This is a genomic window from Burkholderia sp. JP2-270 (assembly GCF_003233675.1).
Lineage (GTDB): Bacteria > Pseudomonadota > Gammaproteobacteria > Burkholderiales > Burkholderiaceae > Burkholderia > Burkholderia pyrrocinia_C.
The window spans coordinates 2,461,021-2,518,181 of record NZ_CP029825.1; the positions used below are offsets into that span (position 1 = coordinate 2,461,021).

Consider the following 57,161-nt stretch of genomic DNA (forward strand, 5'->3'; position numbering starts at 1 on the left):
TCGACACGTATCCGGACAGCTGCGGCGGCGGCGCGTCGTGCGGCGGGTCGGCCGGCCGGCGGCGCGGCGCGAGCCGGCTCGGCTTGCCGAACTTGAGCGCGCGGCTCGCGCCGACGAGCGTGTCGCGGATGCGCCGGTTCACGGCCTTCATCCCGACGCGCAAGTATTCGCGGGCCGCCGCGTCGTCGCGGGCCGGCACCGCGCTCGACAGGATCTCCAGATAGCCGATGCACAGGCGCAGGCTGCGCTGGATCGCCTCGAGCTGCGTCATCGACGTCTCGCATTCCTTCGACACCGACGGCATCAGCGAACGCAACTGCACGAGCAGCGCGCTCAGCGCGGCCATTTCCTTCAGGTGCGCGTCGTCGCCGACCTGGCGGTCGCCGGCGAGCCGCGCATGCACGGCCGCGCACGCGCGCAGCGCGTCGGCGAGCTTGTAGCGCCACGAGTAGGTTGCATAGAGCGGCAGCGCGAACGAGAACGCCAGCGCGATCGCGATGCCGATCAGCACGTTCACCGCGCGCCACAGGCCGTCGACGATCTCGTTGTCGCCGTGCCCGGCGACGATCACCATCGTGATCGCCGACAGCAGCGCGATATAGCCGGCCTTGCCGATCGCGTGATACGCGCAGATGCCGCAGGCAACCGACATCAGCAGGTAGATCGCGATCGGTGCGTGCGCGGCGGAATACAGCAGGATCAGCCCGAGCCCCGCGAGCGCGCCGATCGACGTGCCGAGCGCGCGCTCGGCCGCCTTCTTGCGGATGTTGCCGTGATGCTGCAGCCCGCCGACGACGATCAGCACGGTGATCGTCGACCACTCGCCGTGCGGCACGCGCAGGCCGGTGGACAGGCCGATCGACACGAGAATCGCGAGCGCGACGCGCGCTGCATGGATCAGCTTCGCGTGCCGGTAACGGCGGTACGGATCGAGCAGCGGGCGCAGCGCGTGGCGCAGGAGTGGCGGCAGCCGGGTAGGGAGCGGGGTGGTCATGACGGAGCTGGAGTGGCCGGAACGCGCACGGCGGCTTGCGCGGCGCCGCGCCGCGTGCGCAGCAGACGTAACGCTAGCCGAACGCGCGCGGGCTGTCCACGGCGCGGTTGTCCGGCGTGGCCGGCTGCCGCATCGTGTCGCGACGACACGTCAGGCCATGTCACGCCACGCGTCGGCCGCGCTCGGCTGCGCGTCCGACACGCGGTTGCGTCCGCCGGACTTCGCGCGGTACAGCGCCTCGTCGGCGCGCCGCAGCAGCGTCGCGGCGTTCGTGCGTCCGTCGACGGCGGTCGCCGTGCCGATGCTGGCCGTGACGCGCCCGTGCGGGCTCTTCACGTGCTCGATGCCGAGCTCCGCGATCGCGTGCCGGATGCCTTCGGCAACGGTCGCCGCGCCTTGCGCGTCGGTGTCGGGCAGCGTGACGACGAATTCCTCGCCGCCATAGCGCGCGACGTGGTCGCCGTCGCGGCGCAGGCAGCGCGACGCGGATTGAGCGACGCGGCGCAGCACGTCGTCGCCGGCCGGGTGGCCGTAATAGTCGTTGAACGCCTTGAAGTGATCGACGTCGACGAACAGCACGGACAGCGGGCGGCCGCTGCGCGCCGCACGCTGCGTCTCCTTCGCGAGCACCGTATCGAACGTGCCGCGGTTGTCGAGGCCCGTCAGCGAATCGGTGTGCGCGAGCCGGTACAGCTTCGATTCGGCGATCTGCCGGCGTCCCAGTTCGCGCGACAGCGCCAGCGAGCCCCACGCGATGAACCCGGTGAACAGGCACATCAGTACTACGGTCCAGATCGCGCGGTGGTGCCACGGCGCGTAGACGTCGATCTCGGCGGGCGCGACGTCGACGATCAGCGGCAGGCCGGGCAGATGCTTGTAAACATAGATGCGCCGCACGCCGTCGATGCTGCCGATGCCCGACAGCACGCCTTCGCGGCGGCGCAGCGCCTCGATGAACAGCTGCGAATTGCGCAGGTCGAGGCCGACCACGCGTGCGTCGTAAGGCAGGCGGCTCACGAGCATGCCGTTGAGCTCGGCGATTGCCGCGCTGCCGTGCTTGCCGACCGCGAGGCCGTCGAGCAGCGCGCGGAAGTAGTCGATGCTGAGCGTGCCGACGACCACGCCGCCGAACGTGCCGTCGGACAGCGTGATCCGGCGGCTGAGCGCGATCGTCAGTGCGCCGCCGCGCAGCCGGGACGCGTAGGGTCGACTGATGTAGAGACCCTGCGCGAGCCCGTTGCGGTGCACGGTGAAATAGTCGCGGTCCGCATAGTTGCCTGGCCGCGCGGGCGACACGCTCGAATCGATCACGATATTGCCGTGCGCATCCATCACGAAAAGCGACCCGAGATACGCGCCGGTGGCGGCGCGGTCGAACAGCAGCCGGTGGCGCTGGCGCGGCGGCAATGTCATCAGTTCCGGATCGGCCACGCCGTCGACGACGTTTTGCAGCGACAAATCGTAGAGTTCGATATTGCGCGCGATATCGCGTTCGATCAGCAGCATCAGGTTGCGCGCATTTTCGACCGCGTGTTCATACGCATCGCGCCGCGCCTCGATTAAAAGCGACGTCGAAAGTCCCCAACTGAACATCAGCAGGACGATGCCCGCGACGAGTACGCCGCGGGGCGACAGAATGCGTGCCACGATTGACGCGGTATGGCGGCGCAGCGTGGCGGGCAGCGGGAGTGACTTCATCCTCGGGGGCGGCGGGTGGCGGATACTCGCGTTGTCGACGGTTCCGTGCGCTGATTATTTCGAATTAGCCCGCATTATCTCGCGAATTCCTGCAATTCGTGTGCGCATGCAAAACATGCATGCGGAAACAGCAATTCGAAACGATTACGCATCATTACCGCATTGCGCGCGGGCGATTTGATTTGAATCAATTATCAGTATCGGTCTTTTTGTCTGATTAATGATGCGATGATCGGTCGGTTTTTCATATCGGCGCGGTATTTGGCGGATCGAGACAGGATTACCCGCTTACCGGGCGGAATGAAAATCCGAATAACCCTGGAATACTCATGGTTTTTGCGCCGGCAGGTGGCTGCGGTCGCGCCGGTGCAGCCAACTCCTTGATTCTGCGAAATCTCTCCCCGCCGCGGCGGGCATGTGCGCCTGAACTCCCCCATGGCGAATCAGGTAGAATCCGCGCTTCGCCGCAGGTGCCCGCCGCGCAACGCGTATCGGGGCCGCATCGAATGCATCGCAGGACGCGCACCGCGCTCCGATTCCGCATGCGCCGGCTACGGATGCCGGCCGCTCAACGTTCGTCTCGTTTATGTCCGCAATTCCGAAATCCGACCAACCCGGTTCGTCCGCGAACCCACCCAAGCTTCATCGCGCGCTGAAGGCGCGCCACCTGACGATGATCGCCATCGGCGGCTCGATCGGCACGGGCCTGTTCGTCGCGTCCGGCGCGTCGATCTCGCAGGCCGGCCCCGGCGGCGCGATGGTCGCGTACATGCTGATCGGCCTGATGGTGTACTTCCTGATGACGAGCCTGGGCGAGATGGCCGCGTTCATGCCCGTGTCGGGTTCGTTCGCGACCTACGGCGCGAAATACGTGGACGAAGGCTTCGGCTTCGCGCTCGGCTGGAACTACTGGTACAACTGGGCCGTGACGATCGCGGTGGAGCTCGTCGCCGCGCAGCTCGTGATGCACTACTGGTTTCCGGACGTGCCGGGCGTGTGGTGGAGCGCGGCATTCCTCGCCGTGATGTTCCTGCTCAACGCGCTCACCGTGCGCGGTTTCGGCGAGGCCGAATACTGGTTCGCGCTGATCAAGGTCGTCACTGTGGTCGCGTTCGTGGGCGTCGGCCTGCTGATGATCTTCGGCATTCTGAAAGGCGCGCCGAGCAACGGCTGGGGCAACCTGACGATCGGCGACGCGCCGTTCGCGGGCGGCCTGCCGGCGCTGATGGGCGTCGCGATGATCGCGGGCTTCTCGTTCCAGGGCACCGAGCTGATCGGCGTCGCGGCCGGCGAATCGGAGCACCCGCGCACGACGATCCCGCGCGCGGTGCGCCAGGTGTTCTGGCGAATCCTGCTGTTCTACGTGTTCGCGATCTTCGTGATCGGCGTGCTGATTCCGTACACCGACCCGAACCTGCTGAAGACGGACGTGACCGACATCGGCGTGAGCCCGTTTACACTCGTGTTCCGCCACGCGGGCCTCGCGTTCGCGGCCGGCGTGATGAACGCGGTGATCCTGACGGCCGTGCTGTCGGCCGGCAACTCGGGTATGTACGCGTCGACGCGGATGCTGTACAACCTCGCGACCGAAGGCCGCGCGCCGAAGGTGTTCGCGAAGCTGTCGCCGGGCGGCGTGCCGCGCAATGCGCTGTATGCGACGACGGCCGTCGGCGCGCTGTGCTTCTTCACGTCACTGTACGGCGACAAGACGGTGTACCTGTGGCTGCTGAACACGTCGGGGATGACGGGCTTCATCGCGTGGCTCGGCATCGCGGTCAGCCACTACCGGTTCCGCAAGGGCTACGTGAAGCAGGGTTATGCGCTCGACCAGCTGCCGTATCAGTCGAAGTGGTTCCCGTTCGGCCCGCTGTTCGCGTTCGTGCTGTGCCTCGTGATCGCGCTCGGACAGGACTATCAGGCGTTCCTCGCGAACAAGATCGACTGGGCCGGCGTGACCGCGACCTATGTCGGCATTCCGCTGTTCGTCGTCGTGTGGCTCGGTTTCCGGCTCCTGAACAAGAGCCGCTTCGTGCGCTACGAAGACATGGAGATCGCGCCGTGGATCGCCGCGAGCCGCGGCGCGCAGCCGCAGCCGGTGGCGAACCGCGAAACCGCGGGCTGACGCGGGCGCGGCAGGCGGCCGCGCGACGTGCGATGAAACGGGAAGCCTCGCGCTTCCCGTTTTTTTTGCCCGGCTTTTGCCTGCACGGGGTCAAAGCCGGTTATATTGCCCGACCCTACCGGGCCACGGCCCGGCCGGCGCGACTCGCGCAGCGCGGATCGGCATCCGGCGCGCGCGGCGTGCGGCGGCCGGCGGCGCCCGGCGTTTTCATCGTTCCATCCGGGCCGGCACGGCCCGCGGAGCGCGCAACCCAGAGGAATCCATGAGCGCATCACCCGCCGAGCGGAAGGCCGGACCCGTTTCCATCGTGCGAATCGAAGCCGCGATCAACGCGTGGCGCGAAGTGTACCCGCCGGCACCGGACGGCGAGGACGGCTACGCGCTCGATGCCGGCAGCAATTGCCTCGCCGAGCTGTACGGCACGATGATCTGCTATCGGCTGCCGGACGTGCCGCTCGACTCGCTGAGCAACGAGCAGCGCGACGCGCTTTACGCGACCGAGGTGTGACGTGCGGTCGCGACGCTGCCGCGACACGGCCGGCGTTGATCGGGAAACGGGAAGCCTTCAGGCTTCCCGTTTTGCTTTGGGCGGCGCGTGGCCGTGTGCGTGGAGGTTTGCGCCGCCTGCGGTATCGTGACGACATCGTCCGGCCGTGGTTTGACGTCGGGTCGCTGTCCGGGAGGCATCGAAAATGGAGTTGAGACACCTCCGCTACTTCGTCGCGGTCGCCGAGGAGCGGAATTTCACGCGTGCGGCGGAACGGCTGCATATCGCGCAGCCGCCGCTGAGCCGGCAGATCCAGCAGCTCGAGGAGGCGCTCGGCGTGCCGCTGTTCGAGCGCAATGCGCGGCCGCTGAAGCTGACCGACGCGGGGCGCTTCTTCTATTCGCACGCGGTGCAGCTGCTCGCGCAGACGGCCGAGCTCGAATCGATGACGAAGCGGGTCGGCAAGATCGAGCGCAGCATGTCGGTCGGTTTCGTCGGCTCGACGCTGTACGGGATGCTGCCGAAGATCATCCGGCGCTTTCGCAGCGAATATCCGGCCGTCGAGCTGAGCCTGCACGAGATGTCGACGATGGACCAGATCAAGGCGTTGAAGGAAGGGCGCATCGACGTCGGGTTCGGGCGCATCCGCCATGAAGATCCGAGCGTGCGGCGCGTCGTGCTGCGCGAAGAGCGGATGATCGTCGCGCTGCCGGTCGGCCATCCGCTCGACAGCGCGAAGCCCGTGCTGTCGCTGCACGATCTCGTGAACGACACGCTGATCATCTTCCCGAAGGCGCCGCGCCCGAGCTATGCGGACCAGGTGCTCGCGGCCTTTCACGATCGCGCGCTGCAGCCGCGGCGGATCTACGAGACGCGTGAACTGCAGATCGCGCTCGGCCTCGTCGCGATGGGCGAGGGCGTGTCGGTCGTGCCGCACAGCGTGTACGGGCTGAAGCGCGACGACATCAGCTACAAGCCGCTCGACGATCCGAACCTGGTGTCGCCGATCATCATGAGCATGCGGATGCTCGACGAATCGGAGGACATCCGCGCGATGCAGGCGCTGATCTACCGGCTGTACGACGAAGCGCAGATGGAGTATCTGCCGCCACAGCCCGAATGAGCGCGCAGGCGGTGGGGGCTTGCTTGACGTTGCGCGCGCGGGCAGGCCAACATGTGGGGATCCAATGGGGCCGCCGACGTGCGGCCGCTTTCACGCACACGACCGCACACGACCGCACACGACCGCACATGACCGATAGCCTGATCGAGGAGACCACCGTCGAGACGCCGCAAGGGCGTCTTTTTGCGAAACGCTGGCGCGTTCGTCCGGTGCAAGATGAGACGGGCGCGTCCGGGCCGGCCGCGCCTAAGCCGGCCGCGCCAATCGTGCTGCTGCACGATTCGCTCGGCTGCGTCGATCTGTGGCGCGATTTTCCCGCGCAACTCGCGAGCGCCACGCAACGCGACGTGATCGCATACGACCGCCTCGGCTTCGGCCGTTCGGATCGTCATCCGGGGCAGCTCGGCACGACGTTCGTGCGCGACGAGGCCGATCGTGCGTTCGATGCCGTGCTCGAACAACTCGGTGTCGACGCGTTCGTCGCGTTCGGGCACAGCGTCGGCGGCGGGATGGCGGCCGGTTGCGCCGCCGCGCATCCGGATCGTTGCCGCGCACTCGTGACGGTTGCCGCGCAGGCGTTCGTCGAGGATCGCACGCTGGCCGGCATTCGGGACGCCGGGCAGCTGTTCGACGAACCGGGCCAGCTCGACCGGCTGGCGCGCTATCACGGCGACAAGGCCGAATGGGTGCTGCGCGCGTGGGTCGACACGTGGCTGTCGCCGGCGTTTCGCGACTGGAATCTCGACGACGACTTGCCGCGCGTGCAATGTGCGACGCTCGCGATTCACGGCGAAGACGACGAATACGGATCCGACGTGCATCCAAAGCGGATCGCCGCGCGCGTCGCGGGGCCGTCGTCGTTCCTGCTGCTCGCCGGATGCGGGCACATGCCGCACCGCGAGCGAACGGACGACGTGCTGGCCGCGGTGGCGGCGTTCCTGCGCGACGCGGGCGCCTGAGTGTGCGGGCAACCGGCGGGCGTGTGCCCGCCGGCTGTCAGAACGCCAGCTGGATCGCGAGATCGATCGCGAGCAGCGCGATCGAGCAGCCGATGCCGAGGATCACGTTCGGCAGCCGGTGCTCGAAGTCGCGATTGTCGCGGCGCATCGAGGCGCCGAGCAGGAAGATCGCCTCGACGACGATCTGCAGTCCGACGAACAGCAGCATCAGCAGATACTCGTAACCCATCTGCTTGAACGCGGCGAATTGCATCCCGTGATCGCGGATCCACTGGCCGACGCGCAGCAGTTCGTAAATGAACAGCAAGGCGGGAAACAGGTAGCTGATGAAATAGGTCGGCGCGGTGGCGTGCCGTAGTTCGAGGTGGAAGTGCTGATGCGTGGTAGCCATCACGAATCCCTCCTTGCAACGCATGGTTGCGGTCGCGACGGCGGCGCGACAACGTGCGAACCACGGGATTACCCGATGCACCGTGCGCAGCCGTACGACACCAGCATACTGCTGCGCGGCAAATTTGGCATGCAATGCATGCATTCGTCGCGAAAAACCGTATGCGCTGCGCGACGCGTTCAACGTGCCGTACTCGCCGGATGCTGCGCGTCGCCTGGTTGCATGGCACCCGATGCATTCGGCCGCAACCACTCCGGATGCTGTTCCAGATCGCCGGCAAATGCGCGCAGTGCGCTCGACGTGCGCGCGAATTGCGTCAGCGTACGGTGGAGGTCCGATGTGGTCGCACCCTGTTGCGCGAGCATCGCCTGCGCGGCCGTGAACGTCTGTCGCGCGGTGCCGAGCGCATCGCGCGCGTGCGGTGCGAGTTCGGTATCGAGTTGCGCAAACAGCGCATTGGTGCGCATGAGCGCTGCGTTCAGATCCGTGCCCATGCGGTCGAGCGGCAATCGGGACAGTGTTCCGGCGATATCGGCAATGTGTACGCGCAGCACGTCGAGCGTGCCGGGCACGGTCGGCAACACGATCGGCGTGCGATTTGTATCGACCGACGCGGGCGGCGCGTGCGGGAACATGTCGAGCGCGACATACGAGCGGTTCGCGATCGGATTGCCGACGCGCAGCTGGCCGCGCAAACCGCGCGCGACGAGCGTGCGCAGCAGCGCCTTGCCGGCATCGGTGTCGCCGTTGCCGAGCACGTCGCGATAGCGCTGCCCGAGGCGATCGGGGTAAAGCGCGATCGTCACGCGCATCGTGACGTCGCCGCGTGCCGCGTCGTATTCGGTGCCGACGGCCGTCACGTTGCCGAGTTCGATGCCGCGAAAATCCACCGGTGCGCCGACGTCGAGCCCGCGCAGCGAACGGTCGAAATGCATCACGACCGGCGCGGCCGGTGCGTTCGGCGTGCGCATCGCGTCGATTTCATCGTCGGCCACGCGAAAACGCGCACCGTCCGGCGCCGCGACGTTCGAGGTGCGGCCGGGTGGCGCCGCGAACGCGAGCGCGCCGGCGAGCAGCGCGGCGATCGACGGCGTGCCGAGCTTCATGCCGCCCGCATCGAGCCGCAGACCGAGACCGCCCGCTTGCCACCAGCGCGCATCGACGTCGACGTATCGATCGAGCGGCGCGGCGACGAACACGTCGATCGATACGCCGCGTCCGTCGGCATCGAGCGTATAGCCGACGACCTGACCGACGCGTGCGCGCCGGTGATAGACCGGCGAACCGATCGCGACCGAGCCGAGCGACGTCGCGCGCAGCAAGTAGTGACGGCCGTGGTCTTCGGTGACCGGCGGCGCATCGAGCCCGGTGAACGTCGCGCGCGGTTCGCGCGAACTGCCGAGTGCGGCCGCGATATACGAACCGGACAGCGCCGAATCGAGACCGGAGAGGCCACCGGGCCCGATGCGCGGCCGCACGATCCAGAAGCGTGTGTCCGCAACCGCCAGCGCCTGAGCGTCGGTGTCCAGCCGCACATCGATCATCACGCCGGGTTGCCCGCGCAACACGCGAACGCACGTGACGCGGCCGATTTCGACATTGCGCAGCCGCAGCGTCGATCGGCCGGCTTCCAGCCCGTCGGCTGTCGCGAACGCGATCGCGATCGTCGGCCCGCGGCTGCCGAGCGACGAGATGCCCCACGCGATACAGAACGCGGCGGCCGCGAGCGGAACGATCCAGAAGATCGCCGCTCGCGGCCAGCGCGCGCGCAACTGCTCGAAACGCGCCAAGGGGCACCGAAGGTTGTCAGTCGAATTGCGCGACGAGTGCATCGGCACCCTTGTCGATGCCGGTTTTTGCCGCGCTGAGCGCGCCGAAACTCGCGCCGATGTTCATCGCATTCGGATACTGCTTCGTCACGTACGCGCCGATCAGCCGGTTCGTCGATGCTTCGCGGATCTCCACCGCGTAGATGACCGAGCCCGTGAATGCGCCTTCGCGGCCGCGGATCGCCTGCACGCCGTTGTACACGTTGCCCGCGAGATCGAAATGCGCGAATGCGCCGGCAAACGTCGTCGTCGTCACGGCGCCCGTCAGCGTCAGCTTCACGCGCAGCGTGTCGGGGCCCGGCATGCTCGTCAGCTCGAAGCGCTTGCCGAGCCTCTTGGCGAATGTGTCGCCCATATACGTCGCGAGCGCCGACTTGTCCTGGTCGCTCAGGTTGCCGAACTGATGGTCGGTGCCGCGATAGACGGCCACCGGGTCGAGGATCAGCTTCCGGTACTTGTGCCAGTCCGCCGGCAGCGCGTAGCGGTAGGGCACGCGGCCGGACTTGTCCTGCGGATCGCTGCGCAGGTAGGGCGACGATTCGATGCCGCTGTAGCGCGCGGGCTGGACGCCGGCACATCCGGCGAGCGCGACGCAAAGCGCGGCGTTGAGCAGGTGGCTGGGCTTGATCGATCGGTTCATTTGATGCTCCGGGTCGGGATTTGCGCCGATAGAGCCGGCGTGAAGGGGGATGCAACAGGGCGGCGTAGCCGCTTGGGATTCAAAAAAAAGCCAACCAGACGGTTTGTTTTTGGCGCGCAACAACCACATGAATCGACGGAGCGGCAAGCCGGCCGGCAGCGTTCGTCGGCCGGACAGCCTTGCCACAGGCGGTACTCGCGTCGCGCCATGCGGTGTGCGGCGCGGTCCGTCACCCGGCCGGGGCCGATGCGGGAGCCGATCGTAGCACCGCCGTTTCCGGATGTAAACCGACCAGGCGGTTTGTTTGTGATAGACTCCGCGCACTTCCTTCATGCGATCGTGCCGGTCCGGCGCGGCCGTGTTGCATCACTTCATACCGGGGAAAGTTCATGGATAACCCGACGCGTTCCGAGCGAACGCGCACTGCCGCGATTCAGGCGGCGCTCGCGATCCTCGAGCGCGACGGCCCGGGCAAACTTACGTTCGATGCGATTTCGCGCGAAAGCGGCATCAGCAAGGGCGGGCTGATGCATCAGTTCCGCACGAAAGGCGATGTGCTGAATGCGCTGATGGAGCATCAGCAGGACTACTACCAACGATTCCAGCGCGACTATCTGGCCGCGCGCGATCCGCGCGAACCGCAGCCGACGCTGTCCGCGCAGATCGCGACGATGCGCGAAGTGATCGACCAGCAGCCGTCGGCGGCGCTCGCGATCATGGCGGCGCTGGTCGAGGATCCCGCGCCGCTGCAGCAGGTTCGGGATATCGATGGCGAGAACGCGAAGCGCATCGCGGCCGAATCCGGCGACCCCGATCTTGCGCTGCTGCGCTGGAAGGCGGCCTGGGGGCTCGCGCTATCGGCGATGTTCGGGCTGTGTCCGCTGTCGGCAGACGAGCGCGCGCGGCTGTTCGACCGGCTGCTCGACGACACGAAATGGCCGTCGGGCGGCGGCGATGCCGCGAAGCGCGATGCGCCGGCGGCGAAAGCGTCGCGGAAGAAATGAAGCGCGCGTTTGTCGCATGCGGTGCGGCGGTCGCCCGTTTCGGGCGCTCGCTGCTCGCGGTCGTGCTCGGGCGCTTGTGAACCGGTGAGCTTGCGAGTGCCCGACCGGCGCCTTGCGCCGCTCAGCTTTTCGCTTGCGCGCCTTCAATAAACAACTTCGCAATCGACTGAAACTCCCGTTTCAGCGACAGCCCCGGCACCGTCAGCCAGCGCAGCATCGCCGCGAGATACAGGTGATGGAACCACGTCGCGAGCTGGTCGGCCCGCAGCGTTGCGTTCAGTTCGCCGGATTGCTGCCCCGCGGCGATCAGTTGCTGCCACACCAGCGCGATATCGCCGCCGTTCTCCCCGCCGTTTTCCGGATCGACCGCACCGATGCTCAGGAAGCGGTGCCGCAGATACGCGAGCAGGTACACCGGATGCTGCTCGCACCACGCGGCCGATGCGTCGAGCACGCAGCCGATTCGCGACGCAAAGGTCTTGCGCCGCGCGACGTCGCGCTGAAGATGCGCGAGGTCACTCGCGAGTTCGCCCTCGAGCCAGTGCGCGAGCACGGCTTCCTTCGTCGGAAAGTGGTTGTACAGCGTGCGCTTCGCGACATCGGCCTGCGCGGCGATCTGTTCCATCGTGACGGCTTCGTAGCCGTGCGCATCGAACAGGCGCGCGCCCGTGGCGGCGAGATGCGCGAGCATCTGGATGCGCTTGCGCGCGCGGCGGCCCGGATCTTCGGTCGGAATCGGCATGATGGGGATCTGCTGAAAGTGCATGAATTGCATTAGTATACGACGTGCATTTTTTGAGATCCACCAGTTCCCGTCGATGGAACGAGGAGCCACGCATGAAGCTTGTCATCGCCACCTACGGCACCGAAGGCGATACGCGCCCGCTCGCGGCGCTCGGCCGCGCGCTGATGGATGCCGGCCACGATGTCCGGCTGCTGGCCGATGCAGCGACCCTCGGTTCGGCCGACGCGCTCGGCGTTCCGTCGGCGCCGTTGTCCGGCGATATCCGCCGCGCGATTGCGCCGGACGGCGCGTTGTCGCACGCGGTGCGCGGGCGCGGCGGGTTCAACGACACGTCGAAGGCGCTCGCGGCGATCGCGAATGCGAACACGGCCGCATGGATGCGCGAAGTCGCCGACGCGTCGGCCGGATGCGACGCGATCCTCGTGTCGGGGCTCGCTTCGTTCGTCGGGTTGTCGGTCGCCGAATATCGCCGCGTGCCGGCGATCGGCGCCGGCATGATCCCGATCACGCCGACCGCCGAATTCGCGTCGCCGTTCCTGCCGCCGGGCAAGCTGCCGCGCTGGCTGAACCGCGCGAGCCACGGGTTCGTCAACGCGCTGCTGTGGCAGGCGTTCAGGAAAGTGACGAACGCGGCGCGCGCAAGCGTGTGCGGGCTGCCGCCGCGCAAGCGGGTGTGGACCGATCATCCGATGCTGTACGGCGTGTCGCCGGCGCTGCTGTCCGGGCCGGCCGACTGGCCGTCGCAGGTGCTTGCATGCGGGCAATGGCATATCGATGCAAGTGCATGGGCGCCGCCGCCTGAACTTTCCGCCTTTCTCGATTCGGGCGATCCGCCGGTATACATCGGCTTCGGCAGCATGGCCGGCTTCGGCCGGGCCGCGATGGCCGACGCGCTGGTGCGTGCGCTCGACGGCCGGCGCGCGCTGTTCTATCCGGGCTGGAGCGGCATCGATGCGTCGCTGCTGCCGGCGCACGTACGCGTGATCGGCGACACGCCGCACGACTGGCTGTTCCCGCGCGTGTCGATGGCGATTCATCACGGCGGGTCGGGCACCACGCATTCGGCCGCGCGGGCCGGCATTCCGTCGATCGTCGTGCCGTTCGCGGGCGATCAGTTCTTCTGGGCGAACCGGCTGCGGCGGCTCGGCGTCGCGGATGCGCCGGTCGCGGGGCGGCGCATGGACGCCGCCGCGCTTGCGCGGGCGATCGCGTTTGCCGAACGCGGCGACACGAAGGCGCGAGCAACGGCACTCGGCGCGCGTGTCGCTAACGAGGACGGCTTGACGCTGGCGGTCGGCGCGATCGAGCGATGGGCGCGCCCCGGCGCGCGGTGAGGCCGCGCGTCAGAAATGCCCGGTGAACCGGTAACGGCTGCCCGGGTGCCACAGATTGGCCACCGACGCGACCAACCCCTGCGACCACGTGCGCCGATGCAGCAGCAGGCACGGCTCGCGGTCGTCCATCGTCAGATGGCGGCGCGTTTCGGCGTCGGGCATCGCGGCCTCGATCCGGTATTCGACGCGCTGCAGCGGGGCGACGCGCGTCAGATACTGGTTCGGTGTAGTCGTCGTGAAGTCCTGCAACGCGTATTCGGGCGCGCAGGCCGGATTGACCCAGCGTTCCTCGAGCTGCACGGGCGTGTCGTTCTCGAAGTGCAGCACGCGCGAATGGAAGATCGGGCTGCCGGTGTCGAGCTGCAGTTCGTCGGCGAGCTTCGCATCGGCGACGGCCGCGCCGACCTGCAGCACCTGCGCGCGATAGCCGTGGCCGCGCGCGGCGACTTCGTCGGAGATGCTGCGGATCGCGACGAGCGTCGATTCGTACTTCGGCGATGCGACATACGTGCCCGAGCCGCGCGTGCGCGTGAGCACCTGTTCGGCCGTCAGCTCGCGCAGCGCGCGGTTGACGGTCATCCGCGCGACGTTGAATTCGCGCGCGAGCTCGTTCTCCGACGGCACCTGGTCGCCTTCCGCCCATTCGCCGGCATGAATGCGCGCGAGGATGAAGTCCTTGATTTCCTGATAGATCGGTGTGGTCATGGGATCGCGATTCCAGAGTCGGCAGCGGCCCGCCGCCGAATGCCGATCCGGCGCGCGCCCGGCGCCGAGTGTACCGGTTTCGCGGGCGCGCGGGCCCGGATTCCCCGAATCATCCCTGTTCGGCCGGCGCGCGTCCATGCGGGATTGCACAGAGCGGCCGGCCTTCGATGGCCTGCGCGCGGTCAGAACCGATGCCGGATGCCGACCGTCGCGACCACCTGCGTGTTCGTCGACGAAGCCGCGAGCCCGGTGACGTTCGCGAACCCGAGCGGCGCGCCCGACGGCACGCCGAACTGGTGCTGGTACACGGTTTCCGCATACACGTCGGTGCGCTTGCTCAGCGCGTAGTCGGCCATCAGCGTCACCTGGTGCCATTTCGGCCGGTGGCTGCCGGCCGCGTCGTCGTAGCGGCCGTCGGTGAACGTATAGGCACCCGCGAACGAGACCGCCGGCGTCAGCGCATAGCGCGCGTTGATCTCGTAGTTGTCGAAGCGCAGCGTGTTCAGCGCGCCGGGCAGCGACGACGCGGCCGTTTCGTCGAACATCGAATGCGTCCACAGCGCGCCGACCGTCAGCCGGTCGAACGCATAGCTGCCGCCGGCGCCCATCACGCGCTGGCGCACGGCCGGGAAGTTCGGACCATCGTTCGTCGACAGCGCACCGCCGGCCGTCAGCCCGCCGCGGTTGAGCTGCAGGTACGCGGCGCCGAGACTGACCGGCCCGTTCGCATACGACACGCCCGCGCTGTACGCGCGGTTGTTCGCGAAGCCGCCGGCCGCATTGCTGAACCCGTACAGGCCGCCGAACTGCCAGCCGGCGAGCGTCGGGCTCGTGTATTTCACCGCGTTGTCGATGTAGAACGAATCGTCGATGTTGTCGTTGTCGAACGGATGCGACGCGAGGTTGTTGCCGTCGCCGTTGTTCGCCATCGCCAGCGGGCCGAGATAGTCGACGACGGAGTCGTATTGCCGGCCGAGCGTCAGCGCGCCGTATTGGTCGCTTTGCAGGCCGACGTACGCGCGGCGGCCGAACATCGTGTTCCGATAGGACTGCGTGCCGTTGTTCAGGTTGAAGCCGCTTTCGAGGCGGAACAGCGCATGCAGGCCGCCGCCGAGATCCTCGTTGCCGCTCAGGCCGAAGACCGTATTCGACAGCAGGCCGCTGCCTTGCTGCCATACGCTTTTGCCCGACTGGTTGTTCGTATAGGCGATACCGGCATCCAGCATCCCGTAGAGCGTGACGCTGCTTTGCGCATGCGCGGCGGCGCCGAAGAGCGCGAGGGAGAGAGTACCGACGACTGCTTTTTTCATTGTTTGTGCTTCCTGGGAAAGGCCCGTAACGACGGGAACGGCGATCCGTCGCGCGCGCCGGCCGCGAATGCGCCCGGTTCGTGAAGAACCGCGCCGGTTCGTGCCGGATACGCGCGTTCGAATCGATGAAAGGGAAGTGTCGCGCGGCCGAAACGGCTGCCGGCTAGTGCTGCAACAGGCGGATCGTGCCGAACTCGGCGGCCGGCAGCAGGCGGAGGATCGCCATGATCGCCGGCGACGCCTGCGAGCGCGCGACTTCGAGCTCGATGCTCGCGCGCCCGGTGCGCTTGTCGATCGCGGCCGTATAGAAATTGAGCGAGGCGCCGACAGCCTGATGCAGCAGGCGCCGCACGACGGCAAGATTGTCCGATTCGACGCGGATCGACAGCAGCACGAGGTCGTCCGCGGGGCACCGGCGCCGCGAGCGAACGGCCGGCAGATCGCGTGAAGCAGCGGATTCGGTTCTGGTCGGTTTCATGCGTTCATCCCCGTGTCGCATCGTGCTCCGCACCGCGGAGATCTCGTGTTGGACATGGCGCCCATTTTAGGAACCGCCGTGACGATACGGTGTATAGACTCGCGCCGGCGCTGAAAAGAACATATAAAAAACACCATGGCCGCCGGCTTTCGTCTTTACAGCTTTTTTATTCCCCGTAAGGAAATTGAACACCGCTTTGATACGCGGATTTCTACACTGTCGCATCCCATTCTCCAGATGAGCATGGGGGCGTCACTCGGGCCCGCGCCAACACGGCAAAGCCCGATACGCCGACGATCGCGTGGATATTCCGCGCATACGGACAAAAGGGGGAAAGCCATGTTGTGGATCACCGGCGCGTTATCGATCGCGCTCTTTATCTATCTGTTTCATGCATTGATCAAGCCCGAGCGGTATTGATCGGCACGATTCAACAGGAATTCGAAAATATCGGTGAATGTCATGAGCGATCTGCTTTTCGTACTGTTCACGCTTGCGTTCTTCGCATTGACGGCCGGTTTCATCACCGGTCTCGACCGGATCTGAGCGAGTGTCGACATGTTCAACAATCTGATTCAATTCGCGATCGTTCTCGCGATCATGCTGGCGCTGGTGCCCGTCGTCGGCAAATGGCTGGCGCACGCTTTTACGAGCCCGCGTCACGCGTGGGTCGAACGCCGTACCTATGCGTTGCTCGGCGTGAATCCCGACGAAGCGATGTCGTGGCAGCGCTACGGGATGGTGCTGCTGCTCGGCAATGCCGGGATGATGCTGCTCGGCTATCTGCTGCTGCGCATCCAGGACGCGCTGCCGTTCGATGCGCTGCAGCGCGCCGCGCAAAGCCCCGATCTCGCGTTCAACACGGCCGCGTCGTTCGTCACGAACACGAACTGGCAGGCGTATGCGGGCGAGAGCAGTCTGTCGAACTTCTCGCAGATGGCCGTCATCACGTTCCTGATGATGGCCAGCGCCGCAACCGGCATTGCGGCCGCTGGCGGCTTCATTCGCGGGCTGAGCCGCAAGAGCGCGGCCGACATCGGCAACTACTGGGTCGACTTCACGCGCGTGACCTACCGCGTGCTGCTGCCGCTCAGCTTCGTGATGGCGCTCGTGTACGTGTGGCAGGGCATGCCTCAGACGCTCGCGTCCGACGCGTGGGCGACCACGCTCGAAGGTGCGCGCCAGCAGATCGTGATGGGGCCTGTCGCGAGCCTCGAATCGATCAAGCACATCGGCACGAACGGCGGCGGCTTCTTCAGCATGAACGCCGCGCATCCGTTCGAGAACCCGACGCCGCTCACCAACACGCTGCACATGTTGTCGATGCTGCTGATTCCGTCCGCGCTGACCTATACGCTCGGCACGATGATCGGCCGGCGCCGCCAGGGCTGGGTGATCCTCGGCGCGTTCGTCGTCATGTTCGTCGGCTTTCTCGCCGTGATCTACCAGGCCGAGCAGCACGGCAATCCGCTGCTGACCGGGCTCGGCGTCGACCAGCAGATGAGCGCGGTGCAGCCGGGCGGCAGCATGGAAGGCAAGGAGATGCGCTTCGGCATCGCGCAGACGAGCCTGTTCGCGACCGTCACGACCGCCGCGACCACCGGCTCGGTCGACGCGATGCACGACTCGCTGACGCCGCTCGGCGGGCTCGTGCCGATCGCACAGATGATGCTGAACAACGTGTTCGGCGGCGACGGCGTCGGGCTGATCAACCTGTTCACGTTCGCGATCCTCACGGTGTTCCTCGTCGGGATGATGATCGGCCGCACGCCGGAGTTTCTCGGCAAGAAGATCGAGGCGCGCGAGATGAAGCTCGTGATGCTCGCGGTGCTCGCGCATCCGTTCAGCATTCTCGGCTTCACCGCGCTGGCCGCGATGCTGCACTCGACGCTGGACAGCCTCGCGAACCTCGGGCCGCACGGCTTCAGCGAAGTGCTGTACGCGTACACGTCGGGCACGGCGAACAACGGCTCCGCGTTCGCGGGCCTGAACGCGAACACACCGTTCTTCAACACGACGATCGGCTTCGCGATGCTGATCGGCCGCTACCTGACGCTGCTGCCGATGCTCGCTGTCGCGGGCAGCCTCGCCGCGAAGAAGAGCGTGCCCGAAAGCGCCGGCACGCTGTCGACGTCGACGAGCCTGTTCGCCGGCCTGCTGATCTTCGTGATCCTCGTCGTCGGCGGTCTCACGTTCCTGCCCGCGCTCGCGCTCGGCCCGGTCGTCGAGCACCTGCTGATGTCGGGCGGCCAACTGTTCTGAGGGAAACATCATGATGCAACGCAATCGCCAGGCAGCGGCCGTCGCCGCGCCGGCACCCGGTTCTTCGTTCGGCGCGGCGACGCGCGGCCTCGTGCGGCCCGTGATCGCGTCGTCGGTGCTGTTCATGCTCGTCACCGGCATCGCGTATCCGCTGCTGACCACGGGCGTCGCGAACGTGCTGTTCCCGGCGCAGGCGCGCGGCAGTCTCGTCGAGCGTAACGGCACGACGATCGGTTCGGCGGTGATCGGGCAGAACTTCACGCATGCCGGTTACTTCCATTCGCGACCGAGCGCGACGGTCGGCACCGATCCGGCCGATCCGTCGAAGACGGTCGACCAGCCGTACAACGCGGCCGGCAGTGGCGCCAGCAACCAGGGCGCGACCAGCAAGAAACTGCTTGCCGATATCGCGCGGCGCGTGCACGCGTACCGGCAGGAGAACGCGCTCGCCGACGGCACGCCGGTGCCGGCGGATGCAGTTACCGCGTCCGCGTCGGGGCTCGATCCGGAGATCTCGGTCGCGAACGCGCGGCTGCAGGCGGCGCGGGTCGCCCATGCGCGCGGCGTCGATGCCGCGCGGGTCACGGCGCTGGTCGATCGCATCGCATCGCCGCGTCAGCTCGGCGTGCTCGGCGAACCGCGCGTGCGCGTGCTCGACCTGAACCTCGCGCTCGACCATGCATTCGGTCACGCGGCCGGCGCGCAGAAAGAGCAGGAATAACGGAGTCACTCATGTCCCATATCGAAACCCCGATCAACCCGCCGGCCATGCCGATCGGCGGCATGCCGCCGATGCGCTGGACCGCCGTGCTGCGCGAGGCGTTCCGCAAGCTCGCACCGCGCGTGCAGCTGAAAAACCCGGTGATGTTCGTCGTCTATCTCGGCAGCATCGTCACGACCGCGCTGTGGCTGCAGGCGCTGACCGGCACCGGCGATGCGCCGGCCGGCTTCATCTTCGCGGTCGCGTGCTGGCTGTGGTTCACCGTGCTGTTCGCGAACGCGGCCGAGGCGCTGGCCGAAGGGCGCGGCAAGGCACAGGCCGACGCACTACGCGCGGCGCGCAAGCGCGTGTACGCGAAGGTGCTCGACGAGCCGAAGCAATACGGCAGCACCAGCCATCGCGTGCCGAGCGACGAGCTCGCAGCCGGCAGCATCGTGCTCGTCGAGGCCGGCGACACGATTCCGGCCGATGGCGAAGTGATCGACGGCGTCGCGTCGGTCGACGAATCGGCAATTACCGGCGAATCGGCGCCGGTGATCCGCGAATCCGGCGGCGATTTCTCGTCGGTGACGGGCGGCACGCGCGTGCTGTCCGACTGGATCGTCGTGAAGGTCACCGCGCAACCCGGCGAAGCGTTCCTCGACCGGATGATCGCGATGGTCGAAGGTGCGAAACGCGGCAAGACGCCGAACGAGATTGCGCTGACCATCCTGCTCGTCGCGCTGACGATCATCTTCCTGCTCGTGTGCGTGACGCTGCTGCCGTTCTCGCAATTCAGCGTGCTGCTGAACGCGTCGGGCGCGGCCGTGAGCCTGACCGTGCTGATCGCGCTGCTGGTTTGCCTGATCCCGACGACGATCGGCGCGCTGCTGTCGGCGATCGGCATCGCCGGGATGAGCCGCATGATGCGCGCGAACGTGCTCGCGACGTCGGGTCGCGCGATCGAGGCGGCCGGCGACGTCGACGTGCTGCTGCTCGACAAGACCGGCACGATCACGCTCGGCAACCGCGAGGCCGTGCAGTTCCGGCCGGCACCCGGCGTGGACGAGCGCGCGCTGGCCGAGGCCGCGCAACTGTCGTCGCTGGCCGACGAAACGCCCGAAGGGCGCTCGATCGTCGCGCTCGCGAAGCAGCGCTTCTCGCTGGAGGTGGCGGCGAGCGACGGCAGCATCGCGGTGCCGTTCAGCGCACGCACGCGGATGAGCGGCCTCGATATCGGCGAGCGTCAGGTGCGCAAGGGCGCGGCGTCCGCGATCCGCGCGCACATCGATGCGCTCGGCGGCGCGTTTCCCCACGCGGTCGAGACGGCCGTCAACGACATCGCGCGGCGCGGCGGCACGCCGCTCGTCGTCGCCGACGGCTTCCGCGTGCTCGGCACGATCGAGCTGAAGGACATCGTCAAGCACGGGATCGCCGCGCGCTTCGCGGAGCTGCGCAAGGTCGGCGTGAAGACGGTGATGATCACCGGCGACAACCGGCTGACCGCGGCCGCGATCGCGGCAGAAGCCGGCGTCGACGACTACCTTGCCGAAGCGACGCCCGAGGACAAGCTGAGGCTGATCCGCGAGCACCAGGCGAAGGGCCATCTCGTCGCGATGACGGGCGACGGCACCAACGACGCGCCCGCGCTGGCGCAGGCCGACGTGGCTGTCGCGATGCACAGCGGCACGCAGGCGGCGAAGGAAGCGGCCAACATGGTCGACCTCGACAGCAACCCGACCAAGCTGATGCAGGTCGTCGAAGTCGGCAAGCAGATGATCATGACGCGCGGCGCGCTGACCACGTTCAGCGTCGCGAACGATCTCGCGAAGTATTTCGCGATCATCCCGGCCGCGTTCGTCGCAACGTATCCGGCGCTCGGCGCGCTGAACGTGATGGGGCTGCACAGCCCGACGTCGGCGATCCTGTCGGCGGTGATCTTCAATGCGTTGATCATCGTCGCGCTGATTCCGCTTGCGCTGAAGGGCGTGAAGTATCGCGCGGAGCCTGCCGGGAAGCTGCTGGGGCGCAACCTGCTGATCTACGGCGTGGGCGGGATCATCGCGCCGTTCATCGGCATCAAGCTGATCGACATGCTGCTGACGCCGTTTATCTGACCGAACGCGCCGTCGCGGCCCCGCTCACGCCTTCGCGGCGTGCGCGGGGCCGTTCGGCGTTTCATTTGCCGGAAGCGATCATGGATGTGAACGTGAACGAAGCGAATCGACGGGCGGGGGTGCCGCTGGAAACCGCGTCGAGCCGCGGCCGCTGGCGGCTCTTGCTGCGCACGTGCGCGGGCATCGCCGAGCGCATCGCGGGCGCCGGGCCCGACACGCGGCCGACGCTCGCCGTGCGGGAAGCGCACCCGCGCGCGCACGTATGGATGTCGCAGTATGCGGCGCCGCTACTGTGGGCCACGCTCGTCTGCGCGCTGGCGACGCTTGCGGCGAGCGCGCTGCTGCGCGTGTTCGACCTGTCGAACGTCGTGATGCTGTTCCTGATGACCGTCGTGCTGATCGCGCTGCGGCTCGGCCGGCTGGCCGGCGCGTGGGCCGCGTTCGTCTGCGTCGGCTGCTTCGACTTCTTCTTCGTCGAGCCGCGGCTGTCGTTCGCGGTGTCCGATACGCAATACGTGTTCACGTTCGCGCTGATGCTGGCCGTCGCGCTCGCGATCGGCCAGCTCGCGGCGCGCCTGCGCGCGGAGGCCCGCGCCGCGCGTGCGAACGAGAAACGCTCGGCGGCGCTCGCGCGCGTCGCGCACGATCTGTCGGCCGCGATCGGGACCGAGCAGATTGCGTCGATTTGCACCGGCACGATCGCGCCGCTGCTCGGCGTGCGCGTCGCGCTCGTGCTGCCCGATGAGAACGGCCAGCTGATGCCGACGCAACACGCAGGCTTCGTGGAAACGCCGATCGCGCGCTGGGCGTACGAGCAGGCGCGCGGCGCCGGGTGCGGGATGGCGCCGTTCGAGCGCGCGGCCGCGCAGTATCTGCCGCTGAAGGCGCCGATGCGCGTGCGCGGCGTGCTCGTGCTGTTCGGCGACGCGCAGCCGGTGCCGACGGACCCCGACGATCGCCGCCTGATCGACGCGCTGTGCTCGTCGATCGCGATGGCGCTCGAACGCGTGCACTACGTCGACGTCGCGCAGCACACGCTCGTGCGGATCGAAGGCGAGCGGTTGCGCAACGCGTTGCTGGCCGCCGTGTCGCACGACCTGAAGACGCCGCTTACCGCAATCCGCGGGCTCGCCGAGACGCTGGAGCGGCCGGAACGTCTGGCGGACGGGCAGCCGGCCGCGCTCGCGCACGGCATCCGCAACCAGGCCGAGGCGCTGCACGGGCTCGTCGTGAACCTGCTCGACCTTGCGCGGATGCAGAGCGAAGGCGTGCGGCTTAATCGCGAGTGGCACATGCTCGACGAGATCGTCGGCAGCGCGCTTGCGCATTCGGCCAGTGTGCTGGCCGGCCGCGACGTGAGTGCCGACTTGCCCGCCGACCTGCCGCTGATCGACGTCGACGCGCTGCTGATCGAGCGCGTGCTGATGAACCTGCTCGACAACGCCGCGAAGTATGCGGGCGCGGACGCCGCCGTGTCGGTGCGCGCACGCGTGTTCGGCGAAACGCTGTACGTGTTCGTCGAGGACGACGGGCCGGGCTTCGTCGCGCGCAACACCGAGCCGCTGTTCGAACCGTTCGAGCGCGAACGCAAGGAGTCGTCGATCAGCGGCGTGGGGCTCGGGCTCGCACTGTGCCGCAGCATCGTCAACGCGCACGGCGGGTCGATCCGCGCGGTGCCGCTCGATCCGCACGGCGCGCGGTTCGAGATTCGCCTGCCGTTGGGCGCGCCGCCCGATATCGAGCACGAGAGCCACACATGATCAGATCGCGCGTACTTATCGTCGAAGACGAATCCGACATCCGCCGTTTCGTCAGGATGGCGCTGGAACAGGAAGGGCTCGACGCCTGCGAGGCGTCGACGGCCCGCGAGGCGCGGATGTATGCGTCGAGCAGCAAGCCCGATCTCGTGATCGTCGATCTCGGGCTGCCGGACGGCGACGGCAAGGCGTTCATCCGCGAACTGCGCGAGTGGTCGACGGTGCCTGTGATCGTGCTGTCGGCGCGGCAGCAGGAAGTGGAGAAGGTCGCGGCGCTCGACGCGGGCGCGGACGATTACCTCGCGAAGCCGTTCGGCGTGCCCGAACTGCTGGCGCGGGCGCGTGCGCTGTTGCGGCGCGCGGCGTTCGTGTCGGCCGACGGGCAAGCGTCGTCGATCGTGCGGTTCGGCGACGTGACCGTCGATCTCGGCCGGCATGAAGTCGTGCGCGGCGGCGAGCCCGTCCACCTGACGCGCCTCGAATTCCGGCTGCTCGCCGCGCTGATCCGCGCGCGCGGCGGCGTGATCGCCGCGCGGCAACTGCTGGCCGAGGTGTGGGGCATTCACGACGCGGACCGCGCGCACTACGTGCGCGTGTACATGACGAACCTGCGGCAGAAACTCGAACCGGTGCCGGCGAGGCCGCGGCACCTGCTGACGGAACTGCAGTTCGGCTACCGGCTGGTCGGACTGGAAACGGTCGGCGCGACCCGCGAGGTCTAGACAGGTGACGCATTCTGTCCGGTCGCTCCCGTACGCATCGAGAAAGCTGGAATTCAGCATCGCGTAATCCATAATTAATTGAATTTTAAGGAAATTATCGGCGCACGACCAGAATCATCCGACAATTAGAGATAAACACGGATTGCTGGCGATGCCCGTGAAAAGGCAAAGTTGTATGTACAACTTGGAGCGTCGCTAGACAGCGCGATTTCCGGGTTGGAAGGGGGCGCGGCGGAGCCGCCGTTCCGGCAGCGCCGGTGCGGGCCGCCCACCGCGACCCCGGCCCAGTTCGCCTCTTACAGGAACGCCATGAAGAAACTCGCGCTCAGTATTGCCCTTGCCTGCATCGCGGTCGGTGCCCACGCCAAGGATTGGTCGACGATCCGGTTCGGCGTCGACGCCAGCTATCCGCCGTTCGAATCGAAGGACGCAAGCGGCAAGGTGGTCGGCTTCGACGTCGATCTCGGCAACGAGATCTGCGCCCGCCTGAAGGCGAAATGCGTGTGGATCGAGAACGACTTCGACGGGATGATTCCGGCGCTGAAGGCGAAGAAGTTCGACGGCGTACTGTCGTCGATGTCGATGACGCCGGCGCGCGCCGAGCAGATCGCGTTCTCCGACAAGCTGTTCAACACGCCGACGCGCCTCGTCGCGAAGAAGGGCGCGAACCTGCAGCCGACGGCCGAATCGCTGAAGGGCAAGTCGGTCGGCGTCGAGCAGGGCACCATTCAGGAAACCTACGCAAAGGCCTACTGGGCGCCGAAGGGCGTGCAGGTCGTGCCTTACCAGAATCAGGACGGCGTGTACCAGGACCTGATGTCCGGCCGCCTCGACGCGGCGCTGCAGGACGCGGTGCAGGCCGACATCGGTTTCCTGAAGACGCCGCGCGGCGCGAACTTCCAGTTCGCCGGCGGCGACATCGACGATCCGAAGACGCTCGGCAACGGCGCGGGCATCGGCCTGCGCAAGGACGACGCCGACCTGAAGGCGAAGATCGACCACGCGATCGCCGACATCATCAAGGACGGCACGTACAAGAAGCTTGAGAAGAAGTACTTCGCGTTCGACGTCTACGGCGGCTGACGATTTTTCGGCGCACGCGGCTTCGGCCGCGCTGCGCCGCCTGTCTTTCCGGATCGGGATACGCTGACATGATTTTCCAGGGATTTGGCCCGCTGCTGTGGGCCGGCACGGTCGAGACCGTGAAGCTCGCGGTGCTGTCGCTCGCCGCGTCGCTCGTGCTGGGGCTCGCCGGCGCGGGCGCGAAACTGTCGACCAACCGTGTGCTCAAGTCGATCGGCACCTTCTATACGACGCTGATCCGCGCGGTGCCGGACCTCGTGCTGATGCTGCTGCTGTTCTACGGGATCCAGATCCTGCTGAACAACGTGACCGACCTGATCGGCTGGGATCAGATCGACATCGATCCGTTCGTGGCCGGCGTCGTGACGCTCGGCTTCATCTACGGCGCGTACTTCACCGAGACGTTCCGCGGCGCGTTCCTCGCGGTGCCGCGCGGCCAGCTCGAAGCCGGCTTCGCGTACGGGATGGGCGGCTGGCGCGTGTTCCGCCGCATCCTGTTCCCGCAGATGATGCGCTTCGCGCTGCCCGGCATCGGCAACAACTGGCAGGTGCTCGTGAAGGCTACCGCGCTCGTGTCGATCATCGGCCTCGCCGACGTGGTCAAGGCGTCGCAGGACGCGGGCAAGAGCACGCTCGATTTCTTCTTCTTCACGCTGGCCGCGGGCGCGATCTACCTCGCGATCACGACGGTGTCCAACGTCGTGCTGCATCACCTCGAGAAGCGTTATTCCGTCGGCGTCCGGAGGCTCGCACTGTGATCGAACTCGTCAGCCAGTACTGGCAAAGCTATCTGTACACCGACGGCTACCGCTTCAGCGGCCTCGCGATCACGCTGTGGCTGCTGGTCGTGTCGATCGCGCTCGGTTTTGCGCTGGCCGTGCCGCTCGCGATCGCGCGTGCATCGTCGAACCGCTGGATCTCGGGCCCCGTGTGGCTCTATACGTATGTGTTCCGCGGCACGCCGCTCTACGTGCAGCTGCTGCTCTGCTACACGGGCATCTACAGCCTGCAGGTCGTGCACAACCACGTGCTGCTCGATACGTTCTTCCGCAACGCGATGAACTGCACGCTGCTCGCGTTCGTGCTGAACGAATGCGCGTATGCGACGGAGATCTTCGCGGGCGCGATCAAGGCGACGTCGGCCGGCGAGATCGAGGCCGGGCTCGCGTACGGGATGTCGCGCTTCAAGCTCTATACGCGGATCATCGTGCCTTCCGCGCTGCGCCGCTCGCTGCCGAGCTACAGCAACGAGGTGATCCTGATGCTGCACGCGACCACGCTCGCGTTCACCGCGACCGTGCCCGACATCCTGAAGGTCACGCGCGACGTCAATTCGGCGACGTACATGTCGTTCCAGGCCTACGGCATCGCAGCCGTGCTGTATGCCGTCGTCGTGTTCGCGCTTATCTGGGCGTTCCGCAAGCTCGAGACGCGCTGGCTCGCGTACCTGTCGCCGCGCGGCCATTAATGCATTCGTAACGAAGGACCAAGCATGTACAAGCTCACAGTCGATAACCTGCACAAGAAATTCGGCGACAACGAGGTGTTGAAGGGCGTGTCGATGAAGGCGAAGGCCGGCGACGTGATCAGCATCATCGGCTCGAGCGGCTCCGGCAAGAGCACGTTCCTGCGCTGCATCAACTTCCTCGAGCAGCCGTGCTCGGGGCAGATCACGATCGGCAGCGAGCCGATCCAGACCACGCGCGACCGCAACGGGGCGCTGCGCGTGGCCGACCAGAAGCAGCTTCAGCGGATGCGCACGAAGCTCGCGATGGTGTTTCAGCACTTCAACCTGTGGGCGCACATGACGGTGCTCGAGAACGTGATCGAGGCGCCGATGGCCGTGCTCGGGATCGGCAAGGACGAAGCGATCGCGCGGGCGCGCAAGTACCTGGAGAAGGTCGGCCTGGCACCGCGCGTCGAGGGTATGTATCCGTCGCACCTGTCGGGCGGCCAGCAGCAGCGAGTTGCAATTGCACGCGCGCTGGCGATGGAGCCGGAAGTGATGCTGTTCGACGAGCCGACGTCGGCGCTCGATCCGGAACTGGTGGGCGAAGTGCTGAAGGTAATGCAGAAGCTCGCCGAGGAGGGCCGCACGATGGTCGTCGTCACGCACGAGATGGGCTTCGCGCGTAACGTGTCGAATCACGTGATCTTCCTGCATCAGGGAAAGATCGAGGAGGAAGGGAATCCGCAGGAGATTCTCGCGAATCCTGAGAGCGAACGGCTCGGGCAGTTCTTGTCGGGGCGGTTGAAGTAAGCCGCCGGCGTTGCGTTGTATACTGCCCGTGACGCTGCAACGGCGTCGCGGGCGGCGAGCGAGTTGACGCACGCCTGCTGCTGCGCGAGCGTGTCCGTAAAAGGCGTGCCGCGCGACACGCAAGAGATTGTCGCGGCCCGCGCTCGGGCTCGCCCCCGTCGATCCACGCGCTGGAACGCTAAATGCTTGTCATGCGTGATCCTTTCGACGAGGGAGCGCCGTGATGAGCACGCCGACAACGACCCATTTTTCCCACGTGAAGCCGCAGGACACCGCGTATCAAGGCGAGGGCCTGCGCGACTTCTTCCTGTATCGCGATCTCGGCATCGCGGCCGCGACGAACGGCAAGGTCGTCGCGCAACTCGTCAGGGCGAATCATGCACCGACGGCGGGCACCGGCTGGCACCGTCACGAGGCCGAGTTCCATATCGTGTTCATGCTGAAGGGCTGGGCGCGCTTCATGTACGGCGAGCAGGAAACGCTGGTGTCTGCCGGCGACTGCGTGCATCAGGCTCCGGGGATCGTTCATTACCTGTTCGACTACTCGCCGGACATGGAGTATCTGGAGATCGTCGGGCCCGCCGATTTCAAGTCGATCGACGTCGAAGGGCCGTGCGCCGTTCCGCCACCGACGCCGTGGGGCGAGACGACGGGCGCGTAGCTGCCCGGTTTCCCGAGGTGCGCATGCGCCGACCGACGCGCATCGTGCGCGCGTTTGCGACAGACCGCCTTCGGGCGGTTTTTCGTTGATGCGTCCCGGAATCCTCCGCGTGCTCTGCTGACACCCACGACCTGCTTTCCCCTTCGACCCGTTCATTCGAATTCCAAAGGGTTGCGAAACTGAAGATCCGGAAAGAAAAGAAAGAGATTCGTCAGCTTCGCGTGACGGATGGTTACGTGGTGTCAAAGATCGTCAATTGCGGGCTGCGCGGTGCACGGCTCGTCGACGGCCGGCGTTAAGGAGGTACCAGCCGGATCGCCGGCTGACCTATCCGGGAGAGTTCCATGAAGCGCATCGCGAAGATCCTGACGGCTACCGCAGTGGCATGTGCCGTGCTCGCTCCGGCGCTTGCCGAAGCCCATTCGCACCGTGTGTGCCACTACGATCATCACCACCATCGCATGTGCCGCTGGGTGCGGTAACCGCGACTTTCGTCGGGGATACCCGGGACGCATTGATCATTCAGGCAAATCAGGAGAGGACTATGAAAAAAACGATGTTGATCGCCGCGCTGGTCGCCGGCATGGGGGTGTCGATCGGTGCGTTCGCGCAGGTTCCGGCCAGCGCGCCGGCCGGCACGACCGGTCTGTGCAAGGACGGTTCGTTCTACTCGGGCGTATCGAAGAAGGGCGCATGTGCGGGCCACAAGGGCGTGAAGACCTGGTACGGCGCATCGTCGGCGGCAGCAGCCAGCGCGCCGGCCGCGACGGCGCCGGCAACGGCTGCTTCCGCTGCCCCTGCGTCCGGTGCCGCGCCCGCGAAGAGCGCCTCAGCGACGACCGCCGCTGCGGCGCCGGGCGGCGCCGCGGGCAAGGTATGGGCCAACGACAGCACGAAGGTCTACCACTGTTCGACCGACAAGTACTACGGCAAGACGAAGCACGGCAGCTACATGTCGGAAGCGGATGCGAAGGCGAAGGGCTTCCACGCGTCGCACGGCAAGGCCTGTTCGTAGCGCGGGCCGGGCGCGCGAGTTCATTCGCTCGCGCGTCGTCTGAAGGCTGTCGTCAATCACGCCCCGCCACCGCGGCGGGGAGATTCATTTGCAACGCCGGTCGTTGCGTCGTTGCCCGGATTCAGTGGGCGTGATGCGATGAGGGTTCGACTGCCCCCGCATCGTGTTCGGTTGCGCGCGCATCGAGCAGCGCGCGCAGCGTGACGTAGTGCGTGCCGTTCGCGTTGCCTTCCGCATCCGCGGTGCGATCGTACGGCTCGTTGTCGTGGATCGTCGCGCGCACGATCGGGTAGATCTGCGTTTCCCAGCGGCTGCCGTTGAACACGCCGTAGTGGCCTGCGCCCGTCTGCACGTGGTGCGTCTTCAAATACGGCGGCAACCCCGAACACAGCTCCTGCGCGGCCACCGTCTGGCCCACTGCGCAGATATCGTCCTTCTCGCCTTCGATCGTCAGCAGCGCGGTGCGGTGAATCGCCGCCGGTTCGACGAGCCTGTCGCCGACCGTCAGTTCGCCGCGCGCGAGCGCGTATTGCTGGAACACCTTCTCGACCGTCTCCAGATAGAACTCCGCGGTGAGGTCGGCCGTCGCGAAGTATTCGTCGTAGAAATGCCGCAGCGTGTCGGCTTTCGCGGGGTCGCCTTTCGCGCGCTCGTAATACATATCGGCAAACGAAGCCGCATGCCGGTCGGGGTTCATCGACATGAACGCGCCGACCTGCACGAAGCCCGGATACACGCACCGCTGCGCGCCGACGAAACCGGCCGGCACCACGCTGATCAGGTTCTTCGCGAACCATTCGATCGTCTGGCTCGTGGCGAGCGCGTTGACCTTCGTCGGATTCACGCGGCAGTCGATCGGGCCCGCCATCAGCGTCAGGCTCGCGGGCTGCGCCGGATCACCGCCGGCGGCCATCAGTGCGACCGCCGCGAGCGTGGCGACGGTCGGCTGGCAGATCGCGAGCACATGCGTGTCCGGGCCCATCTGGCGGATGAAGTCGATCACATGCGTGACGTATTCGTCGAAACCGAAGCGCCCGGCCGTCAGCGGGATGTCGCGCGGGTTGTGCCAATCGGTGATGTACACGTCGTGGTCGGCCAGCATCGTCTGCACCGTGCCGCGCAACAGCGTCGCGAAATGCCCGGACATCGGCGCGACGATCAGCACGCGCGGCTGGCGCGCGACCGGCAGCGCCTTGCGGAAATGCAGCAGCGTGCCGAACGGTGTGGCCGCGGCCGCTTCCTCGACGATCGGCACCGTTTCCCCGTCGACGACGATCGACGCGATCCCGAACGGCGGGCGCCGATGCGAGAACGCGCAGCATTCGAGCAGTTCGCACAGCGCGTCGAGCATGCGGCCCGTCGACGTTGACGTAGACGGGGGCCACAGCGACATCGTCGCGCGCGTGGTCGCGGCCCATGCGCGCGCCGGGCGCAGGCATTCGGTAGACCATTGGTAAAAAGGATAGGCAAACAGGTTCATGACCGTCGCTCGTTGCGCTGCGTTGCATTGAACGAGGCAAGCCGTGTGCCAGCATGCGGCTGGCACGCACGTTGCACGCGTTCAGGGAGCACGGCGGCTTGGGCGGCACGCCACGACCGTCAGCCGAACGCGATGCGTTGCCGCGCCGGTTGTCGCGAGCCGCCTGTGCCGCGACATGGTGCGCCGCCGCGCCGGTTCAGCGAATGCGTTGCACGCGCGTGGTGCGGGTGACGGATGCGGCGTCCGCTTTCGGTGCAGGGGCACGAACGGCTTTCAGCAGGGGAGCGACATGGAATCATCCGGACAGACGACGCTGACCATCAGCAGCCGCAATTACTCGTCGTGGTCGATGCGCGGCTGGCTGCTCGCGAAGCTCAGCGGACTTTCGTTCGACACCGTCAGCGTGCCGATCGATGCCACGTCGCGCGCGGAGCTGCTGCTGCTGTCGCCGTCGATTCTCGTACCGTGCCTGACGCACGACGGCAACAAGGTTTGGGATACGCTCGCGATCGCCGAATACCTGAACGAAATCCGGCCGCAGGCGCGGCTGCTGCCTGAAAGCCGGCGTGCGCGCGCGCATTGCCGGTCGATCTGCGGCGAGATGCATTCCGGTTTCAGCGCGCTGCGCTCCGCGCTGCCGATGAACCTGCGCGCGCATTTCCCCGGCTTCCGGATCTGGTCGCGCGCACAGCACGACATCCAGCGGATCGTGACGATCTGGCACGAGTGTCTGGCCGCGTATGGCGGCCCCTGGCTGTTCGGCGCGGAGATCGGCGTCGCCGACGCGATGTATGCGCCGGTCGTCACCCGCTTCCTGACCTACGACGTGAAGCTGGAGCCGGAAATCGCCGAATACTGCATGCGCGTGCTCGCGCATCCGTTCGTCGCCGAGTGGATCGACGCGGCGAAGGCGGAGCAGGAAGACATCGACGAACTCGACATGGAGTTTTGATGCGCATGATCGCAGCGTGCTTTCAATTGGACTACACGCGCAAGCATCGAAACGAACTTCCCGATGCAGCCGGGCAATGCGCAAACGTTTTACCTTGATTTCGGGTTAAACCGAGTGCGAATTCCCTAAAGGATGTTGAACCCGATGACGTAAACGAGTCACGGGGACGACTCGCGACACGCATGCTTTCGACATGCGGCGCGCAGTCTGCAACAACCAGCGCAGCAGGGGAATCGACGTGAATCGTCAGCAATCATGGACGCGTACAGCGGCGCCCGGAGAAATCATTTACTCGGAGGGTTTCGCGGGGGAACCCGTGATCTTTCTGATCACCGACGGCAAGGTCGAACTGTCCACGCGGTGCGACGACAAGCGCGTCATCGTCGCGACGCTCGGCCGCGGCGAGTTCTTCGGCGAATCGGCGCTGCTCGCCGCCGAGCCGCGCGCCCATACCGCGAAGGCGCTTTCATTCTGCCAGCTCACGGTCGTGCCGGCCGGCATGCTCGATGAAGAAATCGAGCGCGTGTCGGCGCTGCTGCGCCATATCGTGCGAACGATGATCCGGCGCGTGAAGCGCAAGGACGACCAGCTCGCGACCTACACGCATGCGGACTTCATGCCCGGCGTGCTGTCGTATGCGCATGTGTTGTCGCTGATGGCCGGCGCCGATGCGCGCGAATCCGGCGACGGGTGGGCGCGCCGGCCGATGCAGGCCCATGCGGCCGAAACCTCGGTGCCGCTCGCCGAAGTGATCCGCAAATGCCGCGCGATTGCCGGCCACTCGCGGCCGCACGTGCTCGCGATGCTGCGACGCATGGAGAAGCTCAATCTCGTCACGATCGAAGCCGCGCAGGCCGACCATGTCGGCAGTGCGGCCGACTATGCGGCTTCGTCGGATGCGCGCCAGGTCGTCACGTTCGATGCCGCGCGCGTGATCGACCGCGCGCAGCAGGTTGCCGACCACGATCTCGACCTGTCGATCAACAGCGAACTCGAACTCATCGAGCTGACCGATCTCGAATCGTTGATCGGCGTCGAGAAGACGCTGTTACTCAACAAGCTGTCGAACGGAGAGATTGCCGAAGAGGTGTTCGCGTTCCGCAAATCGAAGGTGCTCAGTTACGTCGAGCAAAAGGGCGTTGCGTACTTCTCGCGGCGCAACGCGCGTCGCGGCGGCGACGTGCGCGCGCTGGAGGATCTCGTGTGGGTCGACCAGCGCACGCTGTTCGACGTGATCAGCGCGTTCGATACGTACGACCTCGCGAAGCTGATCGCGAACCTCGACGATCGCGCGGTGGCCGACAAGCTGTTTTCCGTGATGACAGAAGCGCGGCGCAACGAGGTGTCGTGGGTGATGCGCCGCGAACTCAAGCTTGATCCGATCGAGATAGAGGATATCGAGCAGCGCGTGCTGGATGCCGTACGCGCGGCCAAGGCGCCGGCGACGGGCGCGGCGTCCGTGGCGTCGGATGCGTGACACGGGGAGGCGTATGGATCTGTTGACCTTGGCCGGTGTGGTGCTGGGCGGCGCGGCGATCGTGTTCGGGTTCGCGCTGGAAGGCGGGCATTTCACGATGCTGTTCCAGTTCGAGGCGCTCGTCATCGTGCTCGGCGGCACGCTCGGCGCGGTGATGATCCAGAACACCTGGGCACGCTTCTTCGACGCGGTGAAGCAGTTGCGGCTTGCGTTCGTGCGCGCGAGAGAGGTCGATCGCAAGCACCTGTCCGACCTGCTCGAATGGGGCGATCGCGCGAAGCTCGACGGGCTGCTCGCGTTCGAATCGATGGACGTGAGCGGTATCCATCCGTTCGCGCGGCGCGGGCTCGAATTGCTGGCGAACGGCGTATCGACCGCCGTGCTCGAGGATGCATTGCAGCGCGAACTCGACGCATACGAGCGCAGCCGCCTGGCCGCCGTGCGCGTGTGGCAGCAGGCCGGCGGTTATGCGCCGACGTTCGGCATTCTCGGATCGGTGCTCGGGCTCGTGCAGGTGACGAGCCATATTCTCGAACCGGCGCAGCTCGGGCCGGGCATCGCGGTTGCGTTCATCGCGACGCTGTACGGGCTGGCGTTTGCGAACCTCGTGTTTCTGCCGCTTTACGGCAAGCTGCGTGCGCAGATCGACAGCGAACTGCGGTTCCGCAAGCTGTATCTCGACGGTTTGCTCGCGATCTCGCGCAAGGAGTCGCCGCATACGATCGAAACGCGACTGACCGGTGATGTGCGCGGGCGTGCGGCCGAGTCGCTCGCGTGATGTGCTGCGTATGCGGTACGACAAACAGGGATCTTCGGCATGACAGCCCGAACTGATGGCGCGACCGCCGCCGATCGCGACGACCACGAACTCGAAGGCACGCAGTCCGGCCGCTGGCTGATTTCATACGCGGATCTCATCACGACGCTGATGGTGCTGTTTCTCGCGCTGTATGTGCTCCAGCTCGCGAAATACAACGCGCTCGACGCGCGATACCAGACGCTCGCGCGACATGCCGGCGGCGCTGCGAGTACGGCCAATGTCGTAACATCCGAGCGCGCGCCGGCCTGGCTCGCGTTACTCGATAAATTGAAGGCGAACGGGCGGATTTCGCTGGTGAAGGCGCCGCATGGCGTCGAGATCGGCATCGACGCGAAGATCCTGTTCAACGTCGGCGACGCGCGCTTGCTGCCCGATTCGTCGCCCGTGCTGAACCAGATCGCGCAGGCGCTGAGCGAACACGCGACCGGTGACATTCTCGTCGAAGGGCATACGGACAGCGTGCCGATTGCGAACGCGAAATACGAATCGAACTGGGAGCTTTCGTCGGCGCGCGCGGGGAGCGTCGTGCGCTACCTGACCGAGCGCGGCGTGGCGCCACATCGGCTCGCGGCGATCGGGCGGGCCGATACGCAGCCGCTTGTGGCGGGTGACGATGCCGCCGCGCGGGCGCGGAACCGGCGCGTGACGATCTTCGTTGCGTATTGATTTGCGCTGAACCCTCGCGTATAGGCGGCCGCATATGCCCGCCTGTCAACGACATAACGAATCTCGCATGATCGATATCTGAAATCAGCGATGCGCTTCTGCGCGTGCATGCCGATAACCCAAACTGGCTCAGACCGAGCGGTTATCGAGGGTTCCCCATGCATTTCTGGCGCAAGCTTTCCATTCAGAACAAGCTGATTCTCAGCATGACCAGTTGTCTGCTCGTGTTCGTCGCGATATCGAGCGGACTGAGCATCCGTCTGATCGGCAACGCGGTGCGCGATCGCGTCGTCCGCGAAGAGTTGCCGATGGCAGTGAACGGCATCCGCGCCGACGTGCAGCGGCAGATGGCCGGGCCGATTGCCGCGTCGCGCATTCTCGCGCGCGATGCGTTCCTGCTGCAATGGGAAGCCGACGGCGAACCCGACGCCGGCACGCGCAACTGGATCCAGCTCGCGAAGAACGTGAAGGACGAGCAGAAGGCGGCGTCCGTGCAGTGGGTGTCGGTGAAGAGCGGCAACTACTACAACGAAGCCGGACTGCAGCGGAAGGTCACCGACAAGGATCAGTGGCTGACCAGCTTCCTGTCGTCCGGCAAGGCGTTCGACGTGAACATGGATCGCGAGGTGACCGTCGGCGGCTACATGATGTTCATCAACAGCCGCGTGGAACTCGACGGCGTGCCGATCGGTGCGGCGAGCATGAGCCTGTCCGTCGATGCGCTCGCGAAGGGCATCTCGGCATACCGGATCGGCGAGACCGGGTTCGCGTATCTCGTGCGTCCCGACGGCGCGATCATGATGCATCGCGATACGTCGCTGATCGACGGCAAGCATTTCCTGAAAGACCAGCACGGCCTGCCTGACGATGCGTCGTCGACGCTGCTGGCCGGCAAACCGTATGCGTACCTGAGCTACAACGGCGACGACGGCGCGCGCTTCATCGCGACGTCGTTCATTCCGGAGCTGAATGCGTATGTCGTCGTCGAGGTGCCGCAGGCGGAACTGCTCGGGCCGGTGACGCGTGCAATTCGCAGCGCGGCGCTGGTTGCGGCGGTGGTGGGGCTTGGGGTTGCGCTGATCGTGATCTGGCTGGTTGGGCGCGCGATTGCCGCGCCGATTCGGCGTGCGGCGACACTGCTGTCGGAGATCGCCAGCGGCCAGGGCGACCTGACGCGGCGGATGACGGTCGAGAGCCAGGACGAGATCGGGCAGTTGTCGGATGCGTTCAACCGGTTCGTGTCGTCGCTGTCGACGCTGGTTCATCGAATTCGGGCGGCTTCGACGTCGATTGCGACCGGGTCGGCGCAGATTGCTTCGGGGAATGCGGATTTGAGCGAACGCACCGAAGGGCAGTCGAGCAACCTGGAGCGGACGGCTTCGTCGATGGAAGAGATCACGGCCGTGGTGCGGAACAACACCGAGACGGCGACGACGGCGGCGAAGATGATTACTGGCGCGTCGGATGCGGCGGCGCGTGGCGGGCAGGTGGTAGGTGAAGTCGTGAGCACGATGGAGCAGATCAGCAATGCGTCGCAGCGGATATCCGAGATCATCGTGATGATCGACAGCATTTCGTTTCAGACGAATATTCTTGCGCTGAATGCTGCGGTGGAGGCGGCGCGGGCGGGGAACAGGGGCGCGGGTTTGCGGTGGTGGCTTCGGAAGTGCGGAATTTGGCGCAGCGCAGCGCGCAGGCGGCGAAGGAGATCAAGACGCTGATCGAACATAGCGCTGGGACGGTGGATGCCGGATCGCGGTTGGTTAGCGAGGCGGGGAAGGTGATGAGTGATGTTGTCTCGCAGGTGCAAGGCGTCAGCGCGATGATGAGCGAGATTGCTGAGGCTAGCCTGGAGCAGAGTGCTGGCATCGACCAGATTGGGGATGCGGTGCAGTCTCTCGATCAGATGACGCAGCAGAATGCGGCTTTAGTGGAGGAAAGTGCGGCGGCGGCCGAGAGTTTGAAGCAGCAGGCGGCGGAATTGACCAAGCTGGTGTCGGCTTTCAAGGTGGATGAATAAAGTCTGTTTGGCGTTTTAGAGCGGCTAACACAACCTGGACATGATGCTGCGGGCGTCGTATCGTCTACGGCATGGCAAGACGCAAAATCAGTAACGAATTATGGGTGGCGCTGGAGCCGCTGATTCCGGAGTTCACGCCATCGCCCAGGGGTGGTCGGCGGCGCACAGTCGATGATCGCGCAGCGCTGAACGGTATCTTGTATGTATTGCAGACGGGCATTCCGTGGGAAGACCTTCCGCAGGAGTTGGGCTTCGGCAGTGGCATGACATGCTGGCGACGTCTGCGAGGCTGGCAAGCGGCCGGCGTATGGCATCGACTGAATTTGGCGATGCTGCGTCGACTGCGAGAACACGACCAGATCGATTGGGAGCGTGCGAGCCTAGATGGAGCCAGCGTCTCCAGCCCACGGGGGGCCAAGAAACCGGCCCCAACCCGACGGACCGAGGCAAGCTCGGATCGAAGCGACACATCGTCGTAGATGCACGCGGCATCCCGCTGGCTGTCACGATCACGGGAGCCAATCGGCACGATTCGATGGCATTCGAGCCCACGCTTGATTCCATTCCTGCGGTATCGGGCCTGAACGGGCAGCCGCGCAAGCGGCCGAGCAAACTGCACGCCGACAAAGGGTATGACTTCGCTCGTTGCCGGCGCTATCTGAGACAGCGCGGCATCAAGGCCCGTATTGCCCGCCGTGGTATCGAAAGCAGTGCGCGGCTCGGGCGTCATCGTTGGGTCGTCGAGCGCACACATGCCTGGTTTGCTGGTTTCGGCAAGCTTCGGATTCGCTTCGAGCGCCGCCTCGATATTCATGCCGCTTTGCTCGCTCTGGCTGCCGCCGTCATTTGCTCTAGATTCGTGGATGACTTGTGTTAGCGACTCTAAGGCGAAACATTCAACCTTCAATCTTGATGGTCTCGTTTGTAATGGACGCTGTCTGTCAAATGTGATCGGTGGTTGATCATCGTGTCACGTGTCGATATGCTGGGCAAGTCGGACAGGGTGCCAAGGCCGTAAGCCTTTGGCACCCGCTTGATCAACTCGTAACGTGTGCAGGGAAAGTGCCGTTTATGTGATACATGTCGAATGCGTCAAAGTATCACATAAGCTTCGATGCGTACCCTTTGCGAACCACTCTGACAATAAAGCTGTTTAGACCTTGCCCAGCTTTAGCTAATTGCTTCATGTGCTCAAGGTTTGCGGTGCCGGCACTTTGACTCGTATAGAGGTAGATTGACCCGTCCCCGAATTGCACCTTGATCGAAGACTGTTCGATAGCGTAGGCGACGACATTCGAGTTGCCACTGCGGTTTGCGTAACGTTCCATTTCAATTGTCCTAGCTTATTATGATTTAAGGATTTTTGATGGTACGCGTCTCGTATTTGGCGGGCAAGATAGATTTGGAAGGGATTTGCGATGTAGGTGAGTATAACTTTTCTGGGCGGAATGGAAATTTTCTACTGTTCTGAACTAGTCATAGCTCGCAGGACGGACTTGGCGAATCTAGACGGGGCGTCTGGAAAACTCACCTTTGTTTCAGACTGTCAAATAATGAGACGTTGCGGCGAGCATGCTGCAGAACGTGAACATATCGCGATCGGGGCGTGTCGTGCACGTGACCATCTGCGCCGATATAACCGCCGCCCGGATGCAACGGAGTAGTCATCTCCGCAGTGAGCGCGCCTCTAATGGCCGCGCTCTGCTTGTCCGGATCATTCGGATACGCAGCCAAAGCGAGCTTTTGCACTTCAGTAGGTTCGTGCGCAGCGCCCATCGCTTTCCAGTAGGCATCTGGATTTTGAAGTCAGATTCAGACCCGTCTGATAGACGCGACGAAAAAATACCGTAAACATATCGCGCGCATAATTCATCACAAGGAACCTGAGATGCGGCGATATTTGCTCAAGCAAGGCGACAAGTCCTCAAATGGAGGTGTCGTTACGGAAGGGATTCCAAACTGTACGCACCACGGAACGCCTCTAACGTTCGTTGGTGCGCAAGTCTTCTGCCACGGCTGTAAGACGGTCGGCCACATTGCGCCCAAGGGGCCGCGCTGGCCCGATACCATGCACGGCAAGGAACAAGCCCTAGACGGCGATATATGCATCTGCCAGTGCGTTCCGCCGCCTGTCATGATTGCTTCTCAGCACGACAGTTTCCATACTTTCGAGTCGCACAATTTGGCGGATATGGGTTACGCCGCTAGCGGTGCATCGATGACGCAACAATTTCGCGGTAGCTACGATGAGCGCGTTCGCGTGCTCAACGAGTCGGGGCAACCGATACCCAGCATTCCCTATCACATTAAGACCGCAACCGGAGCCGTTTACAAGGGGCTGACCGACGTATCCGGATACTGTCCGCGCGTGTACACGGATGACGTGTCGAAACTCGATATTGCAATCGGAATGAAAGCATTGGAGCGGTGGGACGTATGAGCGATTTTATTTACCAGACGCACACGAACGACAAGAGCGAATCGAAATATGATGTGCTCGGGCACGTGATGCCCGCAAGGGCGTTTTTCTTCGTGACTGTCGATGAGGTAGGCCCCGAAGGGTTCCTTGTTCGGCGTACATATTCGAGTGTCAATGATCCGCGTTTGCCAAGAGAATTAACCCCATTGCAGCGGTTCCAAATCGTATATCCGGAAATGTCAGGTCTTACAGCTCCGAATCCTGAGGGGTTGGCTAATGCGGCAGAACACGTTTTACAACGTGATCAAAAGATCAAAGTGGAAACGCAATTCGTATCAACGAGTAAAAATTTCCCAGGAGGGGCTGACCGCTTCCACGGTTCGGAGAATCCCTCAAAGTTGGTATATATCGATATTGCTAAAGCGAAGCGTTCTGGGGCAGTGCTGGTATCGCCCGAAGAAATTGGAAGAAGCATTGATGAGTATGTAAAAGACATGCCATCAAAGGTAAGGCGCGAAGCGGAATATTTAAAGAAGAAGTCTTTGGGTGTTAATAATGAGTATCTGGTAAAACCTAAGCCCGTTGTTCCGGCTGATGGGGTCTTTACACAGAAAGGTCTAAAGATTGCCTTGGGTGTTGAAAGATGGGCGAGGGTTGTTCAGGTCTTTGGAATTTTCCTCACGGCCTACGATTTGGCTAAAGCCACAGAGGAATCTATCAAATTCAAGTCCATAAAGCCCCTAACAAAATCGACTCTCCGACAAATCGCGGGGTGGGAGGGCAGCATTGCTGGGCGGTGGGCGGGGGCCGCAATCGGCGCGCGAATGGGGGCGACCACGGGGGCGCTTTGCGGTATAGAATTGGGGCCGGGTGCAATCATTACCGGTGCGATTGGCGGAATTATCGGGGGCGCGCTCGCTTATACCGGCGAATCGTATGTGTTGGATTACACAATGGGCGAGTAGGGAGGGCGGTATGGGAATTTTTGATTGGTTGAAGAAATCGCCTGAGTCCGATGCTAAGGCGGCACTTGAGAAAATGTTTCCGTTTCCGCATTCGTTTGATGCGATGCTAGGAGCGTTCTCGCAGGCTGTTGATAATGACGCACTTGATACACTGACTAACATTCCGAATTTATCGGAAATGCATCATCTGGGATTGAATGCGGTGCTGTTGACGCGGCATATTGAGATTCAGGCATTTCCGCGTTACCTGAGTTTGGTTAGGCGTGGCTGGGAAGAGGTTCGGCTTCTGCATTATCAGGATCGTGATTTCCATACATTCGTTTCGTTTTCGGACGAATTGGGTGGTAGGAATGTCCATATTCTGACAAATTCCGCAGAATTGATTGTGGATCAAGCTAAGGAAGAGTTTGGGCCGCCGCCGCCTTGGGTTGCATGGTGCTACTACGGTCCCTTTGTGCGATATAACGAAGGTGCTGAGGAATATTGGGCCATATATCTTTGGGACCCATTTTGGAAAAGCTTGACGCCTGAAGCAAGGGATGCATATATTGAACGGCATAGTAAAGATGCTCTTTCGTATATGTCCGCGCAGGAATGGGAGGATTGGGTATATTCAACCCGAAAGAATGATCCGGAATACAGAGCACGTGAGGGGCTTTAATGATGGTGAAGGTTAAGACGCAATATATTGCTCCCCTTTCTCTTTGGGTGGTAGTGCGCCGCCGTGTGCTCGATTCCGGGCCGTTCATAGAGCCAGCTTGGACCGGATCAACCGTAGAGGGCATATCCGGGCCAGTCGTATTCGTATCGCGTCTGCTGGCGCATATGTACGCATACCTGCGCAATGAGTACCACAGCGACGACGATAGCGGCCACTGGAAAGCGATTCCGCTTCAGGATTTTGACCTGTTTGACCACGCGAAAGGCATAGACGGCCCGCTGTGCTGCATGATGGCTTTCGGGTTTGCGATGGAGACGGAAACCGATGTGATATGCGTACACGCGCCCCGCGTTCGCTACGTGCCGCTACCGTTCAATATCCCGGAAGGTGCAGAAGGGGTAACGTTCTCTTTCAATCAGTGGGCGTTTGACTTCATGCGCGATGAGTGGAAAGCGCTGGGTCTGCGGCACTACGAGGGGGAGCTAGAGGCGGCGGATGAGTTGGACGATGGCGGATTCGACCGACTGTATCAAACGGCCGTGGCGCGGCTTGGTGTATGTCGTGAACCCTCTGGTAGGCCGGGGCCTTGGGCGGTGTTCAGCACGCAGGACGACACGTGGATAGCCGGTTATGAAGATGAAGCGCCGCAGCGAGGAGGTATCCGGAATTCCGTGTGTGAGGCGGGTTGAGATTCAGACTCCAATGTTGAATCGTTCCGGGTAAAGCAGTGCGAACTGCGTCATCGCGCTCTTCCAATCGTGCCGGGAGCCGGTCCACTTGGCCACGACGTTGCGCAGCGCCAGCCAGATCAGTTTGAGCGCGGCCTCGTCCGACGGGAAGTGGCCGCGCGCCTTGATGATCTTCCGAAGCTGCATGTGCAGCGACTCGATCGCGTTGGTCGTATATACAATTTTCCGGATGTCAGGCGCGAAGGCGTAGAACGGAATCACCTGATCCCAGGCTCGGCGCCAGAGCGCGGCAATCGGAGGGTATTTCGTACCCCACGGGCTCGTATCGAACGCGTCCAGCGCCACGGCGGCCGCTTCGGCCGACGCTGCCCGATAGACCTCCTTGAGCGCCGCCGCGACCGATTTCCTGTCTTTCCAGCTGGCGAAGTCCAGCGAGTTCCGGATCAGATGCACGATGCAGGTCTGGACCGTCGTTTCCGGGAACACCGTGTTGATCGCTTCCGGGAAGCCCTTCAGGCCGTCGACCACGGCAATCAGGATATCCTGCACGCCGCGCAGCTTAAGGTCGTTCACTACCCGCAGCCAGAACTTGGCCCCCTCGGTCTGCTCGATCCAAAGGCCCAACACGTCGCGTGTGCCGTCGCGGCGCACGCCCAGCGCCAGGTAGATCGCCTTGTTACGCACGACGCCTTCGTCGCGGATCTTGACTCGCAAGGCGTCGAAGAACACGACCGGGTACATCGGCTCGAGCGGCCGCTGTTGCCACTCGCGCACTTCATCGATCACCGCGTCGGTGACCGTGCTGATGAAGTCTGGTGACACCTCGATGCCGTACATCTCTTGCAGGAAGCCCTGAATTTCCCGCACGCTCATGCCGCGTGCGTACATCGCGATAATCTTGTCGTCGAAGCCGGTGAAGCGTCGCTCGCCCTTGGCGATCAGCACCGGATCGAAAGTGCCTTCGCGGTCGCGCGGAATCTCGACGTCGAGCAGGTCGTCGTCGGTCGTGATGCGCTTGCGGCTGGTGCCGTTGCGATGGTTCGTGCGGCCTGCCGGCTTGGCATCGCCCTTCTCGTAGCCGAGGTGGTGGGTCAGTTCGCCGCCCAGCGCGCGTTCGAAGATTGCCTTCTTGAGCGCCGCAAGCTGCTCGTTGATCGTCGCCCGATCCAGCGTGCCGGGTACCAGTTGCTTGATCAGTTCCGGGTCCAGGTTCAAACCCTTGCCCGGTTCAATCGTCACTTCTTCCTTGCGTTTGCGTGGCAGAACGTGGCTCCTTGGCCATCAGTTTATGCCTCACACACAAACATTAGGATAGGCTCGCCAGCGACAGCACACGGGCTGCATTGACGACATTCCGGCGAGCATAAAGAAACACCAAAAATCTATTCGCAACATCAGTCCTGCGTCACGCGCATCCCTATGTCTAACGGCCAATCCCCCCAACTCCCCATTTCTGAGATGCCAGCACGACTACACTGGTCATGAAGCCTTGCTTCTCGCCCATCGGAGTAGATCGCAGCACCCTTCGCCCGATGGTCGAAAAAATCCGTCTTGCCCAACAAGACGCAGCGAAGGGAGGAGAGAGAAGGGAAATTCACGGCAGCAAAGAAGCGCGGGCCGCATGGGCGGCAACCCATACGACCCGCTGACCACCACCAACTCGCACTAGGAGTCGGAAATGGCTGACGCCAATAGTAAGTCACGTCGCAGGAAGAACAAACCCGTCAACATGCAAAAGACGTTTGAGCTGGTCCTCCGCAACTACCCGGACCTTCCCAAGCGTGGCTGGCCTTACCTGCCGTGGATGCAGGCGATCGATATTGATTTCAAGATCTTTGGATTCAAACCGGGCGACCGCATCTACCTCGACGTCAACTACGTCACCCGGAAAATCACGATCTCGCCTGACTACAGCCAGCTTGCGCTGCGAGAGCAGCCGTACCACGATCCTGAACCGGAAGACTCGCCCGCATAACAAGTGAGGGCCGCACGATGCGGCTCTTGCGAGTGGGTTGCAGGCTTTGCACGAACGTGACTGACCGCCGGGGCGATACCGCCCTGGCCATAGCGTCGGATATTGCGATTCGCGCCCACCGCCACCTTCAACAACTGTCACGACCGCAAGGCTCGTGAGGCCGCACTGTGCGTGCCGAACAATCGGATAGATTCGATTGACTCGGAGGTATCTGGATTCAAGCGACGGCCTGAATGTCCGCGTGCATTCGTGAACGACGCGTCAACGCCCGCCGTCCCGCGCCTTCACGATCCGCCCGCGCTGCAGCACATAGGCGACGTGCTCGCCTTCACCGGCCACAACGCCGATATCGGCGAGCGGGTTTCCGTCGAGCACGACCATGTCGGCGATCGCACCAGCGGCCACGACGCCCAGTTGCCCCGTCATGTTGACGATCTCCGCCGCCACCGTCGTCGCTGACCTGAGCGCTTCCAGATTCCCGAGCACTTCCGCCCGAATCCGAAACTCACCGCACTGAAACGCGTGCATCTCGCCAAGCAGATCGGACCCGAACCCCATCTTCACGCCGGCCTTCGCATAGATCTCCAGCGACTCGCGTCCTTTCTGCTGCACGGAAGCCACCTTCGCGACGGAGTCAGCAGGCATCCCGAACTCCGCCCCATGTTTGGCAAGCGCGTCATAAGTAACAAGCGTAGGCACCACAAACGCTCCATGCTCATGCATGAGCTTCGCGGCCGCTTCATCCACGAGATTCCCGTGCTCGATCGTCCGCACGCCACATCGCACAGCCCGCGCAATCGCCCGCCCCGTATATGCATGTGCCATCACATAAGTATTCGCAGCCTCGGCCTCATCAACGATCGCCCGAATCTCATCCTCCGAATACTGCGTGTTCGCAATCGGATCAGTCGGCGACGCAACGCCCCCTGAAGCCATGATCTTGATCTGCATCGCGCCTTTCTGAATCTCTTCGCGCACCGCGAGCCGCACACCTTCAACGCCATCCACCACCCGAGCAATCGCACCCGTCCGAAAGCAGCAAGAGCAGGGCTCCAGCAAATCCCCCCGAGGCCGAAAATCCCCATGCCCGCCGGTCTGCGACAACGCCTTCCCCGACGGAAAAATCCGCGGCCCCGAAACCAGCCCCGTCTCGACCGCCTGCATCAAACTCCAATCCGCACCGCCCGCATCCCGTACACTCGTAAAGCCACGCGCCAACATCGCATCGAGAATCGGCAACGACCGAATCGCCGCAAGAATATTCGGCTGCGTCGCATTCGCGCCAAGATTCGCATTCGAAGCCAGCACATGCACATGGCAATCGATGAATCCCGGCATCACGGTCTTGCCGCGCACATCGACCACCTGCGCATTCGGCAAATCCAGCGGCCGATCGGTGACTTCGACAATCCGCTCGCCTTCGATCACGACATGATGATGTTCGAGCAACACGCCTCGTTCGAGGTCGAGAACGTTGCCGCCTTGAAGCACGGTAATGGTCATGGGGAAGTATCCTTATCGAGTCATGGAGGTACCACGCTTCGCATCCTTCACGAAGCGCGTCCCGACGAAACTGACTGCCGCCGCGAGGATCACGTAGAAGGCAGGCGCCATGTTGCTGCCCGTCCGGGCGATAAGCCAGGTAATCAGGAACGGGGCGAACCCGCCAAAGATCGTGACCGCGAAGTTGTACGCAACGGAAAGCCCTGTCGACAGCACCTTGGTCGGAAACAGCTCCGCGAACGCCGCGAGGATCGGCCCCGTATAGACCGCAATCAGCACGCCGAACACGGCCTGGAACACGATCAGCGACGTGAACCCGGGTGCATGGTTGATCCACGCGAACATCGGCCACGCAAGCACGAGGATCGCGAGCGCCGAACCGGACAGGAACACGCGCCGTCCCCACACGTCGGCGAGCCTGCCGACGATCGGCGAGCAGCACATGATCATCAGCCCGCCGACCATGCCGGCCGCGAAACCTGTCGACTGCGGCAGATGCAGCGTGCGCACGGAATAGGTCGGCATGTAGAAGAGCAGCACATAGGTGCAGACGGTCCACAGAATGACCATCGAAAAGCTCGCGAACGTCTCGCGCGGATAGGTGGACAGCACTTCCTTCAGCGGCGAGCTTTCCTTCGCCTGCGCTTCGACGGCGCTGAACGCGGGTGTCTCGTCGATATGGCTGCGAATGAAGTAGCCGACCGGCCCGACGATGATCCCGAGCAGGAACGGCAGACGCCAGCCCCAGCTATGCAGCGCCTGCGTGTCGAGCGACGTCGTGACGAACGTACCGGTCGCAGCGCCGAGCAGCACCGCGAAGCCGATGCTCGACTGGATCCAGCTCGAGTAATAGGCGCGCTTCTCCGGCGGCGCGTATTCGGTGAGGAACGCGGTGGCGCCGCCCATCTCGCCGCCGGCCGAGAAGCCTTGCAGCAGCCGCGCGACGACGATCAGCAGCGGCGCGGCGATGCCGGCCTGTTCGTAGGTCGGCGCGATTCCGATGAGCGCGGTGCCGGCTGCCATCAGCAGGATGGTGAGCGACAACGCGGCCTTGCGTCCGACCTTGTCGGCATAGACGCCGAGCACGATGCCGCCCACCGGCCGCATGAAGAAGCCGACGCCGAACGTCGCGACGGTCAGCAGCACGGACGTCAGTTCGTTGCCGGTCGGGAAGAACAGCTTCGCGATGATCACCGCGAAGAAGCTGTAGACGGTGAAGTCGAACCATTCGAGGCCGTTGCCGATCACGGTCGCGACGATGGCGCGGCGGCGCTGCTGCACTGCCACATCGACGGAAGGCGCGGCGCGCGGGGAAAGCGTTCCTTGCATGGTCTCTTCCTCTGTCAGAAGACGGGACGGCTGCCCCGCTTGAATCCCATGCTACGGACAGCCGGATTATTTTCTGAAACGAAAGATTCGCATGCACGCATGCGCTGCGCGCATGCATCGCGCTCAGGGCGCGGTCTGCTTCTCCGCCTGTTCGAACAGCCAGCGCGTGAACAGGCGGGCGGCCTGGTTCTGCGCGCGGTCGTTGGGCGAGATTACGTAGTAGCCGCCGCCGTGGCTCGCGGACGCTTCCGTCACGCGCACGAGCAGCCCGGCCTCGATGCATGCGTCGATCATGTAGCGCCAGCCGAGCGACACGCCCTGGCCGAGAATGGTCATCTGCACGATCTGCGGATAGGAGTTGATCGTGATGTCCTGCGGCTGCGCCTTCTGCCGGTCGACGTCGTTCATGTCGAACCATTCGGACCACGACATCCATTGGCGCTGTCCGTCCTCGAGGCGCAGCAGCGTCTCGTTCGCGAGATCGGCCGCGTCGAGCGAGCGGCCGGCCAGATAGCCGGGCGCGCAGACGGGAAACACTTCTTCGTCGAACAGCCGGCGCGCGGTGTATTCGGCCGGCGCTTGCTGGCGCACGTAGTAGACGCCGACGTCGAATTCCGCAGGCGACATCGACGCAAGAGCATCGCGCACGATCAGGCGCAGCTTGATGTTCGAATACGCGGCGCGAAACTCGGGCAGGCGTGGCGTAAGCCAAAGTAGCGCGACACCGGACGAGCACGCGATCGTCAGTTCGAGATCGCCGTACGGCTTCATCACGTCGTGCGTGGCTTCCGCGCATAGGGTGAGGAGGTGGTGGACCTGCGCCGCGTATTGCTCACCTGCGATCGTCAGCCGCAACGAACGATGCTCGCGGACGAACAGCGAGCGGCCGAGGAATTCCTCGAGCTGCTGGATCTGGCGGCTGATTGCGCTCTGAGTCACGTGCAGTTCGGCGGCGGCTTTCGTGAAGCTCGCGTGCCGCACGGCGGCTTCGAAAGCGACGAGGCACTGAAGGGGCGGGAGAGGTGTGATGCGCATGGCGGGCGGGGGAGTCGATGGCGCTGTCGACATGATACGGGTGCACCGAAAGGAAATCACAAGGCGAGAAGGGCAGCGCCAGCCGACGCATTCATGCGAAGATTGAACGCAACGCGCGCTCGATTACACCGCGGCGGATGCCCATTCCATTGACATTTCACGCCACCTAACCACGAAGCAGCGCATCGAGCGCAGGTCGGTGTTCGTCGAGATCGTCAACACCAGGAATATGAGCACCGCTGCCGAACGGTCTGGTCTGTCATCGAGCACGGTCGGAAACCATCTGAGCGCGCTCGAAGTGCATCTGGACGTGAGACTGCTTTACCGCATGACGGCGACAGTTCGGTGGGTTCGGATTATCCAAACAAGGCCGAAGAGCATCCATTTTCTGCAGAGAAGTTCGAGGGGATTGCCAGGGAGGGGAAATGATTGCTAAGTTTGTTTTTGGGATATTTCTTGTATTGTCAGTGATGGAAAATTCAATGGCGGGTGATTACGCGGCCCCTGGTTTGGTGGTTTGTGATGGTAGTGTAAAAACAATTAATTGCCCGATCCGATTGGATGGGGATGGATTTTTCGTCGATAGTGCTAGTGATGCGCGATTGTCTTCTGAGCCGAATTTGCGGCGGACTTTGAGTGATGCGACGCTATATGGAAGCATGGCAAGTCTGATTCTGGAGTATGATAAAGTATCGTCGTCAAAGAATTGGACGATTCTGATTTTCTCTTACATTAATGGTGTAATGCGTGCAAGAAATTACATCTCACTGTCGAGAGCGACTCTGTCGAATGGCGAGCGTTGGATCGGGCAAAGTTGTCGTGGCAATGTTGTGTTGAACGAAGGGCGGGAAATTATGGAAAATGCTTTCGAAGCCTTGTGTGATGGGAAAATAAATAATAAATCTCCAGCTTTGCCTGACACAGTGGCAACCAGAGTTGCAAATCAGGCTGGTCTTGTTGTAACGGTGCCGGCATACGACGCGGGCACTAAAGATTGGTCAGAAGCAACCTATGCGTTTCCTTCAGGTAGCGGGCCTGATGCAAGGACATTACTCTGTCTTGCCGGATGCAAGATCGATGTGACATATCAGTATTTGGGCGGGTGGATCGGCAATAATTTCTGGATTAGCGCTTCCTTTCCAGAAGATCGGGATGGAAGAGTCGATGGTAGTTACATGTATCTCAAGAATGAAACGCTGATCGCTGTTAAAGGTTCGATAAGAAACGGGAGAGTGAATTTAACAGAGTATTTGGCATCGGGGAATCAACCGGTTGCAACGTTCAAGGGAAAGAAAATTGACGATTCGTATGTTGGAACATGGACGTCAAAGAATAGAAAATATAACTTCTTCTTGGCAACGAAATTCTATTGATTGCCCTGTCATGATTGATCTCATTCGAGTCGGCGAAGGCGCCGGCAACACTCGTCGCTATGTCGTATTCATGCGAAGATTGACCGCAAATCACATTCGACCGAGAACGACGTGACCCTATCAAACCCTGAGAGCAAGCCGAAAGCCGGCCATCCGCCCTGGATGTCCGTCGCCCTGGCCGAACTCGGCATCCGCCGCCACCCGCCGGGCAGCATAAATCCGCGCATCGTCGAATACAACAACCAGACGAACCTGGTCGGCTACGACGACGAGATTTCCTGGTGCTCTTCCTTCGTCAACTGGTGCATGACGCACGCCGGCATTCGCGGCACGGGTTCCGCACTCGCGCGCTCGTGGCTCGAATGGGGCCGCCCGCTGGAACGTCCGGTCTACGGCTGCATCGCCATCCTGACGCGCGACGACCCGGCAAGCTGGAAAGGGCACGTCGGTTTCTACCTGCGTCACGACGACGAATACGTGCATCTGTTCGGCGGCAACCAACTGGAAGAAGTGCGCGAACTCGCGTATCCGCTGAACGAAGTGATCGGATACCGCTGGCCCGACGCCGTATGACCATACGGCCGCAGCGCACACCAAACCACCAACACTGCCTTTCCCGCCACTGATAATCTGTCGCACACACCGCATGACCCACCCGGAGTTCTTCGGCGCATAAAACAGCCACCGACCTCCACCCCCAAAAGGAGCCAGCAGTGCAAACCGGTAATCTCCGTCTCTACGCGGATGCGCAATACGCGAGCCCTTACGCGATGTCGGTCTTCGTCGCCCTCGAGGAAAAATCGCTGCCGTGCGAACTGGTGACTGTCGATCTCGGCAACCGCGCGCATTTCGCGCCCGACTATGCGGCGACGTCGCTGACGCAACGCGTGCCGACGCTCGTACACGACGATTTCGCGCTGTCGGAATCGTCGGCGATTACCGAGTATCTCGACGAGATATTCCCGGGCACGCGACTCTATCCGGCCGATCCGCGCCAGCGTGCGCGGGCGCGTCAGGTGCAGGCGTGGCTGCGCAGCGACCTGATGCCGATCCGCACGGAGCGGTCGACCGAAGTGCTGTTCTACGGCCCGACGAGCGAGCCGTTGTCGAGTCTGGCACAGGCTGCCGCGCAGAAGCTGTTTGCGGCCGCCGACAAATTGCTCGCGCCGGGCGCGGCAAACCTGTGCGGCGAGTGGAGCATTGCCGATGTTGACCTGGCGGTCATGTTGAACCGTCTGGTGCTGAATGACGATCCGGTGCCGCAGCGCCTAGCCGACTATGCGCGTGCGCAGTGGGAGAGGGCGTCGGTGCAGCGCTGGGTGAAGCTGAAGCGGGCGCCGCTGTAATTCGTGGCTGCATGGGGCGTGTCGGCGGCTCGAAAGGTTACGCGATACGCCTGCACGCCGTACTTCCCGCCGTCCCGCATCGATGGAAAATCGGCAAGCTAGATTAGATCGCCTTTCCTCCTTCACCTTGAATCCACCCAAATCGCCATGAGCTATCTTCCCCAACTCGCGGCAGTCGGCGGCGTGATGTTGCTGGCGTGCGTCAGCCCCGGCCCCGACCTGATCGCCGTATCGTCCCATGCGCTCGGCAATCGCCGTGCCGGCCTGCTGGCCGCGTTGGGCATTGCGTCGTCGCATGCGGCCTGGGCGGCGATGGCGATTTTCGGGCTCGGGCTGATCGTCGCGAAGCTCGCGTGGCTGTATGAGGCGATCCGCATCGCCGGTGCCGCGTACCTGATCTATCTCGGCATCAAGACGCTATCGAGCCTGCGTCAGTCTGCGCAACAGGCCGAATCCGCGAGCCAGCCGGTTGTCCGTGGCGGCGTGCACGCATACCGGAAAGGGCTGCTGGTCGGCTTGACGAATCCGAAGGCCGCGGCCTTCTTCGGCAGCCTGTTCGTCACGCTGCTGCCCGCGCATGCGCCGGCATGGATGCATGGCGCGACGCTGGGCGTTGTCGTCGCGGTATCGATGACGTGGTTCTGCACGGTCGCCGTATTGTTCTCGACGAACCGCGTGCAGACGGGCTACGCGAAATTGCGCAAGCCGATCGATGCGGTGATGGGGACGATCCTGCTCGGCCTCGGCGCGAAACTGGCGCTGGATCGGTAAGCCGGGACGCTGATCGTAAATGGTCGCGATCTCCGAGATTGCCTTTCTGTTGCTCCTGGTTGCCTGTGTCGTCGCGGCAGTTCGGTTCTGGCACAAACGCGTCACGCGTGTCGTCGTGGTTGTCGTCGCGATAGGTCTCGCGTGGCCTGTGTACTATTTGATCGCACTGTCGTCGGTCCAATGTCTGGGGTCGTGTGGCTGAAGTGCGGGGCGCCGGCAAGCGTTTAAGCCGGCGCCATATCGTGATTTCGCTTAGTTCTTCGCCACGGCCTCCATCTCCGTCCCACCCGCCGCCTCATTCGAACCTGTCCGCATTTTTGTGGGCGAGGCGGTTGAACAACAGGTTATCCACGCGCCTGCGTAAACCGTTCGCCGAACAGAATAGCAAACTGGTTCATCGCTGATTTCCAGTCGAAGGCGGCCCTCACGGTCTTGGCCAGTACGTTGCGCAGCGCCAGCCAGAGCAGCTTGATGGCCGCCTCGTCGTTCGGGAAGTGACCGCGCGTCTTGATGATCTTGCGCAATTGCATGTTCAAGCTCTCGATGGCGTTTGTCGTATAAACGACTCGCCGAATTTCCGGCGGGAACACGTAGAACGGCACGACGTGCTCCCACGCGCGTTGCCACGACTGCACGATCGTCGGGTACTTCGCGCCCCAAGGTCCGTCGGCGAAGTCTTGCAGCGCTTGCCTTGCTGCCTCTTCGCTGGCAGCCGCGTAGATCGGGCGCAGCGCCGTGGCGAGTACCTTGCGGTCCTTGTAGCTGGCGTATTCGAGGCTGTTGCGGATCAGATGCACGATGCAGGTCTGAACGGTGGTCCGCGGATAGGCCGCGCTGATGGCTTCGGTTAGCCCCTTCAGGCCATCGACCACGGCGATCAGGATGTCCTGGCAGCCGCGCGTCTTGAGTTCATTGAACACCTTGAGCCAGAACTTGGCGCCCTCGGTCTGCTCGATCCAGAGGCCCAGCACATCGCGCTGGCCATCGGCTTGGATGCCCAAGGCCAGATAGACGGCCTTGTTGCTGACCACCCCGTCGTCGCGGATCTTGACCCGCAGCGCATCGAAGAACACGACCGGATACATCGCCTCGAGTGGGCGGCTCTGCCAGCTCAGCGCTTCGGCCATCACCTCGTCGGTGACCGAGCTGATGAAGTCGGGCGACACTTCGGTGCCGTATTGCTCGGCCAGAAACCCTTGAATCTCGCGCACGCTCATGCCACGCGCGTACATCGCAATGATGCGTTCGTCGAAGCCGGTGAAGCGGCGCTCGTGCTTGGGAATCAGGATCGGCTCGAAGCTGCCGTCACGGTCACGAGGGACTTCGACACGAACCGGGCCGCGATCCGTGATGACCGTCTTGCCGCTGGCGCCGTTGCGCTCGTTGGCTTGTCCGGCCGGCTTGGACTGGCCCGACGGGTAGCCCAGATGCAGATTCATCTCGGCGCCCATCGCCCGTTCGATGATCGCCTTGTTGAACGCCAGCATCAGATCCTGAACCTCGGTCGGCGTCATCGGCCCCTTGACCAACTGGTCCAGCAGTTCCTTGGGCAACTCAGGCAGCGGCCCGCGGGCCGCTGCCTGACGCGCTACGGTTTGCCTCTTCTTCATCGGCATATCCATGACTTTTATACCTCATGATATGCCCCGCCCACGAAATGACGGATAGGTCCCCTCATTCCTGCTCCACCCACCCCCAAGCGACCGATAAAGCGCGACTGCCGCCAGCGCGTGCTCGCGCTTGACCTGATTGAGCGAATCCGAATCCCTTAGATAAACCTCCTGCGCCGACAGCACATCCAGAAAATCCGTCGCGCCCCCCTTATAAAGCTGATTCGCCAGCCCAAGCGCCTTGTCCGACGCAGAAAGCGCGCTATCGAGCCGCCGCGTCGCCTCATTGGAACTGACGAGATTCGCACGCGCATCCTCGACTTCCCTCAACGCCTGCAGCATCGTCTGCCTCAACCCGAGTTCCGACTCGCGCATCCGGCTTTCGCTCTGCGAGATATTGGCGGTAATACGCCCCGCGTTGAAGATCGGACTCGTCGCGCTCAACGCCGCACTGAACAGGTTGTCGGTCAACGTAGGCAACCCGAGATACGACGCCGCGAGAATCCCGTCCGCCAAATTCAGCGAGAACTTCGGATACCGCTCGGCCTTAGCAACACCCACTTGCGCCGCACGCCGCTCCACCTGCGCATAAGCAGACAGCACATCAGGCCGCCGCAACAACGCCTGCGAAGGCAACGTCCCCGGCGCGCCGACCGGCGGCGCCGGAATCTCGCCAGCCTGCGCCAACACGAGCTGATCGACCGATTCCGGCGTTCGCCCCGAATACACGGCAATCAGATTGAGCTGATGCGAAATCTGCGCCTGCGTCGGCGGAATCCTCGCTTCGAGCGCATCGAGCTGGTTCTGCGCGCGCGTGACGTCGAGCTCCGTCGACAGCCCGAACGCCTGCCGCTTGCGCGTGAGTTCGAGCGCGTGCTGCCGGATCTTCGCGTTGTCCTGCAGGATCTTCAGTTCCTGCTGCGCCCAGCGCAGATCGACATACGCGGATGCCGCATCGGCCGCGAGCGCGAGCCGCATCGCATCTTCCGCATGCTTCTGCCCGACGAGTTCGGCTTGAGCAGCGAGCAGATCGAGCCGTTCGCCGCCGAACACATCGGGTGACCAGCTCAGCGCGAGCCCCACGCCGGCCTGCCGCACATACCCAAGCGGTGGCGGCGTGTTTTGCCGCGCGTCGGCCGCATGCGCGGTTGCGTCGAGTTCGGGCAGCAGCGCCGCGCGCTTCTGCACAGTCAACGCCTGCGCCTGCTTTACGCGTTCGGCGGCGGCCTGCAGATCGAGGTTGCCGTCGAGCACGCTCGCGATCAGCCGGTCGAGCACGGGATCGTGGAATTGCGCCCACCATGCGGCGGCGTCGATGTCCGCGCGCGGCACGTCGGTATCCCATGCGGTGGGCGCGAGCGTCTGAACGGATTCGTGTAGCGCAGGATGCTGCGCGGGCTGCACCGCACACCCTGCGGCGAACACGCTGACGACAACGGCGACGAGTAGCTTTTTCATGATGACGATCTCAGTGCGCGTCCGGCGGCGGCGCGTTCAAGGTAATGGGTTTGGAAAACACGACGGCAAGCAGCGCGACGACGAAGCACAGCGACAGCGCGTAATACGCATCCGCATAGGTGAGCGTCAGCGCTTCGCGGTAAATCAGCCGATGCAGGTTCGAGAGCCCGGCCTGCGCGGTATTCAGCGTATTGCCCGCAACAGCCGTCCAGTACGTGGCCTGGTGGTCGAGCAGCGACGCGATCTGCGGCTCGCCGGCGCTCACGTGCTCGTTCAGGCGCAGGTAGTGGAAGTTCAGCCGGTCGTTGAGCATCGTCGCGCTCACCGCGATGCCGATCGCACCGCCGAGATTGCGCATCAGGTTGAACAGCCCGCTCGCCGATTTCAGTCGCGACTGCGGCAGCGAGCCGAGCGCCATCGTCACGATCGGCGGCACGCTGAACTGCTGGCCGATCCCGCGCAGCGCCTGCGGCAGCAGTAGTTCCCGCCAGCCCCAGTCGTGCGTGATCGGCGTGTACAGGTAGCAGCCGAGGCCGAAGCAGATCAGTCCGAACACGAGCAGCGCACGCATGCTGAAATAGCGCGCGGCGAACGCATACGCGCCAAGCGCGAGCAACTGGAACGCACCGACCGACAGCAGCGCCAGGCCGATCTGCAGCGAGCTGAACGCGCGCACCTGCGCAAGAAACAGCGGCGTCAGGAACACGGTCACGAAGATGCCGATGCCGGTCACGAACGACAGCAGGCTGCCGATCCCGAAGTTGCGCACGGCGAGCGCGCGCAGGTCGACGATCGGATCTTCCGCGGTCAGCGCATGCACGATGAACAGGAAGCCGCAGATGCCGGAGATCCACGCGCAGATCACGATCGCATCGTCGCCGAACCAGTTCTTGCGCGGGCCTTCTTCCAGCACGTATTCGAGGCAGCCGAGGAAGCCCGACATCAGCGCGATGCCGAGATAGTCGCCGCGCTTGATGAGGCTGAGGTCGGGTTCGTCGATGTGCACGTAGCGCGGCACGAGGGCGGCCACCGCGATACCCGGCACGAGGTTCAGGTAGAACAGCCAGTGCCACGACCATTGGTCGGTGATCCAGCCGCCGATCACGGGGCCGATCGCCGGCGCGAGCGACGCGAGCGCGCCGATGGTGGTCGACGCGATCAGCCGCTGCTTGCCGGGGAACAGCACGAACGCGGTGGTGAACACGGTCGGGATCATCGCGGCGCCGAGCGCGCCCTGCAGCCCGCGAAACAGGATCATCGAGTTGATGTCCCACGCGAGCCCGCACAGCATGCTGGTGATCGTGAAGCCGACGGCCGACGCGACGAACAGCCAGCGTGTCGACATCACCTTCGACAGCCAGCCCGACATCGGGATCACGATGATCTCGGCGATCAGGTAAGCCGTTTGCACCCACGACAGCTCGTCCTGGCTCGCGGACAAGCCGCCGCCGATGTCGCGCAGCGACGACGCTACGATCTGGATGTCGAGCGTCGCCATGAAGAAGCCGACGCACATCAGCGCGAACGCGAATACCCGCTGCTTCGTCGGTTGCGACGCGGGGTCGCCGGAAAACGCGGTGGTCATGGTCGGCTCCCGCTCAGTTCGCGTGGTCGGTATGCACGGTCACGACCGCGGACAGGCCGGGGCGCAGCACGTGTTCGAGGCCCGGCTGCGGATCGAGATGCACGCGCACGGGCACGCGCTGGACGATCTTCGTGAAGTTGCCGGTCGCATTCTCGGGCGGCAGCACGCTGAAGGTCGCGCCGGTCGCGGGCGCGACGCTGTCGACGCGGCCGTGCAGGCGCGTGCTCGACGCATCGAGCGACACGTCGACGCGATCGCCCGCGCGCATCTTGCGGAGCTGGTCTTCCTTGAAGTTCGCGTCGATCCACAGGCCGGAAGCCGGCACGACCGTCAGCAGCGGCACGCCGACGTTCGCGAGCATCCCGACGCGGCCCGTGCGGTTGCCGACGTAACCGTCGACCGGCGAGCGGATCGTCGTGTATTCGACGTTGAGCGCAGCAACGCGTTGCGCGGCGAGCGCGGTGTTCACGCGGGCCCGTGCATCGGCGAGCTGCGCGCCGAGCACGTCGAGTTGCCGCTTCGAGGCAAGCAGCGCGGCGTCACTGCGTTCGACGGCCGCACCGGCCTTCGAGTAATCGGCGTCCGCGCGCTCGACGATCTGGTTCGACACGGCGTCGGATTTCACGAGCTCACGATAGCGCACGCGGTCCGATGCGGCGCGCGTCAGCTCGGCCGACGACGCGTTCTTGTCCGCCGCGTGCTGGCCGATCACCGCGAATTGCAGTTGCTGCTTCGCTTCTAGTTCGGTCACGGCGGAGCGCGCGCTGTCGACTTCGGCGCTGGCCTGCGCGAGCTTCGCATCGTAGTCGCGCGCATCGAGCTGCACGAGCACGTCGCCGGTCTTCACGCGCTGGTTGTCGGTCACGAGAATCCGGTCGACGAAGCCGTTGACCTTCGGCGCGAGAACCGTCACGTCGCCGCCGACATACGCATCGTCGGTGCTTTCCTGGAAGCGCAGCACGAACAGCCAGTCGAGCGCGGCTGCTGCCACCACAACGACGACGGCGATCACTGCGATGCGCATCCACGGCACGCGGCGCCGCTGCTTCGCGGGCCGGTCGATTGTGGCTGCCTCGCGGGAAGCAGCAGCTTCTTGGGTCGTTTCCATCGATTCACCTATGTATATGCACTCATTAAAACGATCGACGACGTCGCGTCGATCGGGGAAGGGGTCAGCGCTCCGGCAGGTTGTGCGCGATCCGGAACAGCTCGTCTCTCAGGCGGGCCGCCTGGGTCGGCCCGAACCGTTGCTCGAACGCTTCCTGCGCGGCGAGCCAGTGCACATGCGCGTCGGCAACCTTCGTTTCGCCGTGCGCAGTCAGCGCGAACGTCTGGCGGCGATACGGCCGCTCGATCCGGCCCGTTACCAGCGCCGCGCCGACGAGCGGCTTGAGCGCGCGCAGCAGCGCGGTGCGTTCGATTACCAGCATGGCCGACAGCGTCGCCATCGTCAGGCCAGGCCGGTCGCGCAGCAGCGCGAGAATGCTGTACTGCGACGGCGTGACGCCCGCCCGCGACAGGTAACGCTCGTAGAACTGCGAGAGCCGGCGGGCGGCTTGCCGGACCGCGAAGCAATCGTCATCGGTGAGCGTGGTCTTGTGCATGTGCACATGTTAGGGCGCAGCGCGGGGCGAAGCGATGGGCGAAGCAGGATCAGATTGGTGTCGTGGCTGTACCAATCGGCGTCAGGCCGGCGCGTTCGCGTGCCGGATCAGGCCGCCGCAGGAACAATCCCGCCGACGCGGTCGCAATAGGCGGCCGTGTAGTCGATGAACGCCTTCACCTTCGCGGGCAGCAGCGCGCGGTTCGCGTATGCGAGCTTGATCTCGACGAACGCGTCGACGAGGTCGGCGCCCTCCAGCAATTGCACGAGTGCGCCCGACGCGAGTTCGGCTTCGACGAGTGTTCTCGGCACGACGCCGATGCCGAAGTCGTGCATCACCATTTCGCGATTGAAGACGGGGCTGTTCGACGAGATGTCGAAGCGGTACGGCACGGTCAGCGTGTCGCCGTCGACGCGGAACGACAGCGCGGGCCGGCGCAGCGACGGCGATATCGGCACGAACGGATGATCGGCGAGGTCGGCCGGCGTCTCGGGGCGCGGATGTGCGCTCAGATACGCGGGCGTCGCGACGATCACGACCGGAATGCGCTCGACCAGCCGCACGACGGTCGTCTCGCTCGTCAGCATGTACGGCACGACGATGCCTATGTCGTAGCCTTCGCCGACGAGATCGACGGGGCGCTCGGTCAGCGTGACGTCGAGGCGCACTTTCGGATGCGCGCTCTTGAAGCCGGCGATCAGCGGCACGAGCCGGTTCAGCGCGGCCGTCGTGTGCGCGACGAGACGCAGCAGGCCTTCGGGTTCGCGCGTCTGCGTCTGCGCTTCCGCTTCGAGCGCGTCGAGCTCGTCGAGTACGGCCGCGCAGCGCTCGTAAATGCGCTCGGCGGTTTCGGTCAGCGACACCTGGCGCGTGGTCCGGTGCAGCAGCCGGCTGCCGAAGCGCGCTTCCAGATCGGCGACCGCGCGCGACACGACCGGCCGCGCGAGGCCGTGCATGTCGGCGGCGCGCGTGAAGCTGCGCATCTCGACCACCGACCGGAAAATCCGCAGCTTGTCGATGTAGTCCA

54 protein-coding genes and 1 pseudogene (2 of these 55 only partly in view) are annotated in these 57,161 nt (G+C 64.2%); 34 read left to right on the top strand and 21 right to left on the bottom strand.

Annotation, left to right across the window (positions count from 1 at the left end):
- Both DM992_RS29220 and DM992_RS29225 read right to left on the bottom strand, forming a co-directional pair.
- Positions 1-994: the 5' portion of an FUSC family protein gene (locus DM992_RS29220; protein ID WP_111019709.1), read on the bottom strand. The gene continues 77 nt to the left of window position 1, outside the view; the window shows 994 of its 1,071 coding nt (coding positions 1-994); the start codon lies at positions 992-994; the stop codon falls past the left edge of the window.
- A gap of 150 nt (positions 995-1,144) precedes the next feature.
- Positions 1,145-2,692 carry a sensor domain-containing diguanylate cyclase gene (locus DM992_RS29225; RefSeq protein ID WP_111019710.1) on the bottom strand — a complete coding sequence of 516 codons (1,548 nt, stop codon included), beginning with the start codon at positions 2,690-2,692 and terminating at the stop codon, positions 1,145-1,147.
- A 586-nt stretch (positions 2,693-3,278) separates the two neighbouring features.
- Here DM992_RS29225 and DM992_RS29230 point away from each other — a divergent pair.
- The 4 genes from DM992_RS29230 to DM992_RS29245 all read left to right on the top strand — a co-directional run bounded on the left by DM992_RS29230 (position 3,279) and on the right by DM992_RS29245 (position 7,383).
- Positions 3,279-4,814 (top strand): amino acid permease, encoded by a 1,536-nt coding sequence (locus tag DM992_RS29230; protein WP_111019711.1) that lies wholly within the window; start codon positions 3,279-3,281, stop codon positions 4,812-4,814.
- 262 nt (positions 4,815-5,076) lie between these two features.
- Complete coding sequence (locus DM992_RS29235) at positions 5,077-5,322, top strand: DUF3717 domain-containing protein (protein ID WP_034182147.1); 246 nt, start codon at positions 5,077-5,079, stop codon at positions 5,320-5,322.
- Positions 5,323-5,506: 184 nt separating this feature from the next.
- On the top strand, positions 5,507-6,424 hold the full coding sequence (locus tag DM992_RS29240; RefSeq protein WP_034182148.1) for a LysR family transcriptional regulator: 918 nt from the start codon (positions 5,507-5,509) through the stop codon (positions 6,422-6,424).
- 128 nt (positions 6,425-6,552) lie between these two features.
- Positions 6,553-7,383 carry an alpha/beta hydrolase gene (locus DM992_RS29245; protein WP_111019712.1) on the top strand — a complete coding sequence of 277 codons (831 nt, stop codon included), beginning with the start codon at positions 6,553-6,555 and terminating at the stop codon, positions 7,381-7,383.
- A 37-nt stretch (positions 7,384-7,420) separates the two neighbouring features.
- Here DM992_RS29245 and DM992_RS29250 read toward each other — a convergent pair whose 3' ends face one another.
- The 3 genes from DM992_RS29250 to DM992_RS29260 form a co-directional block, all read right to left on the bottom strand.
- Positions 7,421-7,774, bottom strand: a complete 354-nt coding sequence (locus DM992_RS29250) for a hypothetical protein (RefSeq protein ID WP_111019713.1) — start codon at positions 7,772-7,774, stop codon at positions 7,421-7,423.
- A gap of 179 nt (positions 7,775-7,953) precedes the next feature.
- Positions 7,954-9,564, bottom strand: a complete 1,611-nt coding sequence (locus tag DM992_RS29255) for an MlaD family protein (RefSeq protein ID WP_239511379.1) — start codon at positions 9,562-9,564, stop codon at positions 7,954-7,956.
- A gap of 16 nt (positions 9,565-9,580) precedes the next feature.
- A complete protein-coding gene (locus DM992_RS29260; protein ID WP_111019715.1) occupies positions 9,581-10,243 on the bottom strand; it encodes a DUF3313 domain-containing protein in 663 nt (220 codons plus the stop codon).
- A 389-nt stretch (positions 10,244-10,632) separates the two neighbouring features.
- On the opposite strand from DM992_RS29260, the gene DM992_RS29265 reads away from it, so the two are divergent.
- Positions 10,633-11,247 (top strand): TetR family transcriptional regulator, encoded by a 615-nt coding sequence (locus tag DM992_RS29265; protein ID WP_111019716.1) that lies wholly within the window; start codon positions 10,633-10,635, stop codon positions 11,245-11,247.
- A 121-nt stretch (positions 11,248-11,368) separates the two neighbouring features.
- On the opposite strand, the gene DM992_RS29270 is transcribed toward DM992_RS29265, so the two are convergent.
- Positions 11,369-11,989, bottom strand: coding sequence for a TetR/AcrR family transcriptional regulator (locus DM992_RS29270; RefSeq protein ID WP_111020460.1), 621 nt, complete (start codon positions 11,987-11,989; stop codon positions 11,369-11,371).
- A gap of 95 nt (positions 11,990-12,084) precedes the next feature.
- Here DM992_RS29270 and DM992_RS29275 point away from each other — a divergent pair, with 95 nt between their 5' ends.
- Positions 12,085-13,326, top strand: coding sequence for a glycosyltransferase (locus DM992_RS29275; RefSeq protein ID WP_111019717.1), 1,242 nt, complete (start codon positions 12,085-12,087; stop codon positions 13,324-13,326).
- A gap of 9 nt (positions 13,327-13,335) precedes the next feature.
- Here DM992_RS29275 and hutC read toward each other — a convergent pair whose 3' ends face one another.
- The 3 genes from hutC to DM992_RS29290 form a co-directional block, all read right to left on the bottom strand.
- Complete coding sequence (gene hutC, locus DM992_RS29280; RefSeq protein ID WP_011548284.1) at positions 13,336-14,031, bottom strand: histidine utilization repressor; 696 nt, start codon at positions 14,029-14,031, stop codon at positions 13,336-13,338.
- Positions 14,032-14,213: 182 nt separating this feature from the next.
- Entirely contained in the window at positions 14,214-15,341 is a 1,128-nt protein-coding gene (locus DM992_RS29285; protein WP_111019718.1) for a porin, read from the bottom strand.
- Between the two features lie 163 nt (positions 15,342-15,504).
- Positions 15,505-15,819, bottom strand: coding sequence for a hypothetical protein (locus DM992_RS29290; protein ID WP_111019719.1), 315 nt, complete (start codon positions 15,817-15,819; stop codon positions 15,505-15,507).
- A 135-nt stretch (positions 15,820-15,954) separates the two neighbouring features.
- Here DM992_RS29290 and kdpF point away from each other — a divergent pair, with 135 nt between their 5' ends.
- The 13 genes from kdpF (at position 15,955) to DM992_RS29355 (ending at position 28,396) form a co-directional block, all read left to right on the top strand.
- Positions 15,955-16,239 carry a K(+)-transporting ATPase subunit F gene (kdpF, locus tag DM992_RS42415; RefSeq protein ID WP_204356140.1) on the top strand — a complete coding sequence of 95 codons (285 nt, stop codon included), beginning with the start codon at positions 15,955-15,957 and terminating at the stop codon, positions 16,237-16,239.
- Positions 16,240-16,377: 138 nt separating this feature from the next.
- Positions 16,378-18,081: a potassium-transporting ATPase subunit KdpA gene (gene kdpA, locus DM992_RS29305; RefSeq protein ID WP_111019720.1), complete on the top strand. Its 1,704-nt coding sequence runs from the start codon at positions 16,378-16,380 to the stop codon at positions 18,079-18,081.
- Between the two features lie 10 nt (positions 18,082-18,091).
- A complete protein-coding gene (kdpC, locus tag DM992_RS29310; protein ID WP_204356141.1) occupies positions 18,092-18,802 on the top strand; it encodes a potassium-transporting ATPase subunit KdpC in 711 nt (236 codons plus the stop codon).
- Positions 18,803-18,849: 47 nt separating this feature from the next.
- Positions 18,850-20,898: a potassium-transporting ATPase subunit KdpB gene (gene kdpB, locus DM992_RS29315; protein ID WP_111019721.1), complete on the top strand. Its 2,049-nt coding sequence runs from the start codon at positions 18,850-18,852 to the stop codon at positions 20,896-20,898.
- Between the two features lie 80 nt (positions 20,899-20,978).
- Positions 20,979-22,658: a DUF4118 domain-containing protein gene (locus DM992_RS29320; protein ID WP_111019722.1), complete on the top strand. Its 1,680-nt coding sequence runs from the start codon at positions 20,979-20,981 to the stop codon at positions 22,656-22,658.
- Positions 22,655-23,377: a response regulator gene (locus DM992_RS29325; RefSeq protein WP_034182158.1), complete on the top strand. Its 723-nt coding sequence runs from the start codon at positions 22,655-22,657 to the stop codon at positions 23,375-23,377. Before DM992_RS29320 ends, DM992_RS29325 begins: the two co-directional genes overlap by 4 nt.
- A 309-nt stretch (positions 23,378-23,686) precedes the next feature.
- On the top strand, positions 23,687-24,460 hold the full coding sequence (locus DM992_RS29330; protein WP_105133508.1) for an ABC transporter substrate-binding protein: 774 nt from the start codon (positions 23,687-23,689) through the stop codon (positions 24,458-24,460).
- Positions 24,461-24,528: 68 nt separating this feature from the next.
- On the top strand, positions 24,529-25,218 hold the full coding sequence (locus DM992_RS29335; RefSeq protein WP_111019723.1) for an ABC transporter permease: 690 nt from the start codon (positions 24,529-24,531) through the stop codon (positions 25,216-25,218).
- Complete coding sequence (locus DM992_RS29340) at positions 25,215-25,928, top strand: ABC transporter permease (protein WP_111019724.1); 714 nt, start codon at positions 25,215-25,217, stop codon at positions 25,926-25,928. The genes DM992_RS29335 and DM992_RS29340 overlap by 4 nt, the downstream gene beginning before the upstream one ends.
- 24 nt (positions 25,929-25,952) lie before the next feature.
- Positions 25,953-26,720, top strand: a complete 768-nt coding sequence (locus DM992_RS29345) for an ATP-binding cassette domain-containing protein (RefSeq protein WP_111019725.1) — start codon at positions 25,953-25,955, stop codon at positions 26,718-26,720.
- A 223-nt stretch (positions 26,721-26,943) separates the two neighbouring features.
- Positions 26,944-27,381 (top strand): cupin domain-containing protein, encoded by a 438-nt coding sequence (locus DM992_RS29350; protein ID WP_111019726.1) that lies wholly within the window; start codon positions 26,944-26,946, stop codon positions 27,379-27,381.
- Positions 27,382-27,725: 344 nt separating this feature from the next.
- Positions 27,726-27,863: an HHHH-motif protein gene (locus DM992_RS42420; RefSeq protein ID WP_175746486.1), complete on the top strand. Its 138-nt coding sequence runs from the start codon at positions 27,726-27,728 to the stop codon at positions 27,861-27,863.
- A 62-nt stretch (positions 27,864-27,925) separates the two neighbouring features.
- Entirely contained in the window at positions 27,926-28,396 is a 471-nt protein-coding gene (locus DM992_RS29355; protein WP_111019727.1) for a DUF3761 domain-containing protein, read from the top strand.
- Positions 28,397-28,517: 121 nt separating this feature from the next.
- On the opposite strand, the gene phaZ is transcribed toward DM992_RS29355, so the two are convergent.
- Positions 28,518-29,876: a polyhydroxyalkanoate depolymerase gene (gene phaZ / locus DM992_RS29360; RefSeq protein ID WP_111019728.1), complete on the bottom strand. Its 1,359-nt coding sequence runs from the start codon at positions 29,874-29,876 to the stop codon at positions 28,518-28,520.
- A 289-nt stretch (positions 29,877-30,165) separates the two neighbouring features.
- On the opposite strand from phaZ, the gene DM992_RS29365 reads away from it, so the two are divergent.
- The 6 genes and pseudogenes from DM992_RS29365 to DM992_RS29390 all read left to right on the top strand — a co-directional run bounded on the left by DM992_RS29365 (position 30,166) and on the right by DM992_RS29390 (position 36,688).
- Positions 30,166-30,828 (top strand): glutathione S-transferase family protein, encoded by a 663-nt coding sequence (locus tag DM992_RS29365; RefSeq protein ID WP_111019729.1) that lies wholly within the window; start codon positions 30,166-30,168, stop codon positions 30,826-30,828.
- Positions 30,829-31,066: 238 nt separating this feature from the next.
- Positions 31,067-32,305: a cyclic nucleotide-binding domain-containing protein gene (locus DM992_RS29370; protein WP_111020462.1), complete on the top strand. Its 1,239-nt coding sequence runs from the start codon at positions 31,067-31,069 to the stop codon at positions 32,303-32,305.
- 13 nt (positions 32,306-32,318) lie between these two features.
- The gene (locus DM992_RS29375) at positions 32,319-33,083 is read left to right on the top strand and encodes a flagellar motor protein (RefSeq protein ID WP_111019730.1); all 765 of its coding nucleotides are present in this window, start codon (positions 32,319-32,321) and stop codon (positions 33,081-33,083) included.
- A 39-nt stretch (positions 33,084-33,122) separates the two neighbouring features.
- Complete coding sequence (locus tag DM992_RS29380) at positions 33,123-33,791, top strand: OmpA family protein (protein WP_111019731.1); 669 nt, start codon at positions 33,123-33,125, stop codon at positions 33,789-33,791.
- A gap of 158 nt (positions 33,792-33,949) precedes the next feature.
- A pseudogene (locus DM992_RS29385) lies at positions 33,950-35,811 on the top strand (methyl-accepting chemotaxis protein).
- A gap of 71 nt (positions 35,812-35,882) precedes the next feature.
- Positions 35,883-36,688, top strand: a protein-coding gene (locus tag DM992_RS29390; RefSeq protein WP_111019732.1) for an IS5 family transposase whose coding sequence is annotated in 2 segments (ribosomal slippage) — positions 35,883-36,219 and positions 36,219-36,688 — 807 coding nt in all. Because the reading frame shifts where the segments join, the coding sequence is not laid out codon by codon here.
- Positions 36,689-36,911: 223 nt separating this feature from the next.
- Here DM992_RS29390 and DM992_RS29395 read toward each other — a convergent pair.
- Positions 36,912-37,139, bottom strand: coding sequence for a hypothetical protein (locus DM992_RS29395; RefSeq protein ID WP_111019733.1), 228 nt, complete (start codon positions 37,137-37,139; stop codon positions 36,912-36,914).
- 560 nt (positions 37,140-37,699) lie between these two features.
- On the opposite strand from DM992_RS29395, the gene DM992_RS29400 reads away from it, so the two are divergent.
- The 4 genes from DM992_RS29400 to DM992_RS41895 are packed head-to-tail and all read left to right on the top strand — an operon-like array spanning position 37,700 to position 40,545.
- Positions 37,700-38,251, top strand: a complete 552-nt coding sequence (locus DM992_RS29400) for a PAAR domain-containing protein (protein ID WP_111019734.1) — start codon at positions 37,700-37,702, stop codon at positions 38,249-38,251.
- Positions 38,248-39,195, top strand: a complete 948-nt coding sequence (locus DM992_RS29405; protein WP_111019735.1) for a glycine zipper family protein — start codon at positions 38,248-38,250, stop codon at positions 39,193-39,195. Before DM992_RS29400 ends, DM992_RS29405 begins: the two co-directional genes overlap by 4 nt.
- Positions 39,196-39,205: 10 nt before the next feature.
- Positions 39,206-39,856, top strand: coding sequence for a hypothetical protein (locus tag DM992_RS41890; RefSeq protein WP_162631757.1), 651 nt, complete (start codon positions 39,206-39,208; stop codon positions 39,854-39,856).
- Positions 39,856-40,545, top strand: a complete 690-nt coding sequence (locus DM992_RS41895; protein ID WP_162631758.1) for a hypothetical protein — start codon at positions 39,856-39,858, stop codon at positions 40,543-40,545. Before DM992_RS41890 ends, DM992_RS41895 begins: the two co-directional genes overlap by 1 nt.
- A 3-nt stretch (positions 40,546-40,548) precedes the next feature.
- On the opposite strand, the gene DM992_RS29410 is transcribed toward DM992_RS41895, so the two are convergent.
- A complete protein-coding gene (locus DM992_RS29410; protein ID WP_239511448.1) occupies positions 40,549-41,742 on the bottom strand; it encodes an IS256 family transposase in 1,194 nt (397 codons plus the stop codon).
- Positions 41,743-42,223: 481 nt separating this feature from the next.
- On the opposite strand from DM992_RS29410, the gene DM992_RS29415 reads away from it, so the two are divergent.
- A complete protein-coding gene (locus tag DM992_RS29415; RefSeq protein WP_096475668.1) occupies positions 42,224-42,520 on the top strand; it encodes a hypothetical protein in 297 nt (98 codons plus the stop codon).
- A 261-nt stretch (positions 42,521-42,781) separates the two neighbouring features.
- On the opposite strand, the gene DM992_RS29420 is transcribed toward DM992_RS29415, so the two are convergent.
- The 3 genes from DM992_RS29420 to DM992_RS29430 form a co-directional block, all read right to left on the bottom strand.
- On the bottom strand, positions 42,782-44,023 hold the full coding sequence (locus DM992_RS29420; RefSeq protein WP_111019736.1) for an amidohydrolase family protein: 1,242 nt from the start codon (positions 44,021-44,023) through the stop codon (positions 42,782-42,784).
- 12 nt (positions 44,024-44,035) lie between these two features.
- The gene (locus tag DM992_RS29425) at positions 44,036-45,352 is read right to left on the bottom strand and encodes an MFS transporter (RefSeq protein WP_111019737.1); all 1,317 of its coding nucleotides are present in this window, start codon (positions 45,350-45,352) and stop codon (positions 44,036-44,038) included.
- A gap of 123 nt (positions 45,353-45,475) precedes the next feature.
- Positions 45,476-46,387, bottom strand: a complete 912-nt coding sequence (locus tag DM992_RS29430) for a LysR substrate-binding domain-containing protein (RefSeq protein WP_111019738.1) — start codon at positions 46,385-46,387, stop codon at positions 45,476-45,478.
- A 425-nt stretch (positions 46,388-46,812) separates the two neighbouring features.
- On the opposite strand from DM992_RS29430, the gene DM992_RS41900 reads away from it, so the two are divergent.
- The 4 genes from DM992_RS41900 to DM992_RS29450 all read left to right on the top strand — a co-directional run bounded on the left by DM992_RS41900 (position 46,813) and on the right by DM992_RS29450 (position 49,877).
- Positions 46,813-47,760 carry a hypothetical protein gene (locus DM992_RS41900; RefSeq protein ID WP_162631759.1) on the top strand — a complete coding sequence of 316 codons (948 nt, stop codon included), beginning with the start codon at positions 46,813-46,815 and terminating at the stop codon, positions 47,758-47,760.
- A 162-nt stretch (positions 47,761-47,922) separates the two neighbouring features.
- Positions 47,923-48,333, top strand: coding sequence for a TIGR02594 family protein (locus tag DM992_RS29440; RefSeq protein WP_111019740.1), 411 nt, complete (start codon positions 47,923-47,925; stop codon positions 48,331-48,333).
- Between the two features lie 140 nt (positions 48,334-48,473).
- Positions 48,474-49,106 carry a glutathione transferase gene (gene yfcF / locus DM992_RS29445; protein WP_111019741.1) on the top strand — a complete coding sequence of 211 codons (633 nt, stop codon included), beginning with the start codon at positions 48,474-48,476 and terminating at the stop codon, positions 49,104-49,106.
- Between the two features lie 147 nt (positions 49,107-49,253).
- On the top strand, positions 49,254-49,877 hold the full coding sequence (locus DM992_RS29450; protein WP_111019742.1) for a LysE family transporter: 624 nt from the start codon (positions 49,254-49,256) through the stop codon (positions 49,875-49,877).
- 344 nt (positions 49,878-50,221) lie between these two features.
- On the opposite strand, the gene DM992_RS29460 is transcribed toward DM992_RS29450, so the two are convergent.
- The 6 genes from DM992_RS29460 to DM992_RS29485 all read right to left on the bottom strand — a co-directional run.
- Positions 50,222-51,493: an IS256-like element ISBcen18 family transposase gene (locus DM992_RS29460; protein WP_111020272.1), complete on the bottom strand. Its 1,272-nt coding sequence runs from the start codon at positions 51,491-51,493 to the stop codon at positions 50,222-50,224.
- A gap of 18 nt (positions 51,494-51,511) precedes the next feature.
- A complete protein-coding gene (locus DM992_RS29465; RefSeq protein WP_111019744.1) occupies positions 51,512-52,945 on the bottom strand; it encodes an efflux transporter outer membrane subunit in 1,434 nt (477 codons plus the stop codon).
- 10 nt (positions 52,946-52,955) lie between these two features.
- Positions 52,956-54,530, bottom strand: a complete 1,575-nt coding sequence (locus tag DM992_RS29470; RefSeq protein WP_111019745.1) for a DHA2 family efflux MFS transporter permease subunit — start codon at positions 54,528-54,530, stop codon at positions 52,956-52,958.
- Between the two features lie 13 nt (positions 54,531-54,543).
- The gene (locus DM992_RS29475) at positions 54,544-55,638 is read right to left on the bottom strand and encodes an HlyD family secretion protein (RefSeq protein ID WP_111019746.1); all 1,095 of its coding nucleotides are present in this window, start codon (positions 55,636-55,638) and stop codon (positions 54,544-54,546) included.
- Positions 55,639-55,702: 64 nt separating this feature from the next.
- Positions 55,703-56,134 carry a MarR family winged helix-turn-helix transcriptional regulator gene (locus DM992_RS29480; RefSeq protein WP_111019747.1) on the bottom strand — a complete coding sequence of 144 codons (432 nt, stop codon included), beginning with the start codon at positions 56,132-56,134 and terminating at the stop codon, positions 55,703-55,705.
- A gap of 107 nt (positions 56,135-56,241) precedes the next feature.
- Positions 56,242-57,161 carry the 3' portion of a LysR family transcriptional regulator gene (locus DM992_RS29485; protein ID WP_111019748.1) on the bottom strand. Its footprint extends 1 nt past the window's final position, so the window shows 920 of its 921 coding nt (coding positions 2-921); the start codon is cut by the window's right edge — 2 of its three bases fall inside, at positions 57,160-57,161; its stop codon occupies positions 56,242-56,244.

Coding starts and splice junctions, on each gene's coding strand:
- DM992_RS29225 (WP_111019710.1), bottom strand. CDS start 2,692: ATGAAGTCACTCCCGCTGCCCGCCACGCTGCGCCGCCATACCGCGTCA.
- DM992_RS29230 (WP_111019711.1), top strand. CDS start 3,279: ATGTCCGCAATTCCGAAATCCGACCAACCCGGTTCGTCCGCGAACCCA.
- DM992_RS29235 (WP_034182147.1), top strand. CDS start 5,077: ATGAGCGCATCACCCGCCGAGCGGAAGGCCGGACCCGTTTCCATCGTG.
- DM992_RS29240 (WP_034182148.1), top strand. CDS start 5,507: ATGGAGTTGAGACACCTCCGCTACTTCGTCGCGGTCGCCGAGGAGCGG.
- DM992_RS29245 (WP_111019712.1), top strand. CDS start 6,553: ATGACCGATAGCCTGATCGAGGAGACCACCGTCGAGACGCCGCAAGGG.
- DM992_RS29250 (WP_111019713.1), bottom strand. CDS start 7,774: ATGGCTACCACGCATCAGCACTTCCACCTCGAACTACGGCACGCCACC.
- DM992_RS29260 (WP_111019715.1), bottom strand. CDS start 10,243: ATGAACCGATCGATCAAGCCCAGCCACCTGCTCAACGCCGCGCTTTGC.
- DM992_RS29265 (WP_111019716.1), top strand. CDS start 10,633: ATGGATAACCCGACGCGTTCCGAGCGAACGCGCACTGCCGCGATTCAG.
- DM992_RS29270 (WP_111020460.1), bottom strand. CDS start 11,989: ATGCCGATTCCGACCGAAGATCCGGGCCGCCGCGCGCGCAAGCGCATC.
- DM992_RS29275 (WP_111019717.1), top strand. CDS start 12,085: ATGAAGCTTGTCATCGCCACCTACGGCACCGAAGGCGATACGCGCCCG.
- hutC (WP_011548284.1), bottom strand. CDS start 14,031: ATGACCACACCGATCTATCAGGAAATCAAGGACTTCATCCTCGCGCGC.
- DM992_RS29285 (WP_111019718.1), bottom strand. CDS start 15,341: ATGAAAAAAGCAGTCGTCGGTACTCTCTCCCTCGCGCTCTTCGGCGCC.
- DM992_RS29290 (WP_111019719.1), bottom strand. CDS start 15,819: ATGAAACCGACCAGAACCGAATCCGCTGCTTCACGCGATCTGCCGGCC.
- kdpF (WP_204356140.1), top strand. CDS start 15,955: ATGGCCGCCGGCTTTCGTCTTTACAGCTTTTTTATTCCCCGTAAGGAA.
- kdpA (WP_111019720.1), top strand. CDS start 16,378: ATGTTCAACAATCTGATTCAATTCGCGATCGTTCTCGCGATCATGCTG.
- kdpC (WP_204356141.1), top strand. CDS start 18,092: ATGATGCAACGCAATCGCCAGGCAGCGGCCGTCGCCGCGCCGGCACCC.
- kdpB (WP_111019721.1), top strand. CDS start 18,850: ATGCCGATCGGCGGCATGCCGCCGATGCGCTGGACCGCCGTGCTGCGC.
- DM992_RS29320 (WP_111019722.1), top strand. CDS start 20,979: ATGGATGTGAACGTGAACGAAGCGAATCGACGGGCGGGGGTGCCGCTG.
- DM992_RS29325 (WP_034182158.1), top strand. CDS start 22,655: ATGATCAGATCGCGCGTACTTATCGTCGAAGACGAATCCGACATCCGC.
- DM992_RS29330 (WP_105133508.1), top strand. CDS start 23,687: ATGAAGAAACTCGCGCTCAGTATTGCCCTTGCCTGCATCGCGGTCGGT.
- DM992_RS29335 (WP_111019723.1), top strand. CDS start 24,529: ATGATTTTCCAGGGATTTGGCCCGCTGCTGTGGGCCGGCACGGTCGAG.
- DM992_RS29345 (WP_111019725.1), top strand. CDS start 25,953: ATGTACAAGCTCACAGTCGATAACCTGCACAAGAAATTCGGCGACAAC.
- DM992_RS29350 (WP_111019726.1), top strand. CDS start 26,944: ATGAGCACGCCGACAACGACCCATTTTTCCCACGTGAAGCCGCAGGAC.
- DM992_RS42420 (WP_175746486.1), top strand. CDS start 27,726: ATGAAGCGCATCGCGAAGATCCTGACGGCTACCGCAGTGGCATGTGCC.
- DM992_RS29355 (WP_111019727.1), top strand. CDS start 27,926: ATGAAAAAAACGATGTTGATCGCCGCGCTGGTCGCCGGCATGGGGGTG.
- phaZ (WP_111019728.1), bottom strand. CDS start 29,876: ATGAACCTGTTTGCCTATCCTTTTTACCAATGGTCTACCGAATGCCTG.
- DM992_RS29365 (WP_111019729.1), top strand. CDS start 30,166: ATGGAATCATCCGGACAGACGACGCTGACCATCAGCAGCCGCAATTAC.
- DM992_RS29375 (WP_111019730.1), top strand. CDS start 32,319: ATGGATCTGTTGACCTTGGCCGGTGTGGTGCTGGGCGGCGCGGCGATC.
- DM992_RS29380 (WP_111019731.1), top strand. CDS start 33,123: ATGACAGCCCGAACTGATGGCGCGACCGCCGCCGATCGCGACGACCAC.
- DM992_RS29395 (WP_111019733.1), bottom strand. CDS start 37,139: ATGGAACGTTACGCAAACCGCAGTGGCAACTCGAATGTCGTCGCCTAC.
- DM992_RS29400 (WP_111019734.1), top strand. CDS start 37,700: ATGCGGCGATATTTGCTCAAGCAAGGCGACAAGTCCTCAAATGGAGGT.
- DM992_RS29405 (WP_111019735.1), top strand. CDS start 38,248: ATGAGCGATTTTATTTACCAGACGCACACGAACGACAAGAGCGAATCG.
- DM992_RS41890 (WP_162631757.1), top strand. CDS start 39,206: ATGGGAATTTTTGATTGGTTGAAGAAATCGCCTGAGTCCGATGCTAAG.
- DM992_RS41895 (WP_162631758.1), top strand. CDS start 39,856: ATGATGGTGAAGGTTAAGACGCAATATATTGCTCCCCTTTCTCTTTGG.
- DM992_RS29415 (WP_096475668.1), top strand. CDS start 42,224: ATGGCTGACGCCAATAGTAAGTCACGTCGCAGGAAGAACAAACCCGTC.
- DM992_RS29420 (WP_111019736.1), bottom strand. CDS start 44,023: ATGACCATTACCGTGCTTCAAGGCGGCAACGTTCTCGACCTCGAACGA.
- DM992_RS29425 (WP_111019737.1), bottom strand. CDS start 45,352: ATGCAAGGAACGCTTTCCCCGCGCGCCGCGCCTTCCGTCGATGTGGCA.
- DM992_RS29430 (WP_111019738.1), bottom strand. CDS start 46,387: ATGCGCATCACACCTCTCCCGCCCCTTCAGTGCCTCGTCGCTTTCGAA.
- DM992_RS41900 (WP_162631759.1), top strand. CDS start 46,813: ATGATTGCTAAGTTTGTTTTTGGGATATTTCTTGTATTGTCAGTGATG.
- DM992_RS29440 (WP_111019740.1), top strand. CDS start 47,923: ATGTCCGTCGCCCTGGCCGAACTCGGCATCCGCCGCCACCCGCCGGGC.
- DM992_RS29450 (WP_111019742.1), top strand. CDS start 49,254: ATGAGCTATCTTCCCCAACTCGCGGCAGTCGGCGGCGTGATGTTGCTG.
- DM992_RS29460 (WP_111020272.1), bottom strand. CDS start 51,493: ATGCCGATGAAGAAGAGGCAAACCGTAGCGCGTCAGGCAGCGGCCCGC.
- DM992_RS29465 (WP_111019744.1), bottom strand. CDS start 52,945: ATGAAAAAGCTACTCGTCGCCGTTGTCGTCAGCGTGTTCGCCGCAGGG.
- DM992_RS29470 (WP_111019745.1), bottom strand. CDS start 54,530: ATGACCACCGCGTTTTCCGGCGACCCCGCGTCGCAACCGACGAAGCAG.
- DM992_RS29475 (WP_111019746.1), bottom strand. CDS start 55,638: ATGGAAACGACCCAAGAAGCTGCTGCTTCCCGCGAGGCAGCCACAATC.
- DM992_RS29480 (WP_111019747.1), bottom strand. CDS start 56,134: ATGCACAAGACCACGCTCACCGATGACGATTGCTTCGCGGTCCGGCAA.